At 33.7% G+C, this 57,671-nt stretch carries 64 protein-coding genes and 2 pseudogenes (2 of these 66 running past the window's edge); 48 read left to right on the plus strand and 18 right to left on the minus strand.

Features of this window, described 5'->3' with window-relative positions; translation table 11 throughout:
- From AC1DS7_RS12400 to AC1DS7_RS12420, 5 genes are all read left to right on the plus strand, one after another.
- Positions 1-340, plus strand: the 3' end of a protein-coding gene (locus AC1DS7_RS12400; protein WP_476999005.1) for a glycosyltransferase family 4 protein. Its footprint begins 797 nt before the window's first position; only the last 340 of its 1,137 coding nucleotides appear in the window; its start codon lies beyond the left edge, outside the window; it ends in the stop codon at positions 338-340.
- A 24-nt stretch (positions 341-364) separates the two neighbouring features.
- Positions 365-1,429 carry a spore coat putative kinase CotS gene (gene cotS, locus AC1DS7_RS12405; RefSeq protein WP_016101215.1) on the plus strand — a complete coding sequence of 355 codons (1,065 nt, stop codon included), beginning with the start codon at positions 365-367 and terminating at the stop codon, positions 1,427-1,429.
- Positions 1,426-1,863, plus strand: coding sequence for a hypothetical protein (locus AC1DS7_RS12410; protein ID WP_061690251.1), 438 nt, complete (start codon positions 1,426-1,428; stop codon positions 1,861-1,863). Before cotS ends, AC1DS7_RS12410 begins: the two co-directional genes overlap by 4 nt.
- An 82-nt stretch (positions 1,864-1,945) precedes the next feature.
- Positions 1,946-2,443, plus strand: a complete 498-nt coding sequence (locus AC1DS7_RS12415) for a hypothetical protein (RefSeq protein ID WP_476999006.1) — start codon at positions 1,946-1,948, stop codon at positions 2,441-2,443.
- Positions 2,444-2,699: 256 nt separating this feature from the next.
- Positions 2,700-3,350: an RpiB/LacA/LacB family sugar-phosphate isomerase gene (locus AC1DS7_RS12420; RefSeq protein ID WP_044440141.1), complete on the plus strand. Its 651-nt coding sequence runs from the start codon at positions 2,700-2,702 to the stop codon at positions 3,348-3,350.
- Here AC1DS7_RS12420 and AC1DS7_RS12425 read toward each other — a convergent pair.
- The 4 genes from AC1DS7_RS12425 to AC1DS7_RS12440 form a co-directional block, all read right to left on the minus strand.
- The gene (locus AC1DS7_RS12425) at positions 3,338-4,585 is read right to left on the minus strand and encodes an IS256 family transposase (protein WP_061690253.1); all 1,248 of its coding nucleotides are present in this window, start codon (positions 4,583-4,585) and stop codon (positions 3,338-3,340) included. The genes AC1DS7_RS12420 and AC1DS7_RS12425 overlap by 13 nt on opposite strands.
- A gap of 227 nt (positions 4,586-4,812) precedes the next feature.
- Entirely contained in the window at positions 4,813-6,003 is a 1,191-nt protein-coding gene (locus AC1DS7_RS12430) for a glycosyltransferase family 4 protein (protein WP_016101221.1), read from the minus strand.
- Between the two features lie 3 nt (positions 6,004-6,006).
- The gene (locus tag AC1DS7_RS12435) at positions 6,007-6,960 is read right to left on the minus strand and encodes an NAD-dependent epimerase/dehydratase family protein (RefSeq protein WP_061690255.1); all 954 of its coding nucleotides are present in this window, start codon (positions 6,958-6,960) and stop codon (positions 6,007-6,009) included.
- Entirely contained in the window at positions 6,957-8,246 is a 1,290-nt protein-coding gene (locus tag AC1DS7_RS12440) for a UDP-glucose dehydrogenase family protein (RefSeq protein WP_016101223.1), read from the minus strand. Before AC1DS7_RS12440 ends, AC1DS7_RS12435 begins: the two co-directional genes overlap by 4 nt.
- A 192-nt stretch (positions 8,247-8,438) precedes the next feature.
- Between AC1DS7_RS12440 and AC1DS7_RS12445 the strand changes: the two genes are divergently transcribed.
- The 3 genes from AC1DS7_RS12445 (at position 8,439) to AC1DS7_RS12455 (ending at position 11,196) form a co-directional block, all read left to right on the plus strand.
- A complete protein-coding gene (locus AC1DS7_RS12445; RefSeq protein WP_016101224.1) occupies positions 8,439-9,260 on the plus strand; it encodes a UTP--glucose-1-phosphate uridylyltransferase in 822 nt (273 codons plus the stop codon).
- A 361-nt stretch (positions 9,261-9,621) separates the two neighbouring features.
- Complete coding sequence (locus tag AC1DS7_RS12450; RefSeq protein ID WP_476999007.1) at positions 9,622-10,467, plus strand: aminopeptidase; 846 nt, start codon at positions 9,622-9,624, stop codon at positions 10,465-10,467.
- Positions 10,468-10,491: 24 nt separating this feature from the next.
- Positions 10,492-11,196, plus strand: a complete 705-nt coding sequence (locus AC1DS7_RS12455) for a YjgB family protein (protein WP_215588256.1) — start codon at positions 10,492-10,494, stop codon at positions 11,194-11,196.
- Between the two features lie 14 nt (positions 11,197-11,210).
- Here AC1DS7_RS12455 and AC1DS7_RS12460 read toward each other — a convergent pair whose 3' ends face one another.
- Positions 11,211-12,416, minus strand: coding sequence for an MDR family MFS transporter (locus AC1DS7_RS12460; protein WP_215588255.1), 1,206 nt, complete (start codon positions 12,414-12,416; stop codon positions 11,211-11,213).
- A 62-nt stretch (positions 12,417-12,478) separates the two neighbouring features.
- Here AC1DS7_RS12460 and AC1DS7_RS12465 point away from each other — a divergent pair, with 62 nt between their 5' ends.
- From AC1DS7_RS12465 to AC1DS7_RS12485, 5 genes are all read left to right on the plus strand, one after another.
- Positions 12,479-14,254 carry an ABC transporter substrate-binding protein gene (locus AC1DS7_RS12465; RefSeq protein ID WP_476999020.1) on the plus strand — a complete coding sequence of 592 codons (1,776 nt, stop codon included), beginning with the start codon at positions 12,479-12,481 and terminating at the stop codon, positions 14,252-14,254.
- 158 nt (positions 14,255-14,412) lie between these two features.
- Positions 14,413-15,036 (plus strand): YhbD family protein, encoded by a 624-nt coding sequence (locus tag AC1DS7_RS12470; RefSeq protein ID WP_061690258.1) that lies wholly within the window; start codon positions 14,413-14,415, stop codon positions 15,034-15,036.
- Between the two features lie 13 nt (positions 15,037-15,049).
- Positions 15,050-15,760 (plus strand): bactofilin family protein, encoded by a 711-nt coding sequence (locus AC1DS7_RS12475; protein WP_002189907.1) that lies wholly within the window; start codon positions 15,050-15,052, stop codon positions 15,758-15,760.
- 25 nt (positions 15,761-15,785) lie between these two features.
- On the plus strand, positions 15,786-16,493 hold the full coding sequence (locus tag AC1DS7_RS12480) for a polymer-forming cytoskeletal protein (protein ID WP_016101229.1): 708 nt from the start codon (positions 15,786-15,788) through the stop codon (positions 16,491-16,493).
- 23 nt (positions 16,494-16,516) lie between these two features.
- Positions 16,517-18,052, plus strand: a complete 1,536-nt coding sequence (locus AC1DS7_RS12485) for an MDR family MFS transporter (RefSeq protein WP_476999008.1) — start codon at positions 16,517-16,519, stop codon at positions 18,050-18,052.
- Between the two features lie 54 nt (positions 18,053-18,106).
- On the opposite strand, the gene AC1DS7_RS12490 is transcribed toward AC1DS7_RS12485, so the two are convergent.
- Entirely contained in the window at positions 18,107-18,427 is a 321-nt protein-coding gene (locus tag AC1DS7_RS12490; RefSeq protein ID WP_002032538.1) for a hypothetical protein, read from the minus strand.
- 412 nt (positions 18,428-18,839) lie between these two features.
- On the opposite strand from AC1DS7_RS12490, the gene AC1DS7_RS12495 reads away from it, so the two are divergent.
- Complete coding sequence (locus AC1DS7_RS12495) at positions 18,840-19,622, plus strand: BC_2878 family exosporium-associated protein (protein WP_476999009.1); 783 nt, start codon at positions 18,840-18,842, stop codon at positions 19,620-19,622.
- Positions 19,623-20,164: 542 nt separating this feature from the next.
- On the opposite strand, the gene ycaC is transcribed toward AC1DS7_RS12495, so the two are convergent.
- A complete protein-coding gene (gene ycaC / locus AC1DS7_RS12500) occupies positions 20,165-20,800 on the minus strand; it encodes an isochorismate family cysteine hydrolase YcaC (RefSeq protein ID WP_002192841.1) in 636 nt (211 codons plus the stop codon).
- Positions 20,801-21,290: 490 nt separating this feature from the next.
- On the opposite strand from ycaC, the gene AC1DS7_RS12505 reads away from it, so the two are divergent.
- The 3 genes from AC1DS7_RS12505 (at position 21,291) to AC1DS7_RS12515 (ending at position 24,848) form a co-directional block, all read left to right on the plus strand.
- A complete protein-coding gene (locus AC1DS7_RS12505; RefSeq protein ID WP_002013350.1) occupies positions 21,291-22,061 on the plus strand; it encodes a GNAT family N-acetyltransferase in 771 nt (256 codons plus the stop codon).
- Positions 22,062-22,654: 593 nt separating this feature from the next.
- Positions 22,655-23,350: a CsxC family protein gene (locus AC1DS7_RS12510; RefSeq protein ID WP_002142145.1), complete on the plus strand. Its 696-nt coding sequence runs from the start codon at positions 22,655-22,657 to the stop codon at positions 23,348-23,350.
- Between the two features lie 127 nt (positions 23,351-23,477).
- Positions 23,478-24,848, plus strand: coding sequence for a BC_2427 family protein (locus AC1DS7_RS12515; RefSeq protein ID WP_476999010.1), 1,371 nt, complete (start codon positions 23,478-23,480; stop codon positions 24,846-24,848).
- 362 nt (positions 24,849-25,210) lie between these two features.
- Here the strand turns inward: AC1DS7_RS12515 and AC1DS7_RS12520 are convergent, their stop codons facing one another.
- Complete coding sequence (locus AC1DS7_RS12520) at positions 25,211-25,582, minus strand: GNAT family N-acetyltransferase (RefSeq protein ID WP_227590936.1); 372 nt, start codon at positions 25,580-25,582, stop codon at positions 25,211-25,213.
- 285 nt (positions 25,583-25,867) lie between these two features.
- Between AC1DS7_RS12520 and AC1DS7_RS12525 the strand changes: the two genes are divergently transcribed.
- The 8 genes and pseudogenes from AC1DS7_RS12525 to AC1DS7_RS12560 all read left to right on the plus strand — a co-directional run bounded on the left by AC1DS7_RS12525 (position 25,868) and on the right by AC1DS7_RS12560 (position 31,281).
- The gene (locus tag AC1DS7_RS12525) at positions 25,868-26,728 is read left to right on the plus strand and encodes a DegV family protein (RefSeq protein WP_016101234.1); all 861 of its coding nucleotides are present in this window, start codon (positions 25,868-25,870) and stop codon (positions 26,726-26,728) included.
- Positions 26,729-26,956: 228 nt separating this feature from the next.
- Complete coding sequence (locus AC1DS7_RS12530) at positions 26,957-27,745, plus strand: PH domain-containing protein (protein WP_476999011.1); 789 nt, start codon at positions 26,957-26,959, stop codon at positions 27,743-27,745.
- Positions 27,746-27,962: 217 nt separating this feature from the next.
- A complete protein-coding gene (locus AC1DS7_RS12535; RefSeq protein WP_016101236.1) occupies positions 27,963-28,091 on the plus strand; it encodes a hypothetical protein in 129 nt (42 codons plus the stop codon).
- Positions 28,043-28,741: pseudogene (locus AC1DS7_RS12540) on the plus strand (M3 family metallopeptidase); the annotation flags it as partial. The gene AC1DS7_RS12535 and the pseudogene AC1DS7_RS12540, both read left to right, overlap by 49 nt.
- 13 nt (positions 28,742-28,754) lie before the next feature.
- Positions 28,755-29,456: a 5'-methylthioadenosine/adenosylhomocysteine nucleosidase gene (locus AC1DS7_RS12545; RefSeq protein WP_012261108.1), complete on the plus strand. Its 702-nt coding sequence runs from the start codon at positions 28,755-28,757 to the stop codon at positions 29,454-29,456.
- Between the two features lie 29 nt (positions 29,457-29,485).
- The gene (locus tag AC1DS7_RS12550; RefSeq protein WP_016101238.1) at positions 29,486-30,160 is read left to right on the plus strand and encodes an HAD family hydrolase; all 675 of its coding nucleotides are present in this window, start codon (positions 29,486-29,488) and stop codon (positions 30,158-30,160) included.
- Positions 30,161-30,257: 97 nt separating this feature from the next.
- Entirely contained in the window at positions 30,258-30,686 is a 429-nt protein-coding gene (locus AC1DS7_RS12555; protein WP_195743473.1) for a GNAT family N-acetyltransferase, read from the plus strand.
- A 97-nt stretch (positions 30,687-30,783) separates the two neighbouring features.
- Positions 30,784-31,281, plus strand: a complete 498-nt coding sequence (locus AC1DS7_RS12560) for a DinB family protein (protein WP_016101239.1) — start codon at positions 30,784-30,786, stop codon at positions 31,279-31,281.
- A 44-nt stretch (positions 31,282-31,325) separates the two neighbouring features.
- Here the strand turns inward: AC1DS7_RS12560 and AC1DS7_RS12565 are convergent, their stop codons facing one another.
- On the minus strand, positions 31,326-31,742 hold the full coding sequence (locus AC1DS7_RS12565; RefSeq protein WP_012261104.1) for a hypothetical protein: 417 nt from the start codon (positions 31,740-31,742) through the stop codon (positions 31,326-31,328).
- Between the two features lie 121 nt (positions 31,743-31,863).
- On the opposite strand from AC1DS7_RS12565, the gene AC1DS7_RS12570 reads away from it, so the two are divergent.
- The 3 genes from AC1DS7_RS12570 (at position 31,864) to AC1DS7_RS12580 (ending at position 35,813) form a co-directional block, all read left to right on the plus strand.
- Positions 31,864-32,511, plus strand: coding sequence for a response regulator transcription factor (locus tag AC1DS7_RS12570; protein ID WP_016091564.1), 648 nt, complete (start codon positions 31,864-31,866; stop codon positions 32,509-32,511).
- Positions 32,504-33,880 carry a sensor histidine kinase gene (locus tag AC1DS7_RS12575; protein WP_476999012.1) on the plus strand — a complete coding sequence of 459 codons (1,377 nt, stop codon included), beginning with the start codon at positions 32,504-32,506 and terminating at the stop codon, positions 33,878-33,880. The genes AC1DS7_RS12570 and AC1DS7_RS12575 overlap by 8 nt, the downstream gene beginning before the upstream one ends.
- A gap of 136 nt (positions 33,881-34,016) precedes the next feature.
- Positions 34,017-35,813: a Xaa-Pro dipeptidyl-peptidase gene (locus tag AC1DS7_RS12580; protein ID WP_476999013.1), complete on the plus strand. Its 1,797-nt coding sequence runs from the start codon at positions 34,017-34,019 to the stop codon at positions 35,811-35,813.
- A gap of 78 nt (positions 35,814-35,891) precedes the next feature.
- Here the strand turns inward: AC1DS7_RS12580 and AC1DS7_RS12585 are convergent, their stop codons facing one another.
- Complete coding sequence (locus AC1DS7_RS12585; RefSeq protein WP_016101241.1) at positions 35,892-36,170, minus strand: hypothetical protein; 279 nt, start codon at positions 36,168-36,170, stop codon at positions 35,892-35,894.
- 203 nt (positions 36,171-36,373) lie between these two features.
- Here AC1DS7_RS12585 and AC1DS7_RS12590 point away from each other — a divergent pair, with 203 nt between their 5' ends.
- From AC1DS7_RS12590 to AC1DS7_RS12625, 8 genes and pseudogenes are all read left to right on the plus strand, one after another.
- On the plus strand, positions 36,374-37,132 hold the full coding sequence (locus AC1DS7_RS12590) for a class I SAM-dependent methyltransferase (RefSeq protein ID WP_016101242.1): 759 nt from the start codon (positions 36,374-36,376) through the stop codon (positions 37,130-37,132).
- A 115-nt stretch (positions 37,133-37,247) separates the two neighbouring features.
- Positions 37,248-37,808 (plus strand): annotated as a pseudogene (locus AC1DS7_RS12595) (AAA family ATPase).
- A 143-nt stretch (positions 37,809-37,951) separates the two neighbouring features.
- Complete coding sequence (locus AC1DS7_RS12600) at positions 37,952-38,215, plus strand: hypothetical protein (RefSeq protein ID WP_476999021.1); 264 nt, start codon at positions 37,952-37,954, stop codon at positions 38,213-38,215.
- Between the two features lie 205 nt (positions 38,216-38,420).
- Positions 38,421-38,624 carry a hypothetical protein gene (locus AC1DS7_RS12605; RefSeq protein ID WP_418904531.1) on the plus strand — a complete coding sequence of 68 codons (204 nt, stop codon included), beginning with the start codon at positions 38,421-38,423 and terminating at the stop codon, positions 38,622-38,624.
- A gap of 209 nt (positions 38,625-38,833) precedes the next feature.
- Positions 38,834-39,334 (plus strand): lysozyme family protein, encoded by a 501-nt coding sequence (locus tag AC1DS7_RS12610; protein ID WP_002032582.1) that lies wholly within the window; start codon positions 38,834-38,836, stop codon positions 39,332-39,334.
- A 166-nt stretch (positions 39,335-39,500) separates the two neighbouring features.
- On the plus strand, positions 39,501-39,731 hold the full coding sequence (locus AC1DS7_RS12615) for a hypothetical protein (RefSeq protein ID WP_000789035.1): 231 nt from the start codon (positions 39,501-39,503) through the stop codon (positions 39,729-39,731).
- 384 nt (positions 39,732-40,115) lie between these two features.
- On the plus strand, positions 40,116-40,607 hold the full coding sequence (locus tag AC1DS7_RS12620; RefSeq protein ID WP_016101244.1) for an ankyrin repeat domain-containing protein: 492 nt from the start codon (positions 40,116-40,118) through the stop codon (positions 40,605-40,607).
- Positions 40,604-41,200, plus strand: a complete 597-nt coding sequence (locus tag AC1DS7_RS12625; RefSeq protein ID WP_016101245.1) for a DJ-1/PfpI family protein — start codon at positions 40,604-40,606, stop codon at positions 41,198-41,200. The genes AC1DS7_RS12620 and AC1DS7_RS12625 overlap by 4 nt, the downstream gene beginning before the upstream one ends.
- A gap of 49 nt (positions 41,201-41,249) precedes the next feature.
- Here AC1DS7_RS12625 and AC1DS7_RS12630 read toward each other — a convergent pair whose 3' ends face one another.
- Positions 41,250-42,176, minus strand: a complete 927-nt coding sequence (locus AC1DS7_RS12630; protein ID WP_002127781.1) for an aldo/keto reductase — start codon at positions 42,174-42,176, stop codon at positions 41,250-41,252.
- Between the two features lie 288 nt (positions 42,177-42,464).
- Between AC1DS7_RS12630 and AC1DS7_RS12635 the strand changes: the two genes are divergently transcribed.
- The 7 genes from AC1DS7_RS12635 (at position 42,465) to dltD (ending at position 48,822) form a co-directional block, all read left to right on the plus strand.
- The gene (locus tag AC1DS7_RS12635) at positions 42,465-42,821 is read left to right on the plus strand and encodes an FtsB family cell division protein (RefSeq protein WP_002085024.1); all 357 of its coding nucleotides are present in this window, start codon (positions 42,465-42,467) and stop codon (positions 42,819-42,821) included.
- Positions 42,760-43,035, plus strand: coding sequence for a hypothetical protein (locus AC1DS7_RS12640; RefSeq protein WP_002136778.1), 276 nt, complete (start codon positions 42,760-42,762; stop codon positions 43,033-43,035). The genes AC1DS7_RS12635 and AC1DS7_RS12640 overlap by 62 nt, the downstream gene beginning before the upstream one ends.
- 88 nt (positions 43,036-43,123) lie before the next feature.
- Positions 43,124-43,450, plus strand: a complete 327-nt coding sequence (locus AC1DS7_RS12645) for a DUF3870 domain-containing protein (RefSeq protein ID WP_002012954.1) — start codon at positions 43,124-43,126, stop codon at positions 43,448-43,450.
- Between the two features lie 104 nt (positions 43,451-43,554).
- A complete protein-coding gene (locus tag AC1DS7_RS12650) occupies positions 43,555-44,616 on the plus strand; it encodes a dipeptide epimerase (RefSeq protein ID WP_195743468.1) in 1,062 nt (353 codons plus the stop codon).
- Between the two features lie 39 nt (positions 44,617-44,655).
- Positions 44,656-45,657 carry a C40 family peptidase gene (locus tag AC1DS7_RS12655; RefSeq protein WP_002168210.1) on the plus strand — a complete coding sequence of 334 codons (1,002 nt, stop codon included), beginning with the start codon at positions 44,656-44,658 and terminating at the stop codon, positions 45,655-45,657.
- A gap of 19 nt (positions 45,658-45,676) precedes the next feature.
- On the plus strand, positions 45,677-47,299 hold the full coding sequence (locus tag AC1DS7_RS12660) for a peptide ABC transporter substrate-binding protein (RefSeq protein ID WP_016101248.1): 1,623 nt from the start codon (positions 45,677-45,679) through the stop codon (positions 47,297-47,299).
- 341 nt (positions 47,300-47,640) lie between these two features.
- Entirely contained in the window at positions 47,641-48,822 is a 1,182-nt protein-coding gene (dltD, locus tag AC1DS7_RS12665) for a D-alanyl-lipoteichoic acid biosynthesis protein DltD (protein WP_033715060.1), read from the plus strand.
- Between the two features lie 47 nt (positions 48,823-48,869).
- On the opposite strand, the gene AC1DS7_RS12670 is transcribed toward dltD, so the two are convergent.
- Positions 48,870-49,094, minus strand: a complete 225-nt coding sequence (locus AC1DS7_RS12670; RefSeq protein ID WP_002032598.1) for a hypothetical protein — start codon at positions 49,092-49,094, stop codon at positions 48,870-48,872.
- 144 nt (positions 49,095-49,238) lie between these two features.
- Here AC1DS7_RS12670 and AC1DS7_RS12675 point away from each other — a divergent pair, with 144 nt between their 5' ends.
- Positions 49,239-49,736 carry a DinB family protein gene (locus AC1DS7_RS12675; RefSeq protein ID WP_016101250.1) on the plus strand — a complete coding sequence of 166 codons (498 nt, stop codon included), beginning with the start codon at positions 49,239-49,241 and terminating at the stop codon, positions 49,734-49,736.
- Positions 49,737-49,764: 28 nt separating this feature from the next.
- Here AC1DS7_RS12675 and uptA read toward each other — a convergent pair whose 3' ends face one another.
- Positions 49,765-50,370, minus strand: coding sequence for an undecaprenyl phosphate transporter UptA (uptA, locus tag AC1DS7_RS12680; RefSeq protein ID WP_016101251.1), 606 nt, complete (start codon positions 50,368-50,370; stop codon positions 49,765-49,767).
- A gap of 345 nt (positions 50,371-50,715) precedes the next feature.
- Positions 50,716-51,480, minus strand: a complete 765-nt coding sequence (locus tag AC1DS7_RS12685; protein WP_002085036.1) for a DUF1836 domain-containing protein — start codon at positions 51,478-51,480, stop codon at positions 50,716-50,718.
- A 257-nt stretch (positions 51,481-51,737) separates the two neighbouring features.
- On the opposite strand from AC1DS7_RS12685, the gene AC1DS7_RS12690 reads away from it, so the two are divergent.
- From AC1DS7_RS12690 to AC1DS7_RS12700, 3 genes are all read left to right on the plus strand, one after another.
- Positions 51,738-52,187: a hypothetical protein gene (locus AC1DS7_RS12690; RefSeq protein ID WP_002032604.1), complete on the plus strand. Its 450-nt coding sequence runs from the start codon at positions 51,738-51,740 to the stop codon at positions 52,185-52,187.
- Entirely contained in the window at positions 52,175-52,483 is a 309-nt protein-coding gene (locus AC1DS7_RS12695; protein WP_000447767.1) for a YxcD family protein, read from the plus strand. The genes AC1DS7_RS12690 and AC1DS7_RS12695 overlap by 13 nt, the downstream gene beginning before the upstream one ends.
- Before the next feature lie 156 nt (positions 52,484-52,639).
- Entirely contained in the window at positions 52,640-53,362 is a 723-nt protein-coding gene (locus AC1DS7_RS12700; protein ID WP_002142100.1) for a hypothetical protein, read from the plus strand.
- Positions 53,363-53,431: 69 nt separating this feature from the next.
- Here the strand turns inward: AC1DS7_RS12700 and AC1DS7_RS12705 are convergent, their stop codons facing one another.
- The 4 genes from AC1DS7_RS12705 to AC1DS7_RS12720 form a co-directional block, all read right to left on the minus strand.
- The gene (locus AC1DS7_RS12705) at positions 53,432-54,676 is read right to left on the minus strand and encodes an NAD(P)/FAD-dependent oxidoreductase (protein WP_476999014.1); all 1,245 of its coding nucleotides are present in this window, start codon (positions 54,674-54,676) and stop codon (positions 53,432-53,434) included.
- Entirely contained in the window at positions 54,673-55,005 is a 333-nt protein-coding gene (locus tag AC1DS7_RS12710; RefSeq protein ID WP_113769320.1) for a (2Fe-2S)-binding protein, read from the minus strand. The genes AC1DS7_RS12705 and AC1DS7_RS12710 overlap by 4 nt, the downstream gene beginning before the upstream one ends.
- Positions 55,002-55,274 (minus strand): (2Fe-2S)-binding protein, encoded by a 273-nt coding sequence (locus AC1DS7_RS12715; protein ID WP_113769321.1) that lies wholly within the window; start codon positions 55,272-55,274, stop codon positions 55,002-55,004. The genes AC1DS7_RS12710 and AC1DS7_RS12715 overlap by 4 nt, the downstream gene beginning before the upstream one ends.
- A 73-nt stretch (positions 55,275-55,347) precedes the next feature.
- Positions 55,348-57,009 carry a sigma-54 interaction domain-containing protein gene (locus tag AC1DS7_RS12720; RefSeq protein WP_159146756.1) on the minus strand — a complete coding sequence of 554 codons (1,662 nt, stop codon included), beginning with the start codon at positions 57,007-57,009 and terminating at the stop codon, positions 55,348-55,350.
- A gap of 182 nt (positions 57,010-57,191) precedes the next feature.
- Between AC1DS7_RS12720 and AC1DS7_RS12725 the strand changes: the two genes are divergently transcribed.
- Positions 57,192-57,671, plus strand: partial view of an NAD(P)/FAD-dependent oxidoreductase gene (locus tag AC1DS7_RS12725; protein WP_002032609.1) — the 5' end (the start) only. Its footprint extends 696 nt past the window's final position; only the first 480 of its 1,176 coding nucleotides appear in the window; it begins with the start codon at positions 57,192-57,194; its stop codon lies beyond the right edge, outside the window.

The raw sequence follows: 57,671 nt of genomic DNA on the forward strand, positions 1-57,671 counted from the left end.
AGATATTCCAACACTTTACGCTATGTCAGATCTTTTCGTTTGTTCTTCTCAGTGGCAAGAACCTCTTGCCAGGGTACATTATGAAGCAATGGCGGCGGGGTTACCAATTATCACTAGTAATCGAGGTGGTAATCCTGAAATAATTGAAGAAGGAAAGAATGGTTATATAGTCAATGATTTCGAGAATCCTGATGCATACGCAGAGAAAATTATTAGTCTATTAAATAATGAATCTAAGAGAGAACAAATGGGGAAATATGGACGATTGAAGGTTGAAAAGGATTTTGGTTGGAACCGCGTTGCCATGAATTTAATTGGAGTATATAAGGAAGTGCTATAGAATTCAAGAGGAGGATGAAGAGAATTGGAAGAAATAGCTGGATTAGAGCAAGAACATTTAAATAGAATCCTTAGTTTTTATCCATTTGAGGTAAATAATATTTTTCTGCAATCAAGTAGAAGTGGGAGAACTGTTTGGGAAGTGGAGACAAATGAAGGGTTGAAAATATTAAAACAAGCACATATGAAACCAAAAAGAATGTTATTTGTTGCTGGAGCACATTTACATCTTTTTCAAAAAGGATTGCCAATCACAAAAATGCATAAAACCAATAGAGGTGGGGTCTGTATTGGAGCTGATGAGTATGCATATGTATTATATGATAAACATCAAGGAAAAGAAGTAATTTATTATAATAAAGAACAAATGGAAAAAGTGCTTATATATGCAGCTAAGTTTCATCAAGCATCAGAAGGATATATCCCGCATCAAGAAAGTAAAATGAGAAGTCGATTAGGAAAATGGCATAAGTTATATAGGTGGAAATTACAAGAATTAGAAGGAAACAAAAAAATTGCACAATCTTATCCTAACGATGTGTTTTCAACAATGTTTTTAGAATATGTTGATAAAATGATAGCTCGTGCCAAACGGGCATTACAAGAAATTGATGAACCATTTTATAATGAATGGACAAAGCAAGTAATTGCATCTAAAAGTTTTTGTCAACAAGATTTTACATTGGCAAGATTTGAAGAAATAGATGATGCTATTTTTATGAAGGAGTTACATTCAATTACAAATGATTTACCAGTAAGAGATTTACGTATTATTTTAAATAAAGTAATGAAAAAAATGTCAGTTTGGGATGTTAATTTAGTGATTCATATGCTGAGTGCTTACGATTCAGAAAATCCATTATCAGAAAAACAATATCGCATACTTTGGACGGATTTAACGTTCCCTCATTTATTATGTTCGATTGCACATAAATATTATTTAGGGCAAAAGCGTTCGTGGTCTGATGAAAAATATATTTGGGCATTACAAAATATAATTGCACTTGAAGATTCTAAAGAGGAATTTTTAACTCGATTTTCTGATATTTTTGACGAAATCAAGAATAAAAGTGGAGGAGGAAGAAAATGAAATTAGAACCGGAAGAAATAGTCATACCTATTTTAGATTTAGAAAAATTTATGTTTTCTCCACCAGGGCCAATGGGATGGGAAATGTCAGAATATGAGCAAACACTAGAGAAACAAAAAGAAATTGTACTTGATGAATCATCTATATTAGAGAATTTAGCAATTATTAAAGACATAGAATTAGTCGAGTTACCTACAATGGGATTACTAGAGTTAGAAGCAATAAGCAGTAAAACAACAACAATAGATAAGGACGTTAATGATGAAATAAATGATGGGGATATTCAAATCGTTGAAGAGGAAGCAGTACAATCGGATTTCATTGCTACTGAACCAGAAAAACCAAAAATAAAAATACAAATTATTACACCTAACGAGCCATTAAAAAGACCATGGATAGCTGAAATTTTAAAACATTTCAAGGAAAAAGAATAATGAAAAGTCCGCAATTACAACAATCATTTTATACTTTCTAGCATATTTTAAATATAAATCAAATAAGGGAGGAGTTATGTAAATGGCTGATGTAAAAAGAGCAAAAATAAAAATAGATTTTGAGAATGGCTTTAGTATTAATTCTGATCAAGATATACAAGAGGTATTAAAACTTTTGGCTGAAGTTATTCAATCTGGAGCACATACTGGTGTAGAGGTAGAAGTTCAATATATTGATGAAACAGAAATAACTTTTACTGATGAAGAAGAAGAAGAAGAAGAAGAAGAAGAAGAAGAAGAAGAAGAAGACGAAGAAGACGAAGAAGACGACGAAGACGAAGAAGACGACGAAGAAGACGAAGAAGATGAAGACGAAGAAGACGAAGAAGAAGATGAAGAAGACGACGAAGACGAAGACGACGAAGAAGACGACGAAGACGACGAAGATGAAGACGACGACGAAGATGAAGAAGACGACGAAGATGAAGAAGACGACGAAGACGAAGACGACGACGAAGAAGAAGACGAAGAAGACGAAGAAGACGAAGAAGACGAAGAAGACGAAGAAGACGATGCATAAGACAAATCCCCCCTTTATATTAGGGGGGATTTGTCTTATGCTTTTGTTCATTTTATGAAATTTATATACTAAATAAGAGGTTGAAGTAAAGTGGAAATTTAGTTGCTGAGGTTTCAGTGGGATTGTCAAGAAATCTGTGTAAGTTTTTGAAACGAACACATAGAATAGCAAATATTAAGGCAAGATCGCTTCTGTCTTTTTTATCTTCTTTTGACTTTCGGTTTGTGTGATAATTAAATCGAAAGGTTGTGGAAGAATGAAGATAGCGGTGATACAAGCAAGTACCCAAATTAGCAAAAATGAACTGATTTTTGAAGAGACAAAAAGGGCTGTGGCGAGGCATGGATATGAAGTGCTCAATTTTGGTGTTACAGTTGAAGAATCCGAGTTAAGCTATATCCAAGTGTCCTTAGCTGTTGGTCTACTTCTAAATTCAGGTGCAGTTGATTTTGTCGTCACTGGATGTAGTAGCGGTGTTGGTATGTCGATTGCCTGCAATACACTTCCGAATGTCATTAGCGGTTATCTGCCAACTCCAACAGATGCGTTCCTATTCGGTAGGATAAATAACGGAAACTGTGCATCACTTCCACTTGGATTGAACTTCGGTTGGGCGGGCGAATTAAATCTTCGTTTCACGCTTGAGAAACTATTTGAAGAACCGTTCAATACTGGGTATCCTGAAGAATCCGCCGAACGAAAGAAACGTGATGCAGAACTTTTTAAAGCAATCAAGAGTTTTTCACATCATGGCATCGTTGAGATTCTAAGTCAGCTAGATGGAGCCGTTATTAATCCTGTTCTTCAAAAGCAAGATTTAGTGGAATTCCTCTTGAGAAATGGCACCAACACAGATATATCAAATTATCTTATCGAACAAACGAAGCATTTAAATTACGGTAGGTAAATACTATATTTTTCAATACGTTTGGCGAATTTATCGTTAACCATAAGTTGATTCAACACCATTGACCAATTACGGATATGACCGCCATTCCATTTGTTTTGGAGTTCTTTTACACGTAAATAAAGAACCTTGAGTAAGGCGTTTTCGTTCGGGAAAGCGCCTTTTTTCGTTACCTTACGGAAACTTGAATTGACACTTTCGACAGCGCTTGTCGTGTACATAATTTTGCGAATGTCAGAGCCGTAGTCAAAGAGCTGTTCGACATGCGAGAAGTTGCGTTTCCACACGTCAATCGCACCTGGATATTGCGACCAACGCTTCTCGAATGCGTCAAACGCCGCATGGCTCGCTTTGAGTGATGAAGCACCATAGAATTTCTTCAAATCTTTACAGAATTCCTTGTAATCTTTACTTGGCACGTAGCGAAGTGAATTACGCACCAAATGAACGATACACCGCTGTACGACAACTTGTGGGAAGATAGCCCGAGCGCCATCTTCAAGACCCGAAACTCCGTCCATAGAGATGAAGAATACATCTTCGACACCGCGAGTTTTGAGTTCATCAAAAATCTGCATCCAGCGATTCTTCGATTCAGTTTGATTGAACCATAAGCCGAGGATTTCTTTATTCCCTTTTAAGTCATAGCCCAGAATGGTGTAAACCGCATATTCTTTGGCTTCATAGTTTTCGCGCAACGTCACATACATACAGTCCACGAATATGAACGCATAACACTTCGCTAGTGGTCTTGCCTGCCAGTCTGCGGTTTCAGGCAAGATTTGGTCGGTAATATCGGAAACCATATCGTGTGACACGCTGAAACCGTAAATGTCCTCAATCGTGCTTGAGATATCGCGTTGGCTCATTCCACGTGCGTACATAGCCAGGACCTTGTCTTCAATGTCTGATACATCACGTTTGCGTTTCGGAATAATTCCGGGTTCAAATGACGCATCACGGTCGCGAGGTACGTGAACATCAACTTCACCGAAGCTTGTCTTTACCTTCTTTTTACCGTATCCATTACGACGATTTTCGTGTTCTTTCCGTTCTTTTGAGTTTGAATCGTAACCAAGATGGTGATTCATTTCGCCTTGAAGCATTGCCTCAAACATTGGTCCGAAGATGTCTTTCAAAGCCTCTTGCATATCTTCAACAGTTTCCGGTTGGTAAGCTTCAAAAATTGATTGAGCTAACTTCACGGATTTTGGATCTCTTTTCTTTCTAACCATAAGTGTAACCACTCCTTCGTAATAATTTTAGAAAAAGAAAAACCGTGAAGCAACCCACTACCTAGGATGGTAGGTTACTTACACGGTTTATATTACACTCTCGTTTCAGTAAAGGATAAATATATTCTTCAGTAAGTTTAACTTTCTCACGCATTAACGGCCTGTAAAAATCCGAGTGTTTCAACTAGTAATCAGTGGAGTAAAAAAACACTGATTAAAGTTTTTCTTTATATAATTTGAATTTTAAGTGGTCGCATTAGATTTTTTACAGGTTGGTGTGTTGGTATTGTAACTTGTTTATATACTTGTTTTAACTTATTAGCTGTATGCATAAATGTAAAGTTTTTTTCAACAATTTGTCTGCCATTTTGAGCCATCAGTTTTGCGAATTCTGGTTGAGATAGCAAACCTTGGATAAGCCTAGAAAACTCTTTCGGGTTATTATATTGTTCAATTAAACAGCCGTTATGTTCATCTGTTATAACTTCTGCATTTCCACCACGGTTTGTTGTAATGATAGGGGTTCCAGCGGCCATTGCTTCATAATGAACACGTGCTAATGGCTCATGCCATTGCGAACTACAAACAAATATATCTCCCATTAAAAATATATTATGAATTTGATCTGCTGGAATAAATTTAGTGAAAAGTACGTGTTCTTTAATAGGTTTAGCGAGCCTATGCAATTTTTTAATATATTTATTTACTCCGTTATCACTAAACCATTTACCTCCAACTATAACGAGTACTGCATCTTTATGGGCTTTAATAACCTCTTTCATAGAATGGATGAGTATATCTGGTCCTTTATTTTTTGTCAATCTACCGACAAATAGAATTACCTTTTTATCTTGGATAGCGTATTTTTTCCGAAATTCGTTTCTAATTTTTTGTCCGTTGGGAGTCCAAATTGGAGGAGATGTTTTTATATTTACACCAGAGTAGACGATCGAAATTTTATGTTCAGCTTGTGGGAATCTTTCAATTACTGTTTCTCTAATATAGTTACTAACCGTAACGATAGCTGTAACCATTTCAATAATTAGGTTGCCTTCAAGGAAAGATATTTTGTGTTCAGCAAACATATCATTATGAAGACCTAATACAAATTTACTGCCTGGAGAGGCTTGTTTATATAGGGGGATATTTTTTGGACGATTAAAAACGTGTATAATATCAAAAGCATTGGATTGAAGTGCTTTTATAACATTCTGCTCATATTCTATTTGAGGGAAATACATGTAATGAATATTATTTTGTGTTGATTGTTTTGGAAGACTTGGGTCTGAAATGGAAAAAATAGTGAGGTCGAATTCTTGACATATATAGGGGGATACTCCATCAATCATCATTTGAATTGCACCACCTCTAATTGCTGGAGAGGGTAATTTTTCAGTACATATATATGCGATTTTCATGAATTAGTCTCCTTTATAAAGTTGTTTTATATACTTATATTCTGCTTCCAATCCATTAGCTAAAGAAATAACTGGATGATATTGTAATAATTTATTAGCCTTAGATATATCTGCCCATGTTTGTTTTGGTTCGCCAGGAATTGATTTTAGAAAAATTTTATGTGCTGATTTACCTGATATTTTTTCTAGTGTAGAAATGATATTTAAAATGGAAGATCGTTCTGTTCCACCGATATTTATAACTTCTCCCACTATATGTTCGCTTGTCTCTAAAGCAGCTATGGTTCCTCGTATACAGTCATCGATATAGGTAAAATCACGTGTTTGTGTTCCATCACCAAATATTGTGAGAGGTTTATTTTCTAGTATTTGTTTAATTAATCTGTGGAATGCCATGTCAGGTCGTTGTCTGGGTCCATAAACTGTAAAATATCTTAAAATCACAATTGGTATTTGAAAATTTTTGTGGTAAATATGACATAGGTGTTCACTACTTAATTTTGTGACACCATATGGAGAAAGGGGATTCGGTAATAAGTTTTCAGACACCCTCCCGGATTTTTCTCCATAAACAGACGATGTTGATATCTGAATGAATTTCTCTAACTTTACCTCTTTACATGCTTCAAGTAAATATTGTGTAGCAAGTATATTATTGGTTACATAAGGATCGAAATCCTTTCCCCAGCTTGTTCTTACGCCAGGGATAGCAGCTAGATGATAAACGACTTTTACATCTTTTAAAAGCTTGGGTAAATCTGTAGTTAATATATTTTCTCTTACAAATTGAAATCGCGGATTCGTTTGAAGGGTCTGAATATTATCTATTTTTAAGGGTATTGGGGTAGGACCAATAAAGTGATCAATTCCAACTACATGATATGACTTGTTTTTAAGTAATGCTTGACATAAATGAGAACCAATAAAACCGGCGGCGCCTGTTACAAGTATTTTCATGAACGACCAACTCCTATATAGCGTAAACCGTACTGCTCTATTTCATCTTTATCAATACAATTTCGTCCATCCACAATTGTGCATCCTTTCATTAATTGTTTGACTTCTTGCCAATTAAGTTTTTTAAATTCGTCCCATTCTGTGGCAAGAATAATACAATCAGAATTTGTGATTGAGGATTGTAGTTTTTTATGTTGTGTAACTTGTTTATTCAAATGCGGAGGAAGAGCAGCTTTTGGATCATACGCATGAAGGGTGTAACCAAGAGGAAGTAATTTTTCAAGAAGTTCTACAGCAAGTGAATTACGAATATCATCAGTGTTTGGTTTGAAGGAAATTCCTAAAATAGTTATTTTTTTTGAAGAGGGTACTTTTATAGTATTTTTAATTTTTTCAACATAGAGGTCAATCTGTGTAGAATTAATGGATTGTACAGCTTGCAAAATAGGAACTGTTATCTGTCTATCATTTGCTGTATATATGAGTGAATGTAAATCTTTTGGGAAGCACGATCCTCCATATCCCATTCCTGCTTGGAGAAAATGGGGATTAATTCGAAAGTCGTAGCCGATTCCTTTTGCCACTTCATTAATATTAATGTGATAAGCGTCACAAATCCGGGCGATTTCATTTATAAAAGATATTTTTGTAGCCAAAAATGCATTGGCTGTATATTTAATCAGTTCAGCTTCGTTTAAACCCGTACAAAGGAATGGAGCATTAATCTTTTTATATATATTCTGCATAATTTCTAATGACTTTGTGTCATTTTTTTGGATACCAATAATAGTTCTATCCGGAATAAGCATATCTTGAACAGCAGATCCTTCACGGAGAAATTCAGGGTTAGAAACAATATTAAATAGGGATGACGGTACACCATTTTTTATGAGCATTTCATATAGATGTTGATTCGTTCCAGGTGGAACTGTACTTTTAGTAATAATTGTTTTATACTCTTTTATTTCTGGAACTAGTAGGTCAATAACAGAGTATAAATATTTTAAATCTGTCTTTCCACTGGGGGTAGAAGGTGTTCCTACAGCGATAAAAATAACTGATGATTGTTGTATAGCTAGACTAATATCATGCTGGAATTTCAATTGTTTTCGATTTTTGTAAATAAGCTCTTTTAAACCTGGTTCGTAAATTGGGCATTCTCCCCCTTGGAGAGCTTGGATTTTATTATAATTTTTGTCTACACAAATAATAGAATGACCTAAATCGGCTAAAACCGCAGCCGATGTGAGTCCAACATAGCCAGATCCTATAATACATATATTCATACGGCAAATCACCTTTCTGAAGTTAGTACTAGTTTTTACAGTATATTAGTGGACAAGTTAGAATGGTGACATATGAAAAGGCCTATTCATACAAGCGATGTGAGATAGGAGCCTTTTTTAAATTTGTGATGCGCGGTTAAGGGTTCTATTGAATATAATATTGAAAATATGTTGAAGAAGGGGGAGAGAGGAATGATAAAAAAAGCGATCATTCCAGCTGCTGGTTATGGTACAAGGAGTCTTCCTATTACAAAGGTAGTTCCGAAAGAAATGTTTCCAATAGGTAATAAACCTGCAATTCATTATATTGTAGAAGAAGCTATGAAGTCAGGTATTGAACAAATATTAATTGTTCTTTCAAGTAGAAAGAACTTAATAGTTGATTACTTTGATTATTCATTAGAACTAGAGGCATTTTTAGAAAGGGAACAAAAAGTCGAATTGTTAAAAAAATATAATATTCCTAACATTCAAATCCATTATGTAAGACAGCCGTATGCGAGAGGACTTGGTGAGGCAATAAAATTAGGAGAAACATTTATTGGTAATCATCCTTTTGCTGTGCTTTTGCCGGATGATATCATAATTTCTGATAAAGAAACTGCCTTAAATCAACTAATTAAGATATACGAAGAGACAAAAAGTAGTGTATTAGGTATCCATACAGTACCAGATGAAGATTTAGGGAGATATGGAATTGTAAATGGGAATAGTGTTAAAGCAGATTATATTCAGATTACAAATATTGTTGAAAAACCAAAAGTAAATCCTCCATCTAATCTTGCGGTGATTGGACGCTATATTTTTACGCCAAATATATTCCAGTTGCTAAAAAAGGTTGAGCCTGGACATGGAGGTGAGTATCAACTAACTGATGCAATAGAGTCTTTGCTTATGACTAAGAAAGTGTATGGCAAAATTATTGATGGAAAAAGATTCGATATTGGACAAGAAAATGATTATATTCAACTTCTTAATTTTATACATGAAAAAAATAGAACAAGCATGAATTGAAATGGTGTGAAATTTCTTAATATACATGAACTTAAAAAATTCCAATGTGGATATACGCTTACTTAAATCATTGATAGTACAGGAATAAAGCGAAATATGATTTTGAACTCAAGAAAACCTCAATGTATTTTCTACTTCATACCGTGCAAATGAGATTATTAATAACTATATAATAATGGGATATAAAAAAGTTCTTTATTAAAATGTGGTATGTATACTACTTTTTAATAAAGAACTTTTTTATGTAACGACAATTTTTCTGTTTTTTATTTAAATTGAATTTTGTGACAATTACTTTTAAGTTATAGTAGAAGGATTGTAATAAGTAATGAGAGAAGGTGTATACAAGGAGATGAATAAGATGATTAACAATACAATTCCAAGCTTTTTAAAGCTTTTGGAAAGCAATGATATAGGATTACATGACTTGAACAAATATTATGATATGCACCCAGAGGCATTCGAAGAGTATTTTAAGTTTCACTGTCCTAAGACAGAAGAACGTCTCTCTAGTGCAATTGAAAAGTATCCTGCAAAACTAGAAGACATTCGTATTATTCCAGAAATTTTACCATCAATTATTCAAGAAGTTAGTAAGGACTATCGCATTCAATTTGGTAGTAATATAGATGTAACTTTTCATATATTTGTAGGTGGATTTGGTTCTAATGCATTTGTGGAAAGGGAGATTATTGGGGATATATTTTTTGCGGCTGAGAAATTATCTCCTGTAAGGGAGCACCTCCGTGTTATCGTTGCTCATGAAATCGGACATATATATCATAATGTAGCATTACAAGAGAATGGAATGGATTGGACTAAAGCAGAATGGAATGATGCCCCGGTAAGTTTATATCGTGAAGGGGTCGCGACCTATTTATCACAACTAATAGTTAAAGGTTTAAGTGAGTCCGTTTACTATTCATATAGTAGTAATGGTGATTCATCGTTACAATATTATAAAGAAATTGAAGAGAACATTAAGAAACGTTTTTTACAGGATTATGTTGAAGGATGGACAGTTGAAAAAGAGAAAGAATGGTTCCGTCTATCAGGAGGGACTTATTTCGGATACAACCGACTCGGTTATTTTTTAGGAAAATCATATATAGAGTATATGGTCCGTACTTTCGGAGAAACGGAAGCACTTACTTTTTGGGGGGGAAATAATTTGAGGAGTAGTGTTATGGAATGGTTACAAAAGTGAATATATTGAAGAGGGAGGTTGAAAATGATGAAAGTATATATGAAAGTGCTTATATTGTTCCTAACTTTAACGTGTGTAGTGGCTTTAACCGCGTGTAATAACGCTGAGGAAAAGAAACAAACTAATTCAACATCAGAAAATAGTACGGAAAAAAAGAGCGAAACGTCAGAAACGGGTAAAAAGAATGAGGACACCGCTCAAAAAACAGAGAAAGAGTCTGTGGAAAAACCAAAAGGTCATGATTCGGTAAAACCTTCAACGGAGTCTAATACGAAAAATACAGTGCTTAATCAAAAATCAATTAACCATGTAAAAGATTTATTTGAGCAAGCGAAAGAAGGCAAAGTACCTAACGTACCATATGCAGCACATACAGGTGACATCGAGGAAATAGAAAAAGAGTGGGGAAAAGCAGATAAAACTGATCAAGCAGGAAACGGGATGTATGCAACTTTTACAAGTAAAAATGTAGCATTTGGCTTTAATAAAGGATCACAAGTCTTTGACGTACGCTCTTACCATTCAGAGATCAAATCGATTACGTTACAAGAAATCGAAAAGGCTTTAGGAAAACCAGCGTCTGTTAAAGAAAATGGTAATGATAAAATTTATGTTTATAAAGTAAATGACCAGTTTGAATTGAAATTCGTAATTCCAAAATCGACTGGTAAAGTACATCATATTTCTGTGTTCTCACCGGAGGATAGTATTAATAAAATGGCAGGTTAAATGAAGAGCTGTTCCTATAGGGACAGCTCTTTTGTTTTGTTTCTTTCTAACGATTGAACAAAAAAAGCTTGAATGATACCACCGATTATTAATAAGAAGGCACAAATATAAAATAGAGTACTACCGCTTAATTTACTTAATAACAATGCACCTACAAAAGGCCCACAAGTTCTTGAAATATCCCAATGTATACCGTATATAGAAAAATATAATCCGCGTCTATGACTTGGAGCGATTTGTGAAACGAATCGTAGTAAGTGATTCAAAGCTATACTTTGCCCAATTACTAAAAAGAGCAATGTGAAGAATAATGACCATATTGTTGTGGAATAACCGTAGCCAATCGCAGCTAACGTATAGCAAGTATAGGAAATAACAATGATTTTAGGCATAGAAAACTGTTCAGACCATTTCACAAGGGAAATTTGGAGAATCACTTCCATGACAGCTTTACAAGTTGAGATAAATACGAGTATGAATAAAAAATTTGGAAATACACTTTCGGCGAATATACGATAATTTGATTCGGTTTGGGCGTAGAAAAAACTAATCGGTAGCGTAGAAACCATAAGTCCAAACACAGCGTAATGCTTTGAAATAAATTGTTTTGGCGAATATACTTCTTTAGTTTTATTAACGTTTTTCATGAGTGGAGCTGTTTCAGGAAGCTGCGTCCAAACGAGAATAGCATATAGCGTAAGGGCTACACCTTGCAAAATAAATAAATACTCAGGGTGACTAGTATAGAAAAAGGCGCCGATTAATGGGCCAATTACAGAGCCGATTGCTCCCGTAGTATGCAGAACAGCAAATATTTCTGCCTGTTGTTCTTCCTTCGTTAAGTCAGCGATTTGTGCTCGCTGTGCCGGAATATATAAAGAGCGTCCAATACCATTTACTACATACAATAAGGCGAAAAAGGCGACCGATTCAGCAAAAACGAATCCGCTTACGGCAAAAGCTTGTAAAAGTAATCCGAGTAACATTATTTTCTTTCGGCCGTATTTATCTGTTACACCCCCAGCGATTAATGTAAACACAATATCAGCGAGAGGCTGTAATCCGAAAAGAAGCATTGTAACGATGACATTACCATTTAACGCTTTATTAACGTGAACAATAAAAATGATAGCTAACATCGATTCAGTCGTTCGGACTAACAATTCACCGAACAATCGAATGAGAATAGGCTTATTATAACGTTTTAAAAGATACTTCATTTTTATTTCCTCCTTTCTATATTGAAATGATAAGATGGAAGCCAGAAATGAAAAAGGGTAGAATGAAAGAGGAAGATTTTTCATCTTTTAGGGGGCGTTTTATGATTATTTTGGAGCAATATATGCACCTGTGGCTCCAGCATGGAAATGGGAGAGCAGAGGGAGAACAATTAGAAATAACAATACAAAATATATCTGAAACTTTATTTTGTACAGAGCGAAATAGTAAATTAATCATAAAAAAATTAGAAGAATTTAATTGGATTATGTGGTTTCCAGGCCGAGGGAGAGGAAATCGTTCAAAGTTGTTATTTCAAAAACATCCACTTTCTTTAATTTTAGAAAGAGGAAAAGAAATAACGAAACAAGGGGACGTAAAAAGTGGAAGTGCATTTATTGAAAGATATAGCTCGTATTTTCCATCACTTCAAACGCAATTTCAAACGTGGATTGATTCGATATTCGGTTATCAAGTCGAAAGGACATCTAAAGGGAGAAGAGATGTGCTACGTTTGCAAGTCCAAATGAATCTAGATATTGCATTAGATCCTGTATACGCTACGATGCGTTCGGAATGTCATATGGTAAAACATATATACGACACGTTAGTGTATATAGACGGAAATACAAACAGTGTAGAGCCAAGACTTGCGTTTTATTGGGAATATGATGACCAGAAATATATATGGACCTTCTACTTACGAAAAGGTGTTCAGTTTCATAACAGGAAAGAATTTACTGCTTATGACGTTGTACATACATTTAAACGATTCTTGAAAGCGAAAAATAATCCGCATGCGTGGATGTTACAGCACGTTGAAAGTTTACATATTCTTGATGACTACATTGTGCAGATTCGTTTATCTACAGATAATAAGCTGTTTTTACATGCTTTAAGTACAGAACAGTGTTCTATTGTAAATGAAGATGGAGATGGAAGGTTAATCGGTACTGGACCGTTTCGATTATGTGAAAAGAATGAGGATGTATTCGTATTAGAAGCAAATGATTTATATTTTCGCGAGCGACCATTTCTCGATCGAATTGAATTATGGAATGTAGAGAACAGCGTAAATACGTGCGATATTTTAGCGAAAGCACACTATAACAATATAGAAAAGCATCATAAAGAACTAACTAGACTTGAGTCGAATGTAACATACATTACATTAAATACCGCAAAAGAAGGACCTATGCAAAACACGATGTTTCGGAAAGCTCTATATAAAATCATTCATAGCAATGCACTTATCGAGGAATTGCAAGGAGCGCGCGGAGAAATAGCAGAAGAATTGGTTCTAACAAAGGGTGGCACTATACATATAAATGAGGACATATATACGCTTATTAAAGAGAGCTCTTACCGTAATGAAACACTGCGACTATATACATTTACAGAACAAGATCATGTTGAAGACTCATATTGGATACAAAAAGAGTGTGCGAAGTATGGCGTCACTATTGAAGTCGTTTTTCTTGAAACAAAAGAGTTATTGCAAGCAAGTACGATACAAAAGGCTGATATAATACATGATAGTGCGACAATTAGTGAGCGTATTGGAGAAAGTTTACTATATATGTTTCTTACAAAAAACAGCTTTATTCATCAGCATAGCAATATAAAATTTAACGAAGTATTGCAGTCTTATTTTATAGAGAATCAATTAGAGAAACGGATGACACTGTTACACGATATTGAAGACACATTGTTACGTCAAATTCATATTATTCCTTTATATCGTAACAAACAGCAAGTAAGTTCACACGAAAAAGTGCAAAATATAATGATTAATCCACAAGGTTGGATCGATTTTTATCAAATATGGTTTAAGCCTTGATATATAAAGGTTCTTATGCATTTTAGTAAGATGTGTAAGAACCTTTTTTGTATGGAAATGAAGTTTGTTTTGCACATTGTTACGCTACATGTTATAAAAGTCCATTTACAGCGTAACAGTGTTACGTTACATTGTTATTAGGAAGGAGTGATATACAGTTGATTACAAATTTAATTTCAAAAAAAGATTTATTAGAGTTAACTGGTATTTCATACGGACAGTTATATAGGTGGAAGAGAAAAAATTTAATACCGGAAGATTGGTTTGTACGGAAGTCAACGTTCACAGGTCAGGAAACATTTTTTCCGAAAGAAAAGATATTAGAGCGTATTGATAAAATTCAAACGATGAAAGAGGATCTATCGCTTGATGAATTGGCAAATATGTTTTCACCAAGCGTAACAGAGATTCTTTTAGCAAAGGAAGATCTCATTCGTAAAGAAATTACATCAGAACCTGTTTTACAATTTTTCATGGAGCAAACGAACAAAACGGCAGATTTTCAATTTGCAGATATTCTTTATGTATACGTGTTAGAAGAACTTCTTCAATCAGGAGACGTTAGCTTAGAAGAAGGGAAAATGGTTTTACAAGTTTTACGTGAAAATTATGAATCGATTAAACATAAAAATTGTGACTTAGTTATTATTCGGAAGTTAGGGATTTCTACATGCTTCTTAGTATCAAGCGTTGAGGATTTAATTTTTGAAAAGGGAACAAAGATTGTTTTACGTGTAGCAATTATGAAATATACCGAAGCATTAAAAACTAAACTGTTGTAGTGGAGGAGAAATAATGCGTACAGAAAATTTAATTATAAACGGATATGGTTCATCAAACGGTGGAGAGTTTCATAAAGTGCAACTAAATGGAAAAGGAACTGTTAATGGAAACGTTGAGTGCGACCAATTTGAATGTAATGGTTACGGAATTGTTACTGGTGATTTGAAAAGTAGCGATGCGAGAATTAGCGGATCAGGTAAAGTTGAGGGTACAGTTAGTGCAGAGATGATGCGAATCGATGGGAAAGGGACAATTACACAAGATGTAAAGGCGACCACTTTAAAAATTGCAGGAAAAGGGACGATAGGTGGTAATGTAACTGGTGAAGAATTTAAAATCAATGGTCAAGCGACGATTGATGGTAATTGTGAAGTTGATATTTTTTCTTCAGAAGGGCAATTTACAGTTGGTGGATTATTAAGCGCAGATGAAATTAATATAAATATTCATGGTACATGTAGAGCGAAAGAAATTGGTGGCCAAACCATTAAAGTAAAACATAGATTGAGTGCTTTTAGTAGACTATTTAAAACAGTATTTGGCTTACAGTTAGAAGCTGAACTGCTAGAAGGTGACAATATCGATATTGATTATGCTCACATTAAAACAGTAAGGGGAAACAATGTTACTGTAGGGCCGAACTGTGAGATTGAACTAATTGAATATACTGGGGTTCTTACTGTTGATAAAAGCGCAAATGTAAAAGAAATTAAGCAAGTTTAAGTTTAAAAGGGAGAGAGGAATCGGTATGGAAAATCAACATAGTCTTACTGTAAATGGATCAGGTAGCTCAGCAGGTGGAGATTATAACAAAGTAAAGATACGCGGCGAAGGAACAATCTCTAATCATATGAGTTGTAATGATTTTAAAACGTATGGTACGAGTGAAGTACGTGGCAATATGAAAGCGAAAAATTATGTCGTGTATGGAGATAGTGAAGTACAGGGGAATATGGAGGCGGAATATGTAAAAGTATATGGCAATGCCCAAGTACAAGGCGACGGACAAATTAATAAAACAAAAGTTAGAGGTATGATAGAATTTAAAGGGAAGCTATCCGGTGATTTCGTAGATGTGAAAGGTGCTTTAAATGTAAAGGGAGATATAGAAGTAGAGGAATTATTACTAACTGGTGGTCTTGAAAGTGATGGTTTGCTTAATGCTGAAAATATTGAAATCTCACTCCGTTATGAAGGAAGTAAAGTGAGAGAAATCGGTGGGAAAAAGATTACAGTACGTAAAAAAGCGAGATTTATTCCTTTTACAAGTCATGCAGGAAGCCTTCAAACATCAATTATTGAAGGGGATGATATTTATTTAGAACATACAATAGCAGACGTAGTAAGAGGAAATCATGTTATAATTGGCCCTGGCTGTGAAATTAGTGTAGTAGAATATCACACTAGTTTTAATCAGAAAGGTAATGCAGTCGTAAAAGAACATAAACAAATATAAGTAGTATGAGGGAGAGCAAGGTTATGGTTGAGAAGAATAATAAGCTCGGTTTTGTTGTGGCGGGCTTATTGCTAGGGATTTTAATGGCATCAATGGATAATACCATTGTCGTAACAGCGATGGGAACAATCGTTGGTGATTTAGGAGGCCTTGAAAACTTTGTATGGGTCGTTTCTGCCTATATGGTCGCAGAAATGGCAGGTATGCCGATTTTCGGTAAACTATCAGATATGTATGGTAGAAAGAGATTCTTTATTTTCGGTTTAATCGTCTTTATGATTGGTTCGGCACTTTGTGGAACTGCTGAAAATATTACACAGTTAGGTATTTATCGTGCCATTCAAGGTATTGGCGGCGGGGCACTAGTGCCAATCGCATTTACTATCGTTTTTGATATTTTCCCTCCAGAAAAGCGCGGGAAAATGGGTGGTTTATTCGGAGCAGTATTTGGTTTATCAAGTATTTTCGGGCCATTACTTGGCGCATATATTACGGATTATATTAGCTGGCACTGGGTGTTTTATATTAACTTACCACTTGGAATTTTAGCACTTATTTTTATTACATTATTTTATAAAGAGTCACGAGTTCATAGAGAACAAAAGATTGATTGGTTTGGCGCAATTACTTTAGTTGGTGCAGTAGTTTGTTTAATGTTCGCCTTAGAATTAGGCGGACAAAAGTATGATTGGGATTCTAGCTTTATTTTAAGTTTATTTGCTGGGTTCGCTATTTTAGTAATTGCTTTTATTGTTATTGAACGAAAAGTAGAAGAACCAATCATTTCATTTGAGATGTTTAAACAACGTCTATTCGGAATGAGTACAATTATTGCCTTATGTTACGGGGCGGCATTTATGTCAGCAACTGTGTACATTCCGTTATTTATTCAAGGCGTATACGGTGGTACCGCAACAAACTCAGGATTATTGTTATTACCAATGATGTTAGGATCAGTAGTAACAGCGCAGTTAGGTGGATTTTTAACATCGAAACTTAGCTACCGAAACATTATGATTATTTCTGCTGTAATTATGCTAATCGGATTATTCTTATTAAGTACATTAATGCCAGAAACAAGTCGTATATTATTAACAATTTATATGGTTATTATCGGTTTTGGAGTTGGTTTCTCATTCTCTGTACTAAGTATGGCTGCTATTCATAACTTCGGTATGGAGCAACGCGGTTCTGCGACTTCAACGAGTAACTTCATTCGTTCATTAGGTATGACACTTGGTATTACAATCTTCGGAATGATTCAAAGAACTGGTTTCCAGGATCAATTAGAAGAATCGTTTAAAGGTATGAGCGGGGGAATGAATACAAACGCTTTAGGAGATTCAAGAGCTATTCTATCAGAATCGGCAAGATCTCAAATTCCGCCGCAAATATTAGATAAAATTATTGAAGCTCTCTCTAGTTCAATCGTTCAGACATTTATGTGGGCGTTAGTCCCCGCAAGTTTAGCGTTCGTATTCGTTTTCTTTATGGGAAATGAGCGCATGGTATATAAAAAAGAACAAAACAAGGTGAAAAGTGAAACATCAAAAGCATAAAGAAAAAGCTCCTTTCAATTTTGAAAGGAGCTTTTTCTTATGTACGGAGTCGAATTAGCCTTCGATAATTTCGTATTCTTCGTCTGCTAATAATAAAATTTGTGTTTTCTTACCTTTGTTTTGAACTTCAATTACATCATATGTACCTAAGTCTCTTAGCTTGCTTTGAGAAGCGTTAACCATAACTTCCATAGAATCAATTAAGATATCTTCTTCAACGTATGATTCAGGTAATGCCATATCTTCAGTATCTAATACACATGTATATAGATTTTGTAAGTTCTCAGCAGTTGGGTTTTGTTCCTCAACATCAATGATGTTTTTTACTGCTTCCATATTTTCTTCTTTTACTTGATATACTTTAATTTTAGTCATTGTTTTAATCTCCTTTATTACGTAATCTTAGAGGCTGCAATTCATCCCGCAATAACGAGCAGTAGACTCCCGCCTCAAGGTGAAGAAGCAAATGATGAGGACGGCAGGAGATAACTGCCCGTAAGAGCCCGATTGGTGAGGGCTAACCATTAGTAGGAGATAAAGCTCCCCGCTAATAGAAGTTTCACTTTATTATAACGCTTTTTTGTTGAAAGATGAAATTGTTATATGCATTTATAGTGAAAAATATATTTTATTACTTATTTGAGGAACGATGAGTTTCTTAATTTGACAGGCATATGTCTGTATACTTATCTAGACTAATATTAGAGTTATATTGTCCAAGCTTTTCTTACATACCTTTCATATTATATTTATTAGGTAAAACATATAGGAAAGGAATGGAGAATCAGTGGATTGTGAGCCGAAACGTGATTGTCAATGTTGTCAAAATAGTATATGTGAATTTTTGAAAAGTTTACATCCTTATTCTAGGGTTGAGAGTATCGTAATAGACGGAAACGAAATAGTTGTATCCTATTTTATTTCATTTAATGAGATAAAAGGTATAGTGTCGTTTGCACAAGAAGACAGTGAGGTAATATTTGTAGATTGTTCAAGAATTGATGCGATTCGAATAGGGAAAGTTTGTAGTTGTAAAACGAAAGTTAAATTTATTGAAGATGAATTCAGTTTACTTGGAAATGTTTGTCCACATTGTTTAAATGAGGGAAGTACACTATTCTTCGATTTTAATAATCCTGAATTAAGTTTATCTTTACAGGCAACAACGATTGATCCACCTAGATGTATTGAATTTGTAGATGAGCTTGGGAATGTAGTAAAGCAAATTACTATAGTAGGTGAAGCGATTGTTTCTAAAGATTTCGTTCCGGTACCTGAACTGTTAGATTTTCGATTAATCTTATCGGATATAACTGGAAATCCATTGAAATTTGGATTACTGTTTATTAACTTCCCTGATATTACGTTTATCATTCTTTTCGCATCAAATGGATACCTCAACATTTCAAACTGTTTAAAAATAGAGAGTGGAACTGGAAATGCCGAAATAGAAGAGATGAAAAAAGAGATTATTAACGACAATAGTATGATGTACAATTCAATTATTAAGTTAACTAGAAAATATAAAAATGGTGAGACGGAATCTTACATTTCTAAGAAGGAGTTATAACGTATTTATCGTAATTAACCCTCGTACACTATAATGAGGGTTTTTACATAAAAATGATTAAATTAAATATTGTTACATTTGAATTTAGCTATTTATTGTGTGGAATCGGAAATTTTTTAGCTTCTCTTTAGATACACTAATGAAAGTAAAGGTATTTATTGTTTTCTATACTGTATAGGCCGTAGTAGCGGGAAATAGGCTGGTTTGTACTATCAATTGATACGTGTTATTCCTTAATGCGTCACTGCCATAAACATGCAAATTAGGTACCCTGCTTACGCAACAAAATATGAAAGAAGTCAATTGCAGGGGATATTTATTTAAGTGTAAATAAATATAGCGGTGGAGTAGGCGATTATACAATATTAGTAAAATAATTAAAAAAAGGGCTGCTACGACAGCCCYTTTTTTAATTATGTGAATACCTGCTGTAAGTTTTTTGGGGAGTGAATTTTATTAGGAATAATTAGTCATCATTGTTACCATATATCGCCATCAAGTTAACGAAAATACAATACCAATTCTGATTTTATATTAAGATTTTACTTGCTAAGCTCTCTTTGAGCCCCCATATAGCTTCCAATGATATTTTGATAACTTGGAAGATGCTTAGCAAGTAAAGCTCCGAAACCTTCAACATCATTTCGCCAGTCACGCTGTAATTCTGCTGCAACGCTAAACCAGTTCATTAGTTGCACCCCTCCATGAGCCATACGCATAAGAGCGGCATCAGCAACTTGTTTACTAAAAGTTCCAGATGCATCCGTTACAACAAATACCTCGTACCCTGCATTTATAGCTGATAGAGCTGGGAACGCAACACAAACATCAGTAACGACACCTGCGATAATTAACTGTTTTTTACCCGTTGCTTCAATAGCTTTTACAAATTCATCATTGTCCCACGCGTTAATTTGTCCAGGACGCGCTATTTTAGGCGCATTTGGAAATAGTTCGATTAATTGCTGCATGAGTGGACCATTAGGACCGTCTTCGAAGCTAGTTGTTAAAATAACAGGTAAATCAAAAAACTTAGCGGTATTCGCAAGAGCTAAAACATTATTCTTGAATTCATCAACACCATAGTCACGCACTAGACTGGAAATAAGACCTGTTTGATGATCCACTAGAAGAACCGCGGCATCACTTTTTGAAAGACGAGAATACAAATCAGACATTTTATAATCCCCCTTAATAAGCTTATTTACAAATCAATCTTACAGTTATTTATCTTGATTTGGTATACATGCAAAAATTTATCAACAAATAGTTTTTATTAGAATATTGGGATGTATGTATTTTTATATTGAGGAATTACAAATTTTTCGTTTTGGGAAACAATGTATTAATTGAGTGGATAGCTATGTGGTATGGTCCTAATGCTATCTATTATTTGTGAATAATAATGTTTTTACCTGTAAATAGAAAATGAGATATGAGGACTAAAATGAATCTGAAAATAGCAATTCTTGATTGGTAAATCATTTCAATGAAATTAGATGTTATAATAAAATTGAATTTACGTATAATTTATAATTATTTGATATTTGAGAGTTGAGTTTCATAGACATTTACTTAGATAATAAATAAGTGTGTATAAGAATACTAATAAAAGTTAACTCATGAAAATGTTGAGTCTAGTTGATTTTAAAGAAAGCGGGAATGTAAATGATATATGAGGCAAAAATACATACAAGAAAAAAATTAGTTTCTATGTTCGAGGATTTTAATAATGTTGTTCTACTTTCTTATTTACAAGGACATATGGGCAATGCCTGGGTGAACGATCTTGAAAACCCGACAGTAGCGCAAATTACGGTAGGGATTTTCACATTTTACGCTGGGGATCCAAATGCAAAAGAGACAGAAGAGTTATTACGTAACATCCCTGAAAGAATTTTAGTAATCGTAAATAGTGATCAATGGAAAAAGCGTTTAGAAACATTCCATGAAAGAAAAATAGATAAGTTTTTACGATATAAATTTAAAAGAAATGCAGAAGTGTTTAATCGCTCAAAATTACAATCTTTTATAACTGCACTTCCAAAAGGATATGAATTAAGAAAAATAGATGAGCATATCGCAAATAATCCAACATTACACAACGTTTCTGAAGATTTTACAAGTCAATTTCGATCAATAGATGATTATGTAAATCGAGGTATAGGTTATAGCATTTTGTATAATGGAGAAGTCGTATGCGGTGCATCATCATATAGTATTTATAATGATGGTATTGAAATTGAAGTTGCTACTGATCTTGATCATAGAAGAAAGGGATTGGCAACTGTAGTTTGTGCGACCTTAATATTGGATTGTTTAGAAAAGGGGAGGTATCCAAACTGGGACGCAGCGAATAGTACTTCTGTCAAATTAGCAGAAAAGCTAGGGTATGTTTTTGATAAGGCATATGATACTTATTTTGTAAATAATAAGTGAATGAACGGGAGCGTGTACGGATTGTACAACGTCATAAGACTAGTAAATTAACGTTTAGTAGTCTTATTTTTTATAATTGCAAACAAAAACTAAACTATCCAAAGATAAAAAGGTATTAAAAGAGATGTTAATAAATGAAATTAAGGGAAAAGAATGACGACAAGATTGGTTTCCTAAGAAGAGTTGATAAATTTTAGTGAAAAATTTGAGAATAAAACAATGATATTAATGATAAGGATGAAGGGATTCCGCAAAAATTTGGGTATAAAAACCGACTTTTTTTAGTCGGTTTTTATTTTTTTCAACAGTAGAGTGATACTAATATTGATTTTTCTTCTATTACTAGTGAATATAATTAACACATCAGTTCCTACTTCCACGATGAGGGTTCAGAAATTCTCTTTTTATATAGGTAGATAATCATAAAGGCTTAATATATTAAGTTATGTGTGTTTAACTAACAATAAATTTGCTATTTTTTTGTAAATGATGAAAGTAACTATTATACAAACCCACGCATTAATAGAAGAGATACATATACAGTATAGAGAGTTAAAAAACTCCAAAATATTGTATAAAGGAGATTATAAAATATGAGCGAACAATGCCCAATTAATGTACCATGTCAGGTAGATGGACAAACTCAAACGCCATTAAGTGATGCAGCTGCAACACCAATTCTTACTCCAGGAGCACCGATTGTAAAAATACCAGTTGTATTAGCAGAAAGAACAATTCAAATTGTTGTAGAATCTGATATTTCATTAGATCCTCCAGCAGTTGAAATTAAACGTATCTTAAAAAATGTATTTTTAACACAATGTAAGTTAGTTCCTGTAGCATTTACTCCAGTACCAGGTACAAATTACCGCCGAGTTACAAGAGCAAAATTATTTGTACAAGGATATATTCGTAAAAATATTGAATATGCAAATGATGAGTGTAATGGAGTGCTATATGATCGTATTGCAAATGTTCCATTTTCTGGTTTTGCAGATTTAACAGCAGCAGATTTTCTATCACAAGCTATAGTAGCTTCTTCTTCAGATACTACATCTCACTTTATTAATCCTAAAAATGGTGATTTACCACGTTTAGACAAATACTTCTTCGAAAATACAGTGTTTTATAATGAACAACCATATTGTGAATTAGTAAGCGCTCAATTTTTTGAATTAGACTTTTCACCTTGTCCAACAGAATTAAACGAGCCATTTGGAACTCTTCGTGAAAAAATTGTACTAGACCTTACTTTAAAAGTTTTACAAGTACAACAAGTACAGGTATAAAATTAAAAAAGCATTGTCTTTATTAAAAAGACAATGTCTTTTTTATTATTATAAAACATATATAATGATGAAATGGTCGCGTACAAAAAGCATATTTTTAGGAATTACATCAGAGGGGGGGATGGTGATGAATAAGCCATGGGTTGGTAAAGAAATATGGAACAAAGTTTACAAATGGAAAATGCTGAATGTTCAAGATGATTCACGTGAAATAAGAGAAAAAAAGAAAAGTAAAGAAACAGAGTCAAAAAAAGAAGATAAAGTAATTGGAATAGAGAAAGAAAGTGAAAAAACTGAATCAAAAAAAGAAGATAAAGTAATTAAATTAGAGAAAGAAAGTAAAGAAACAGAGTCAAAAAAAGAAGATAAAGTAATTGGAATAGAGAAAGAGAGTGAAAAAGCTGGATTAACAAAAGAAGATAAAGCGAATGAATTAGAGAAAGAAAGTGAAAAAACTAGATCAGCAAAAGAAGATAAAGCGAATGGATTAGAGGAAGACGAGGTGAAAAGTGAATTAGCAAAAGAAGATGAAGAAACCGAATCAGAGAAAGAAGAAATAGCAATTGAATCAAACAAAGAAAGTGARGAGACTGAACCAGCAAAAGAAAATAAAGTGATTGGATTAGAGAAAGTAGAAGTAGCAAATGAATCAGAGAAAAAAAGTGAAGAGACTGAACCAGCAAAAGAAAATAAAGTGATTGGATTAGAGAAAGTAGAAGTAGCAAATGAATCAGAGAAAAAAAGTGAAGAAACTGAACCAAAGAGAGAAAGTATAGGTTTAGGATCAAAAATAGAGACTTCAGTGCATTCAATGGTAGTGAAAACGCCATTTTCTATTATTTCAGAAGTGTCTAGCTTTAAAGTATTTCCAAAAATAAATGTGAAAAATCAAGATGCATTTGTATTTCGAAATGAAAAAGATGCGGAGGGGCGTGAATTAGATTCTAAGTTATTAACTACAGTGCAACAGTATCATTCGGAGGCTTATTGTAAATTAGTTTCTTTAAATCTTCATGAAAAGAGAGTGCTTGTTGAATTATATAATCAAAAAGTTAAAGGGAATAATGAAGAGAATAAGGTAGAGACATCTTCATGGATTCCTATTCACAGCATAATATTAGAGAGTGAAAATGGGGGAGAAGTAAGTAATTATATAACAGCCAGACTACCAATAGAAATAGGAAGATATAAAGGTGAAATTAGTTTACGAGAAAAAGTGGTATTTACAGAAAAAGTCATAGGAATAAAAGAGGTGGAACAGGAGATTATTTTGACAAAAACCGAATTTTTAGTACCAAAAGTAAAAAAGAATGGACAAAATAAATTTACAGTTGAAAAAGGGAGCTTATTGGTAGAAGGATATATATATCAATGTATTGAATACATATCAGAACAAAGTACATTTCATGACAATGTGTATCAGTTAGTACAAAATATTGTATTGGAATTAATCATTCAAGTGATACAAGAACAGGAAGTACAAGTGCGAATTACATAAAAATGATTATATTCCCTTGATTAGCTCATTATTTTTATTCGTAGCGTATCAATGCGTAATCTTTTGTAAATCATTCAGTGTATAGAATATCCTCCAAACGGTTTATCCTCAATGAATTAATTTTAATATTTATGAAGGATGATATTATTGCTAGCTAGGATAGTTACTTAATTGTATGAATTTCTTCAGGTTTAAGTTTTAAAAGGGTGCTAACAAGTTTGTCAACGAACTTGCTAACACTTATTAAAAACGGGTATAAAATGTGGCGTATATGTTGTTTGAATAAAGAAGCTAATTCACAGATAATTGCTTGTATAATCTGATGTGTAATACAAAGTGCATTGACTCCTTTTTTACAAAACTTACAACTTAAATAGTAAAACATGTTTATCGTAATTTTCCAAACACCAATTATATTTTTTTAGAATAATTGGGTGGACAACTTCTTTCGTAGTATCGACTTCAGTATAGCCATATTTTTTATAAAAATTTTCTAGTTCCTCGAAAGGAAGACAATACACATTTAGTATTTGTAATTTTTTTGCAGTTTGTACTAAAAATGAAACGAGTTGCCCAGCTAATTGTAGACCTCTAAATTTAGGGAGAATAAAAATTCCACCCATTTCAATAGTACCTTCATCTATTTGGACTAAACGTCCAACACCTGCATACTCGTTGTTATATGTAATGATCGCAACTGTGTCTCGTGTTAAATCACTTGGTACAAATCCTATCGATTCATAATGATTATTAACTCATTCTAAATCGTTATATATAGCTAGTTGAATACTTATATGTATCCTCCCTCAGAAAAAATGTAATATTCTCATTATAAACAGTGTAATAACTTGTAAAAAGAGGTTAAAATGAAATCATTTTTATTTGCAGTTCAAGTTTTGAAGAATAGTGCATACAATATAAAGTCTTTTCCTTTCTTCATTTAAGTTTTACGTATATAATTTAAAAGTACTATTTTTATTTTATATTTTTTATATTTATAACAGAATAGAGGTTTAAAAATGGGTGTTAAAATCATTACGGATAGTGCGGCGGATTTACCGGTAGAATTGCTGCAAGCATATGATATTGATTTAATTCCACTCCGTGTATATGATGAAGCAGAAACAGAGTATTTAGATGGGGTTACATTAAAATCAGTTACATTACTGCAAAAAATGAGAGAAGGCGCAGTTTATAAAACGTCATTGCCTTCACTTGAAACATTCCAAGAAAAATTTGTTTCCTATGCAAAAGAAGGTAACCCTTGTATATATTTAGCCTTTTCATCTGAATTGTCTGGTACATATCAATCGTCAGTTCTCATTAAAAAAGAAGTGAAAGAAACATACACTGATTTAGATTTAGAAATTATCGATACAAAATGTGCCTCACTCGGTCAGGGTATTGTCGTATTAGAGGCTGCAAAAATGGCAAAAGAGGGCGCATCAAAAGAAGAAATATTAAACCGTGTAGCTTTTCTAATGGAGCATATGGAACATATCTTCACTGTAGCTGACTTACAGTACCTTGTTAGAGGTGGACGTTTAAGTAAAGTAGCCGGTTTCATCGGTGGTTTATTAAACATTAAGCCAATTTTAAATGTGGATGAAGGAAAACTTGTACCACTTGAAAAGGTAAGAGGGAAAAAGAAAGTATTAAGCCGAATTGTTGATATTATGGAAGAGCGCGGGAAAGACCTTAAAGGTCAAACAATCGGTATGACTCACGGTGATGATTTAGAAACTGCCGAAGCATTAAAAGCATTAATTACTGAAAGATTCGGCTGTGAAGTATTTATCGTAAATACAATTGGAGCAGCAATCGGAGCGCATACAGGACCTGGTGCGTTAACGTTGTTCTTCTTAAATAAAGTAGAGTAAAGTAAGAGATTGATCTTTGATCAATCTCTCTTTTTTTGTTGCGAGGTAATTATTTCTAAATGATGATATAGTATTGATTCTATGAATAATTAGTGATAAAGTGTTTGTTTCTCTATTAATAAATGAAATCCAAGCAAATTTAGTAACCTTTTAGTATTAATCATAAAATAGGGTACTAAATATTGTTGAAAATAATAGAATTTTCATATTGAAACTTGGAGGTTGATTATGGTTTTTTTTAGTTTAAAAGTGGTATGTGGCGTTTGTGATAATAAAGTTGGTTTGAATCGATACAAAGTAAAAAAATCAAATGCTTGGGTTTGTCCAGATTGCTTAAAAGCAGCAGGTGGCATGACTGTTGTGCCTGTAAATAAAGTTACAATTGAAGAAATTAAAGTAATGATTGAAGAGAGAAAAGCTGTAATTGATGCAAGGACAGAAAAAATTGCTGAAAATCCGATGTCAACTGCTGAAGGAATGTATCAATACTGTGTTGATAATAACTTTGGCTCTGGATATAACGAAAAGTGGAGTTTAAAACATTTCGGAGTACTTGAAAAAAACTTGATGCAACCCGAAGAAGTTTTAATGACTTTTATCGGTTTACATAATTATGAATCCGCAACAAAACATGATCGTAATTTCGCATATGCTATTACTAATAAAAGAATTATGTTCGGACAAAATTCTTTAACTGGTGAAAAGTTCAAATCCGTGGCTTATGAAAAAATAAATGATATAACATTTGAAAAAGGATTATTATTTGGAGTCTTAACGATTGATACACCGCAAGAAAAATTTAATATTTCTTTAGAAAAAGATTCAGCAACAGCTATTAATAACAATGTTCATCAAGTTTTGGATTCATTAAAAAATAGTACAACTGAAACTCAATCGGTTTCAAAACCTGTAATATCTGTGGCAGATGAGTTGAAAAAATTCAAAGAATTATTAGATATAGGTGTTATTACAGAAGAGGAATTTAACGCTAAGAAGAAACAGTTGCTTAATTTATAACCTAAATCTAGTAAGTGGAATTTGTTTAGAAAAACTTCTTCCGAATTATGGGGATAAATAAAATCTATAAGTAGATGATTTCTGTATTTAACGGAAATCATCTTTTAAATTTATTATAAATCAGAATTTTTAGTTATGTTAAAAATTTCTTTATTCATATATAATTGTGTAGGTGCTAATTTGTTGTAACTGCTTGTAAAAATAGGAGGTTATTAAAATGAATGTCCTTATACAAACACCAACTCAATGGGATTTATATAGGTTATATTCTGATGAACAAGACTTTATGTTTTCTATAGAACAACTAAAATTTCACTTCGTTATGATGGAACAATTGATAGTGTAAGAGTACTTGCTCATGAACTAGGACACGCTTGGCATTTTTATGTTATGAGTCTTGAACAATCTACTTCATTTTTAGATGATTATCTGCCAATGAGTACAGCTGAATCAGCGTCTATTTTCTTTGAAACGGTAATCATGAATTATTTAATTCAAACAACAGATTGTGTAGAGATGAAAAAGTCATTGCTTAGCTGGAAAATAAGAAATAGTTTTAATTATGTTATGGCAATTCGTGCATCGTTTCAGTTTGAGAAGAAGTTTTATGTAGAATGCAAGGAAGGTCCTTTAAGTGCTGATGAAATTGAGAAATTATCTATAGCCGCGCAAGAAAAGGCATACGGAAATGCACTAACAGAATATCAGCCGTTTGTTTGGATGAAATACGTTCAGTTTTATATAGCAGATGTTCCTTTTTATAATTATCCATACACATTTGGGTATTTAGCGAGTTTTAGTTTAATTGAAATAGCAAAGGAAAATAAAAATGCATTTCATTTGAGGTATAAAGAGTTTTTACGAGAAACAGGAAAGGCCCCAGTTGAAGAATTGATGAAAAAACATTTTGATATTGATCTAACAGAGTATGAATTTTGGAATAAAGCTTTTATGCAAATTCATAAAGATATTGATGAATATTTGCAAATTAATTAAGGGGACTACATATATGAACAGAATCGGTATTATCGGAGCAATGCAAATAGAAATAGACTTACTATTAGAAAAACTACTTATTAAAGAGGAACATACTATTGCGGGAATACCTTTTTATAAAGGAAACTTCATGGATACAGAAATTATTATTACGCGATGTGGTGTAGGAAAGGTAAATGCCGCCGCATGTACACAAATTTTAATTAATAAATTTGATGTGAATTCTATCATTAATACAGGTGTTGCGGGTGGATTACATCCGGATGTGAAAATTGGTGATCTAGTTATTTCTACAAATGTTACGCATCATGATGTTAATAAAAATCAAATGAAGAATCTATTTCCGTTTCAAGAAGCGTTTCATGCAAGCGAGGAATTAAGAGATTTAGCCCGAAAAGCTGTTAATAGTAGTAGTTTAAATATTACTGTTCATGAAGGAAGAATCGTCAGCGGAGAATGCTTCGTCGAGGATTCAAAATTAAAGGAGCAATTAGTCATTGAATATACACCTCATTGTACAGAAATGGAAGGAGCAGCAATTGGACATGTTGCTTATATAAATGACATACCGTTTCTCGTTTTGAGATGCATTTCTGACAGTGCAGATGATTCAGCGCAAGTTTCATATGATGATTTCGCGAAAACTGCAGCGAATTATTGTTCAGAAATTATTGTTGAGATGCTTAAAAATATTTCGAGTAAAGCTGTATTGTAGTTCATAAGTAAAGAATGGGAGAGAATATCATGTTACAAGCACTAATTTTCGATATGGATGGAACTTTATTTCAAACAGATAAAATTTTAGAGTTATCACTAGATGATACATTTGATCATTTACGGTCACTACAATTATGGAATACGATAACACCAATTGATAAATATCGTGAAATTATGGGTGTACCTTTACCTAAAGTTTGGGAAGCTTTATTACCTAATCATTCTAATGAAGTAAGGGAACAAACAGATGCATATTTTTTAGAAAGACTAATTGAAAATATAAAGAACGGAAATGGTGCTTTATATCCGAATGTAAAGGGAATTTTTAGTTTTATAAAAGAAAATAACTGTTCCATTTACATTGCTAGTAATGGTTTAACGGAATATTTACAGGCAATCGTATCTTATTATGGTTTAGACCAATGGGTTACGGAAATATTCAGTATTGAACAAATACACTCGCTAAATAAAGGTGACTTAGTTAAATGTATTTTGAAGAAGTATGATATAAAAGAGGCAGCGGTAGTTGGGGATCGTTTATCGGATATTAATGCGGCAAAAGATAATGGTTTAATTGCGATTGGATGTAATTTTGATTTTGCACAAGAAGATGAGCTTGCTCATGCTGATTTAGTAATTGATGATTTAATGGAACTGAAGGGGATATTACCAGAATTGAAGAATACGTACATAACAAAATGAATAAGTTCACATTCAAATGAATGCTCAGGATAATATATTCTTGGGCATTTTTATTTTTCAAAAAGATACATTTGGATAGAGAAAGTGGGAGATTAAGCTGGAAGATATACAAATAAAACAAATTGGAGATCTGCTAAAATATGAGGTCAATCACCTTGTCCAGGAAAGTAAAGAAGAAGGATTTAACTTCTTAATAAAACTAATAAATGAATATGAAAGTAAAAGAAATACATTTAGTAAAACAGGTGAATGTTTATATGGAATCTTTCGAGGGGATACGTTAATTGGAATCGGGGGATTAAATCAAGATCCGTATACGAAAGATAATAAGATTGGCCGATTGAGGAGATTTTATATTGCAAAAGATTACCGGCGGAAATTAAGCGATGCAAAAATCTATTTTACTATTGTTGTCTTACATACAGATACAGAACAGGGGGATAAATTTTATACTTCGAGTGGATTTGCGAAAGGGAAAATGTATGTAGGAACAAGCCATTATCTAAACTTAGATAAAAGGATGTAGTGAATTATTATTTGATCTCCAAGAGAACGTTCGTTCTACAATATGTAGATTTATGGTATAATTTATTTGAATCTACTATTAGAATGGGGATTAGATGATGGGAGAAAATAAAATTATTAATGATTTTAAAGATTATTCAATGTGGATAACCACATTGAAAGGTATGAAAGAAGAATTGTGGACAGCGCCAATATCAGAGGGGAAATGGACTATTGGTGAGATTGTATCTCATATTATGAATTGGGATGACTATCTTTTACGTGAGACATTATCATCAGTGAGAGATGGACAGGAAATGGAGTTCCCTGACTTTGATACATATAATAAACAAGCCTCTAATTATGCAAAATCAGGTATATCTAAGATAAAACTTCTTGAAGAAGCACAAGCTAAAAGAGATTTACTTGTTCAAGAGCTTAACCGACTGTCTATTGGAAAGCTAAAGGAACATTTAACTGCCAATGGAGTATCATATTGTCCTCATACTGGAATGCCGTACTCTCTAATATATATTATTAAAGAATTCGTAGATCACGATAACCATCACAAAAGGCAGATTATTAATTTTTTAAATGAAAATCAAGTTGTTAACTGATAAAGAAAGATCCCGCGAATGATACTTGCGGGATCTTTAATTAATTATAATTTAACATTCATTTGTTTCAATAAAGTTTTCGGATTACCTTTTACATAATAAAAATGCGGATTATTTTCATCATCGTAAAGCATAATGTAAGGTTTTTCGTTAAGTGGGAGAAGGATGAGTACTTCATCAATTGTTGTATGTAACCATTGATTTGTAATAGGAACAGGTTTCGATAATGGGATTTTTATCATATGTCCATCTTTCGGAACGACGTTTAAGTTTTTGAACGGGCCAGTAATGGATTTAGCATATTGAACAGCTTCTTTTTGAATAGCTGGATCTAAAGATTGTTTTTGAACGACCATTTCTTTTTTACAATCAAATACTTCAATTTGTTTATTTGTATTTGCGAACGCATTTGTTGATAATAAAAAGAAGAGAAGAGTAATGACTCCTATTTTTTTGAACATGAAACAACACCTCACACTTACTATACCCTCAAACGTTGTAAATATTTTTATGTCACATTGATGTAACAAAGAAGTTGTATGATAAAATTGATATTTGTTTATAAGTAATGGAGGAAATGTAATGAAAGTATTAATCGCGGATGATGAACAAGATATGCTGAAAATTTTAAAAGCGTATTTTGAAAAAGAAGGCTTCGAAGTTTTATTAGCAAAGGATGGAGAGGAAGCACTTCAAATATTTTATGATGAGAAAATTGACTTAGCTATTTTAGACTGGATGATGCCGAAAAGTAGTGGTATTACTGTCTGTCAGGAAATAAAAAAGAATTCGAGTGTAAAAGTATTAATGCTTACTGCGAAAAGTGAAAGTGAAGATGAATTAGCAGCTCTTCAAACCGGGGCAGATGAGTATGTGAAAAAACCATTTCACCCAGGAGTGCTAATTACGCGAGCGAAAAAGCTTGTACAGCATGAAGATATTATTCAAGTTCAAGATTTAAAAATAGATTTCACCAAAAATAAAGTATATAAAAATGAGAAAGAATTAGACATTACAAAGACAGAATTACAATTAATAAAGTGCTTTTTAAATCATAAAGGCACGATTTTAACGAGGAAAAAGTTGTTAGATATCGTCTGGGGATTTGATTATTTTGGGGAAGAGCGAACAGTTGATACGCATGTAAGAAGATTACGTAAAAAAATAGGAGAAAATATTATAAAGACACATCGCGGTTTAGGATACAGTTTGGAGGAAGAGTGTGAATAAACTCGGTAAAAAGTTATTTTTCAGCATCTCTTTAACAGTCATCCTTATTTTTTCCATCTCTTTATTATTAATTAACTATTTTTTACCAAAATATAATGTGCACAAAACACGCGAAAGCTTAGAAGGCATTACAGCGCAAATCCAGTCAATACCGCGTAAAGAACTAGATGATGCTATAAATCGTATTGAAAATGAAGGTAATGTTACGATTGCGTACACATCAATAAATAGTTCAGAAGATGCTATTAATGAAGAATTACGCATGCAACTTACAAAAAAGAGAGTTGCATTGAATAAACTTTGGATTACAAAAGAAGAAATTACGAAAGTGAAGAACCTCGGACAATCGAATAAAATATATGATCAAGAAAAGATAAAATCTAGTTTTTTTGCGAAATACATTGCGAAAGATGATATGTTGATTTTAGTAGGAGTTTCTATCGCACATTCAAATGAAGTAATTAAAACGCTTAACTCATTTTATTTATACATTTTGGGATTCTCACTATTTCTTATTATCGTGCTCGTCTGGATTTTTTCAAAAACAATCACTACACCACTGAATGAATTGAGTGATGTCGCAGAAGATATTTCACGTCTGAAATTTAAACGGACGAAAGTTAAAACGAATGATGAAATAGGTGATTTAGCAAATAGTATAAACATTATGAGTGATAAATTACATGAAGCACATCAAGATTTAACAGATCGAAATGACCACTTAAAACGATTTATGGGCGATGTAACTCATGAATTAAAAACACCAATCGCATTAGTAAAAGCATATTCTATGGGAATAAAAGACGGTTTAGATGATGGCACATATGTTGATACAATCATTAAACAAACAGATCAAATTTCAAATTTAATTGAAGAKTTATTGCGATTTTCTAAACTAGAAAGAGATATTTTACAAAAAGAAGAATTCCCTATTGAACCACTAGTACAAAGTATAATAGATAAGCATAAGATTGAACTGGAGTCGAAAGAACTCAAGTTGCAAGTGAACTATAGTGTTGGTGACACGATTGTTTATGCTGATTTAAATAAAATGAGAATGGTCTTTCAAAATTTAATTTCTAATGCGATAAAATATACAACGAATCAAAATATAAAAATCATATTAGAAGAGAAAAATGGCATTGTGTATTTTCAAATTCAAAATGGTATTGCTGCTGAGGGAATTAAAGAGATAGATAAAATTTGGGAGCCTTTTTACGTATTAGAGTCTTCTCGCAGTAAAGAAAAATCAGGTACTGGATTAGGATTAGCGATTGTAAAAAGTATATTAGAAAGACATGGTTTTGAATACGGAGTTTCGGTAGAAGATGGAGAAATACAATTTTATATGTATATAGAAAGGAACTAATTGTTATTAGTTCCTTTTCTATTATCTTGAAAGATTCGAATGTTTTACAAATTTCTCAACTTTCCACGAAATATAAACTGAATTTTCTGCATTTTTAATGTATAGTAAAAGAAGGAATATATGGGGAGGGAAGGGCATGAAAAAAAAGAAAATAGCAATTACACTATCGACTATATTATCTTTAACAATTACTTCAGGAGTTTCTAGTATGACTGCACATGCAGAAGAAAATGAAGGGAGCTCCGTAAAAGACAAAAATGTTATGTTAAATGGTCAAATTTCAGAGGGTTTAATGTCAAATACGAAAATTGAATTAGAAAATGGGATGACGAAGCCAATCTATTCACTTGATGAAGCCATCGTAGAAAATCTATTTGTAGAGACAGAAGTTGATAGTGATCGTGATGGTAAAAAAGATCGTGTATCAGTAAAGGTTATGCGTCCAAAGACGAACTCAGATGTGAAAGTCCCCGTTATTTATGAAATGAGTCCATATCGATCAGGATTAAAAGATGTTCCTGTTTATAATGTTGATGAAGAATTGTATGCGTATGAAGGAAAACCGTATGGGGCAGTTAATCTTGGGTCGTATGGTAATTATTATGTTCCGAGAGGATATGCAGTCATTTTAGGCGAAAGTATCGGAACTGGAAAATCAGATGGATGTCCGACAACTGGAGATGAACAAGAAATATTAGGGACTAAGTCTGTCATTGATTGGGTAAATGGGCGTGCGAAAGCATATACAGAGGATGGTAAGGAAGTAAATGCAAATTGGTCTTCGGGAAATGTAGGAATGACAGGAGTTTCTTATAATGGTACGTTACCGAATGCTGTTGCAACGACAGGAGTGGAAGGGTTAAAAACAATTATTCCAATCGCAGCGATTAGTAGCTGGTATGATTATTATCGTGCAAATGGGGCGGTTATTGCGCCAGGTGGTTATCAAGGAGAAGATACAGATAATATGGCAGAAGCAGTACTAACAAGAAAGAACCCTGAAGTTTGCGGGCAAATTATTAAAGAACTAACAGCTGGACAAGATCGTAAAACAGGCGATTATAACGATTTTTGGGATAAACGTAACTATGTAAAAGATGTTAAGAATGTGAAGGCTAGTGTGTTTGTTGTTCACGGTTTAAATGATTGGAATGTAAAAACGAAGCAGTTCGCACAGTGGTGGGAAGCTCTTGGCAAAAATAATGTTCCTCGTAAAATGTGGTTACATCAAGGTGGACATGGCGGAACATCAAGTAATAACTGGCAACAAACCCAAAATAAATGGTTCGATTATTGGTTATATGGAATTGAAAATGGAATTATGGATGAACCGATGGTAGATGTACAACGTGAAAATAAATCGTGGCAAAAAATAAAAAATTGGCCAGATCCAGCAGCTGTACCATCAAAAGTCCGTATGTATTTAAGTAATAAATCAGTCAATCTACCATTAAGTATGGGATCAGTAAACAATGTTTTCTCATTAGTAGATGATGCTAAAATACAGTCAAATCAGCTAGTAGAAAACCCTGAGTTAGAAATAGCGAATCGATTAGTATATACAATGCCTGTACTGCAAAAAGATATGCGAATAAGTGGTACGCCTAAAATTTCAATAACAGGAAATATTGATCGATCTGTTTCAAATTTAACAGCTGTACTCGTTGATTATGGCGGAGCGAAGCCTGAAATCGTAACGAGAGGTTGGATGGATCCGCAAAACTTAAATAGTATAGAGAATTCAACAGCGATTCAACCTGGTAAAGATTACACATTTACATGGGACATGCAGCCAGATGATTACGTATTTAAAGCAGGGCATCAAATGGGGGTCGTTTTAATCGCAAGTGACTACGATTATACAATTAGACCGAAAGCAGGAACGAAGCTAACGGTGAAATTGAGTGAAGTGACATTGCCGATTGTGAAATAAATAGTTTTTGATAAAGAGCTTACTATAGTAAGCTCTTTAAATTTTGAAATAGAAATGCCTACAAATATGGGGAGTGCATTATGCATTTCTATTGGTAGATATAATAATATTTACAACAAATAAAAAAATTGCATTAATGATTAAAAGGCCACTAAAGGTAAAAGCGGCAAAACCTCCAGCTAATCCATCTCCTACTTTTTCTCCAATTACGTGCATAGTGGCAAAGAAAACAATGGGGGAAGAAAGAATGAAAATACCACTGGCTATTTTCCATATTCGTTTATACTGCTTTGCTATAAAGAAAATTAGAACATTAATAGCGATAAGAAGAAAAAGAAATCCAATTAATGAATTCATCATATCCTCCTTTCAGTATAAGTCTGAATTTTGGTTTCTATATGTTCATTTTGAAGGGAATATTATACAATATGATTATATTCTATGGAAAGCGAGTGATATATTATGACAGTCAGCTCTTTCGAATTCTCATTAAAATTTGAGGTACGGAAAGATTAAGTAAATTAGAATCTTCCGTACACATAAAACGGAGGAGAAAATAAATGTTTAGTTATTATAGTACACTTTGTACGGAATTATATGATTTCACAAAACCTGTCGGTTACGCTTTGAATGGTGATATTGAATATTATCAAGATCGTTTAAAGAGTTGTAAAGGGAGAATTCTCGAAGCAGCAGTAGGATCGGGACGTGTCATTATTCCACTTCTTGAAGCTGGCTTTAAAGTTGATGGGATAGATTATTCGCCTGAAATGCTAGATTCTTGCCGTATGCGGTGTAAAGAGAGAGGCTTGCATCCTAATTTATATGAAGGAAGCTTACAACAATTTTCACTGCCACATAAATATGAAGCGATAATAATTCCTACTGGATCCTTTTGTTTAATTGAAAATCGTGATGATTCTATAAATGCTCTGAAATGTTTTTATCGACATCTTAATCTAGGCGGTCGTTTAATTGTAGATCTTGCGCTTCCATATGACTGGAAGACGGGTGAGATTCATACATCGACTTTTTCTTTACCAAGCGGGGACGGAATTACATTAGAAAATAAATCAATTGAAATAGATTGGCTTAACCAAGTAACTGTATCATATTTAAAATATGAAAAATGGAGTAAAGGACAGTTAGTACAAACTGAACTACAACGTTTTGCAATGCGGTGGTATGGAATAGAAGAGTTTAGACTCCTTTTAGAAAGTATAGGTTTCACTGACATTACTTGCTCTGCTGACTATGTTTATGAAAAGCAACCGTCAAATGCAGAACAAATTATTACTTTTGAAGCTGTACGAAAGTAATAATATAGGAACTATTCATGAAAATAAGGCAATCGACACAACATCGACTGCCTTATTTTCAATGTTAGGATATGTTTTATTTCATTGTTTATAGAGGGAAATCGGAGGAAAACAAATGAAATTCATCTTAATATTTGGCCCGCAAGCAGTCGGGAAAATGACAGTCGGACAAGAATTAGCGAAACTAACAGATTTGAAAATTTTTCATAATCACATGACCATTGATTTAGTAAGTCCATTTTTTGATTACAGTACAAAGGAAGCAAAAAGATTAGTAAGTTTGTTGCGTAATGAACTGTTTGAAGAAGTGTCTAAAAGTGATTTATACGGAATGATTTTTACATATGTATGGGCATTTGATCTTCAATCGGATTGAGATTACATAAACCATGTAGTAAGTATTTTTGAATCAAAAGGCGCAGCAGTATATTTTGTAGAGCTCGAGGCAGAATTAGATGAAAGATTAGAGCGAAATAAAAGTCCACATAGACTAGAGCATAAACCGAAAAAAAGAGACATTGAATGGTCTGAAAAAAATTTAAAAGAAACGATGAAAAAACATAGATTAAATTCATTTCATGATGAAATTGAAAAAGAAGAGTACATAAAAATTAATAATACTCATTTGAGTGCTAAAGAAATAGCTGTAATGATTAAGGGAAAATTCCGATTGTAAAATACTTAAATGCTGTTACGTTTTCATTGTCCAAGCATTTTCCTACTAACTACATATACTATTTATATTAAGGACGGTCACTAATTTATTGAGAAACCGTCATTTATATATAAATGACAACTTTGGAAGGAGGTAAGAAAAAATTGGAAAATGAACAGCCAGGAAGAATTGAAAATCAAGTGTATTCTAATCGAGTTGTAAGATCAGAATTTGATAAGCATTGGGAAACTTGTATTTCAAAAAGTGGTTATGTAATCTATGTAGCGACAAGTGATCATGCTGAAGTAATAGTTTTACTTTCAGATGGTTCAAGTAAATTATTGATCTTCGAAAAAGGCGGTAAAGTAATAGTAAGCGGTGGTGGAACAAGCCATTATAGTAAACCGCATATTGCAAGAAACATTTAATGTGAAAATGATAATCGAGAAGACGCTGGTAACCTAATAGTCTTTAATTTGTATATGGAGATGTTAATCATAAAGTAAGTTTTTGTTTTAGATTCTGGCGTTTTTTCTAACAAAAATAAGATGAAAAAGATCTTTAACGTATAAAGGTCTTTTTTGTTTTATTCACAAATCAAATTAATGGAGGTGAGCTAATAATGAAAAATATTTGAGTAACCTATGTTTTTCGGGTGTTCTCCTATTCGGCCTTACATGTATAACTTCCGCAATTTACGCGGGTTCATTAGAAATTTGGGATAGAGGAAGCGGGAAATTCTTTACTGCATTTTATGAAATCCAGGGTACAATTTTATCGGTAATTTCAATTTGTTTTATTATAGCAGGGATATACTGTATACATAAAAAAGTGTAGTGAAAAACAATCAGCCTTTCATGTACTATACATGAAAGGCTGATTGTTTTTATGTGTTGAAGGAGTCTTTTAGAAGAATTGTAGTTTTTAGATTGATAGTTGAAACTGTAACAGCTTATGTATAATTAATATCATTTTGTCAAATGAATGTCACATAAAAGTCTTATAGTGTATATAGAAAGTGAAACATATACAAAGCAGGAGATGAAATGATGAAAAAGGCACTACAATATATATTCATATTATTTACGTTAGTTACTTTAAGTTATGTAATTTATATTAACTATGAAAAGCAGAAAGAGATTAAAAATAATAAACAAGTAATTAGTGAAGTTGCAAAGAGGTATGATATTCCAGATTGGATACCATTATCAATTGCGGACCATGAAACAAAATTTAACCGAAAAGCGATAGGGGATAACGGAACATCTTTCGGATTATTCCAATTACATCGTGGTGGATTAGCACCAGCGCAATTATCGGAAGAGAGTTTAGTGGATTCGCGTATAAATACAACGATAGCAATTTCAAGTATGGTCAAATCGTATGAACGTGGTGTGAAAAAAGGACTGCAGGATTGGGAGTTGCTTAAATATGTTGCTAATACATCAGGGTGGCCAGGAAACTTAGGGGGAGAATGGACAGATAATAATACGAAATATAATAAAGGGCTAGAACAATCATATCAATTATATAAAAAAGAGAAGTAGATATAAAAAGGCATTTTCAATTTGGGGAAATGTCTTTTTTATGTTATAGTATAAAAGTGTTTGGGCGTTATGTTATTTCGATATATCTTCAAATTTGTTGTGTAGTATTTTTATATTAAATAACTACTAAAATCATTTTTTTATATAAGGAGTAAGAAGTAGGGATATGAAAAATATAGATTTTATACTAGAAAGTGATGAAACATTAAAACCGTCAGAACGATTAGTACTATTATTATTAGAGAAGCATAGAATGTTATATACGAACGATCTATTAGCTCTTTCAAATTTATCATATAAAACATTAACAGATTCACTAACAGCACTCGTTTTAAAGTCTTATGTTTTAAAGGATACAGGTAAGGGAAGAAGGCAGAATTGTTATAGATTAGTATGATAAGTGTACTGCTATAGATTCTTGTCACATATGTATTTTTCAAATGTAAGGATAAATCCCATTTTTATTTTCAAATGATAAAAAACTATTAATTTAAGTAAATAGCCGGTTTTGATATGTAAAGAGTTTATGGCTGCTAAATATATAATTTCATTTCATTTTTATTAATGTTTATTAGTTGTAAGTGAAAATGATATTTTTTAAACAAATATAAAAATGAAATTCAAAAACAATCTACTCATTAGAGTCGGTTGTTTTTTTTATTAGGATAGCGAATTATAAAAATAATATTATTATGTAAACTTAATTATTTAGAAAGGAACATGTGATTATTAATGGAATTTATTAAKGGGTACTTAATATTTGTATACATGGAGGTTCATTATGAAACAAATCATATCAATATCACAAGCAGTCATAAGCGGGGAAAAAGAAAAGGTAGTAGAAATCATTAATACGGATCCAAGTGTTGTTAACGAATTTAGTGAAGATGGCTGGACACCACTTCATTTAGCAGCTTATTTTGGACAGAAAGAACTAGCAAGCTTCCTTTTAGAACAGGGTGCAGAAATACATATTAGAGCAAAAAACGAAAATGAAAATACGCCACTTCAAGCAGCAATTGCGAACAAACAAAGCGAGCTTGTAGCTTTCTTAATTGAAAAGGGATCAGATGTGAATGCAGTTCAAAGTGGTGGCTGGACAGGACTTCATGAAGCAGCGTTATTAGGAAATGAAGAAATCATTATATTACTTCTTGAAAATGGTGCTAATAAAATGATTAAGAAAAATGATGGGAAAACCGCATATGATATTGCTTTAGAAAAAGGGCATGAATCCCTATTACATCATTTGCAAGAGGAAGTGAGCTTATGATTATCCACTGGAATGTAGGGGTTTTTCTTTTTAATGAAGTGGAAGTGTTAGATTTTGCTGGTCCATTTGAAGTTTTTTCCGTTACAGCAACAAGTGAAGGTCAACTATTTACAGTTCGTACTGTTAGTCAAGATGGAGAAATGGTTACAGCGAGAAATGGATTAAAGGTACAACCGGACTATAGTATCGAAAACTTGCCTCCAGTTGATATTTTAATTATTCCTGGTGGGTTAGGTGTTAGAGAAAACGAAATGAAAAATGAAATAATAACAAATTGGATCCGCGAGCAAATGAAAGAAGTAAAGTTAATGACTTCTGTTTGTACGGGTGCGCTTTTACTTGCGAAAGCTGGATTACTCGATGGCTTCAAAGCGACAACACATTGGGCAAGTATTGAAAGTTTTAGAAATGATTTTCCGAATGTGGAAGTATTAGAGAATGTAAAGTTTGTAGATGAGGGGCATATTATTACGTCTGGAGGAATTTCAGCTGGAATTGATATGTCATTTCACATTGTGAGAAATTTGTTGGGTGCTCGGGTTGCTGAAGAAACAGCGAAGATGATGGAATATGATATTGATTTACAATATTAAAAAGTAAAACAAGACCAGCAGTTGGATATTTCCAGCTGCTGGTTTTGTTTTATATTGACTGAATATGCGCTAATTCCTCATCTGTAAGAATCGGACGGATAGACGAGTCTGCATTTTCTTTCGCTTGTTTTTCTGTTTTTGCGCCAGGAATTGCGACCGATACCGCTGGATGAGTGAGGACATAACGAAGTGCAAGTTGCCCTAAGGTTTGATTTTCATTTGAGAGTAATCGTAGTTTCTCTACTTTTTGTAAATCTTCTTGAAACCACTTTTCTTTTGGCCATTCTTTGCGTAAATCTCCGTCAAGAAAAGTTGTTTTATTTGTAAATTTTCCAGTTAATATCCCCATTTTTAAAGGGCCGCGTATAACAGCTCCTAAATTGTTCTCCTGTAGGTAGGGCAGTATGTCGTTTTCTGGTTTTCGGTTTAATATGTTGTAATCAAGTTGCACAACATCAATTTCATTGTTTTTATTGAAGTGTTTTATATATTGTATGTCGTGAGTTGAAACACCAACAGCTCTTACTTTTCCATCCCGTTTTAATATTTCAAATGCTCGTAAAAATGCTTCTGTTTCTTCTTGTTTATCCCACCAAATGTGACAGAAATAAACATCAATATAATCTGTTTCTAGGCGCAGTAAGCTAGTTTCAAATACTGCGATCACTTTTTCTGCAGTATTATAAACAGGCTCTCCACTTGGATCATAGTGATGCCCAATTAAACCGCCTTTCGTTGATAAAACGATATTATTACGGTGCTCTCTTATCGCTTGAGTTACTAACCTTTCACTATGTCCTAATCCGTATACATCAGCAGTATCAATAAAGTTTACGCCACATTCAATTGCTTTCTTCATAGCGGTTATAGATTGTTTGTCGTTAACAGGACCCCATTCATCGCCGCCAATCGCCCACGCTCCAAAGCCAATTTCAGAAACAGTAATTCCAGTTTTACCTAATGTACGGTAGTGCATCATTTTTCCTCCTTGTAAGCATGTTATAACATCGGTATGCAAAACTAGAATTTATATGTGTAAAAATGTTTTCTACAATTGGGGAAAAAGAATAACATAAACCACTATTTTATAGCAGCATAAATAAAAATTCTCATTTTAAATACAGAGATGTCGTCGAACGCTATCTCTAATTGGTTAATTTGTGAGATTTTTTTGTGAAGGAGGTTATTTTATAAGAATAGAATTTAAGTTAGTAAGAGATCGTGCCTATGGTAGTGAGAAAATATGGGTTAGGGGGATTTGAAAATGAGGAAACTCAAAAGAGTCAATGTTCCTAATATACCAGAGCAACTATCACAGCCTAACGACAAGCGAACTATAAATAAGAAGAAGTTAAGGCGTTTTATTTTCATGTTCATTTTTATTGCTGCGACTACTTTGTACGTTCAATATATTTTAACGAAACAACAAGAAGTAATTAATGGCAAAAAAAATACAATAACAAATCAAAAGAAACAATTAGTTTCTTTAAAGAAAGATCAAGGTTCTTTAAAGACTAACATTGAGAATTTAACCGATAATGAAGAAGAGATTTTAAAGTTTGCTAGAAAAGAGTATCAATTTTCTAAGTCAAACGAAACAATATTCGTATTGCCAAAGTGAAGTGGTGGAACAGTTAGCGATAGCTAACTGTTTTTTGATGTATGAGGGAAAAGTTGTTTGTAGTGTGAATGTCATGGTACAAGGAGCAATGACATATTGTAAAAATGAGAAGTTTGAGCCAATTTTAATTGTTTTAAGAGATTTTCATAATTATGGAATATATGTCAAAATAAATATTGTTAAAATTCTGTCAATTGTATATAATACAAGGTAAGCGGATACATTTTTTAATCAACGCTGAGTTAACAGCTTATACGTCTGTTAAGAAAACCGTTATCCTCGTATAAGAAAGGAAGATAGCTGTGTACGCTTCAAATACAATTTACGTCGTAGGGGATGCGAAAGCACCTCAAAATAATCCCATTACCGAAAAGTTCAAAAGTTATTTTGTAGCATTTGTACTTGAGAAGGATACAGGGGAAATTGTAGATGCAGATTGCTCAGCCACAATTGCATTAACATCTCAATTTGTTAAATATTTGTTTCTACATAAAAATATTAATGACCCAGCATTAGTAACAGAAATAAAAAATCGGTACTTCGGTTCGTCTCAAAAGGCACTACTTGTAGCGCTAAAGGATGCACAGAAAAAATATAATCAGATCGCTGCTTTGTCTACCCATTCATAGACAAAATCCAGCCGTAAGAATCTTCTTATGGCTGGATTTTTTTGTTTCGTATTAACGGAAAAGCCACCCGGATATTAAAGTATCACTCTATAAACAATGAAAGGATGAACAAAATGAAAATTACCGATGTGAAGGTAAACCGCCGACATGTAAAGCTTCATACACCGTTTAAAACTGCGCTTCGCACTGTAACGGAAATCGAAAGTATAGATGTGTTTATTCATACAGATGAAGGGATTGTTGGAAAAGGAGCTGCTGCAGCAACACCGGTTATTACAGGTGATTTTGCCAACGGGATCGAGGAAGCAATATTAGGGCCAATTCGCTCCGTATTAGTTGATAAAGATGTGCTGCAATTTCAAACGTTATTGTTACACATTCAAATGAGCTGTATAGGAAATACAAGTGCGAAAGCGGCGGTAGATATGGCTTTATACGATGTATATTGTCGATTTCACAACATACCGTTATATGCATTACTGGGTGGGAAGAAAGAGATTCATACTGATATTACAGTAAGTGTGGATGAGCCTTTATTAATGGCAAAAGAAGCGAAAAAGCATATCGAAAAGGGATTCCAAACATTAAAAATTAAGGTGGGTAAAGAGGCACATTTAGATTTAGAACGCATAGAGGCAATTCGAAATATAGTTCCAAAGAATACGACGTTACGTTTAGATGCAAATCAAGGATGGAAACCGAAAGAAGCGGTTTCTATTATTAGAGAAATGGAGAATAGAAATTTAAATATAGAATTTGTAGAACAACCAGTTCATGCGAAAGATTGGGAAGGATTAAAGTACGTGAAGGACAATGTACAAACGCCTATTATGGCAGATGAAAGTATGTTTTCGGCAAGCGATGCATTAAAGATTGTCCAAGGAGGATATGCAGACCTACTTAATATTAAATTAATGAAATGCGGCGGCATACGAGAAGCCTGGAAAATTGCAGATATTGCGGAAGCAGCAGGTGTGAAGTGTATGGTTGGAAGTATGATGGAACCTTCACTTTCAGTTAGCGCTGTTGCCCATTTAGCTGCGGCTCATCCGAATATTCATTACTTTGATCTTGATGCACCGTTATGGTTAGTAGAAGAGCCAGAAGGGATGACTTACAATGGTCCAAAGGTAAACCTGCATTCTATAGTGAATATACAATCTTAGAAGTAGTACCTAGTAAACTATCTTTTAAGGGGGATATATATGAAAAAAGTAGGAACTGCATTTTTAACAACTTTATTTATATTTTCATCGTTTACTTCGGTGAATGCTGAAGAGAAGAAGGATAGTAAAGCATTTATAGATGTATCTGCTGCAACGTTATGGACTGCACCAGATTCATTACGACCAATTGATGCACCGAGTGCGACAAATCCAGTTGATTTATGGAAGTGGACGAAATCAATGACGCTAGATGAGAAGCTTTGGTTAACGAGTGCAAATAAATTAGAGACGCAAGCGCTACTCGGTCAAGAAGTAACGGTTGTTGATAAGAAAGGTGACTGGGTGAAAGTGTTAGTCCACGGTCAGCCAACACCAAGAAACGAAGTAGGTTACCCGGGATGGATGCCCGAAAAACAATTAACGTATAATCAGGAATTTGCAGATAAAACAAACGAAGCTTTTGTATTAGTAACGAAACCGACAGCAATTGTATATATTAACCCTTCTGAAAAACATAAATCGCTAGAAGTCAGTTATAATACGCGTTTACCGCTATTAAGTGAAGATACGATTTCATACCGCGTATTGTTGCCAAATGGTCAGAAGGCGTGGCTACGGAAAAATGATGGAACTGTTTACCATTCTCAAAATGATATTCCGACTCCAACCGCTGATGACTTAATAAACACCGGAAAAATGTTTTTAGGATTACCGTATATATGGGCTGGTACAAGTGGTTTTGGATTTGATTGCTCTGGATTTACACATACGATTTATAAATCACATGGCATTACAATACCGAGGGATTCTGGGCCACAATCAAAAGCAGGAATTGCGGTTGATAAAGAAAACCTACAAAAGGGCGATTTAATATTCTTTGCACATAATCAAGGAAAAGGTAGTGTTCATCACGTTGCCATGTATATTGGTGATGGAAATATGATTCACTCTCCAAAGGCTGAAAGATCGGTAGAAATTATACCGCTAAATACACCAGGATATATAGAAGAATACGCTGGTGCTCGTCGTTACTTACCTTAAAAAAGATAGGGGGCTTTATATGAAAAAGGTTGTTCGCTACTCATTAGTTAGTACTCTACTTGTATCTTCATTTTTAGTAGGCTGTGCTAAAGAAAAAACAGCTACAAAGCCGAAAGATGAGAAGAAAGTATTACAACTACTAGAAACGGGTGAAATTCCATCATTAAATTCAGGGAAAGTAACAGATGCGGTATCATTTAACGTTTTGAATAACGTAATGGAAGGGTTATTCCGTTTATCGAAAAATGATGAAGTGATTCAAGCGGGAGCACAAAAATATGAAGTGAGTAAAGATGGTAAGACATATACATTCCACTTACGTGATGCGAAATGGTCTAACGGAGATCCAGTAACAGCTCATGATTACGTATATGCTTGGAAGCAACTTATAAATCCAGATACAGCCTCTCAATATGCATATATCGCGTACGATGTGAAAAATGCGGAGAAGATAAATAAGAAACAATTAGGCTTAGAAGAATTAGGTGTGAAAGCAAAGGATGATAAAACGTTCGTTGTAGAGCTGGAACATCCTGTACCGTATTTTACGAAACTACTCATTTTACCATCTTTCTATCCAATTAATGAAAAATATGCGAAGGAGCAAGGTGATAAATACGGGTTAGAGGCAAATAAAGCGATATATAATGGGCCGTTTACATTATCAGAGTGGAAGCACGAAGCGAGCTTTACAATGAAGAAAAACGATAAATATTGGGATAAAAAAGAAGTGAAATTAGATGAAGTAAACTACCAAATTGTTAAAGAAATTTCAACTTCGGTAAATTTATATGAAACAGATAAGGTAGATAGAGCTGTCATTTCAACAGAATTCGTAGATAAATATAAAAACAATAAAGAGCTAAAACAATATACAGATCCGGTTATGTACTTCTTCCGTTTTAATGAAAATGTACCGATTCTTAAAAATAAAAATGCACGGCTTGCGCTAAGTACAGTGTTTGATAAGAAAGGACTTGCGACTTCATTTTTAAATGATGGATCAGTTGCGGCGAATTATTACGTACCAAAAGGATTTTTAAAAGGTCCAGATAAGAAAGACTTTAGAAGTACAGCGGGCGAGTTTAATAAGACAGACGTAAAACTGGCAAAAGAATATTGGGAAAAGGCAAAGCAAGAAACAGGAACGAATGAAGTAACGCTTGAGTTATTAAACTATGACTTAGAAAACTTTAAAAAAGTAGGCGAATATATTAAAGAACAGCTTGAGAAAAACTTACCGGGGCTAAAAGTAAATGTGAAATTACAACCACATACGCAAAAACTAGCGTTAGAGAAGAAAAAAGAATACGAAATGTCGTTATCACGTTGGTTACCTGATTATCCAGATCCAATGACATACTTAGAAGTTTTCCTTTCGGGAAGTACCGTAAATAATACAGGATATGCAAATCCAGAATACGACGCTTTAATTAAGAAGATTAAAACAGAGTTAGGTAATGATGAAAAAGCTCGTTGGAAAGCACTACAAGATGCGGAAAAAGTGCTCCTTGATGATGCGGTAATTGCACCAGTATTCCAGCGCGGACTATCTTACTTACAAAAACCATATGTGAAAGAATTATATGTACATCAATTCGGTCCAGCTACAAGTTTAAAATGGGCAGATGTACAAAAATAAAGTGATGGAGAAACAGACTTCACGTATGTGATAGTCTGTTTTTTCTTATAGCTTCAAATGAATTATAGACATTTTATAAGTTTTTTCATCGCTTAAAAATAAAATTATTACATAAATTCCAGTGTGAAATTTATGTAGAATCTTGTATAATTAACATGTTTCTTTGGAAACATTTTCTTTCTCTATGAATGTATGAATTTGCAGAGAAAAGAGAGGAATACATACATGTATATAATAGATAAATAGAATGGAACATGTATAGAAAAAAGGAGAAAAATGATGACGTGTCATAAACAAGGGTTACAATTTATTCGTAATAGAAAGAGGAACAACCGATGAAGATGAAGATGAAGCATGCTTTTGGTCCAATTATTTTAGCGTGTCTACTCTTTTTCATTGTATTGCTTATTCCATCTAAGAGTTTAGTATTACTTATAAGCGATAAAAAGATAGAAGATGCAGCAACTTCCTTACAAAAAGAGAAATTACAAAGTGTTTTCTTGCAACAGAAAATGTTAGAGAATTCGCAGTATTTACCGATGTATGGTTCATCAGAGTTTTTACGAATGGATGCATATCATCCCTCTAACTATTTTAAAGTAAATCCAGCAGGTTTTACTCCATTTTTAATAGGGACTGGTGGTACGCAAAGCTTGGCTCATATATTAAATATGACGTCTACAATGGATGAATTAGAAGGTAAAAAGGTAGTCTTTGTTCTTTCACCACAATGGTTTACAAAAAACGGTGTATCACAAGGGGATTTTACAAATAATTTCTCCAAACAACAAGCCTATCACTTTATTTTTAATGACGAAATAAAGCCTGAAATGAAGAAAAAAATCGCGAAACGTTTACTAGATTATAAAGTTGTTCGTAAGGATGCGATATTAAGTAGTTCGCTAGAAAGTATTGTATATAACGATACAAAACATAACATAAAAGCTGGACTAGCTAAACCGCTAGCGTATATGTACCGGAACATTTTAGATCATCGAGATTTATTTAACTCTCTATTTAAGATCGAACCGATGAAAGAGGAAACAAATATGGGATTACGTTCGCTTTCTTGGGAAGATGCACGTAAACATGCGGAACAAGAAGGTAAAGTAGGGTCCACAACAAATACATTCGGAATTGAAAATCCATATTATTATAAACATAATTTAAAGAAAAAATTAAAAGGTTTAAAAAACTTTAGAGCAAATGAATCGTATGATGATTCACCAGAATATGATGACTTACAAATTGTTTTAGATCTTTTCAAAGAAAAAAATGTAAAACCACTCTTTATTTCTGTGCCTGTAAACGGACCGTGGTATGATTACGCTGGTTTCCCAAAAGAACGTCGTGATGTGTATTATAATAAGGTTCGCGATCAAGTCGAGAAAGCAGGATACCCAGTAGTCGATTTTTCTAGCCATGAATATGATAAGTATTTCTTAAAAGATACAATTCATTTAGGCTGGAAAGGCTGGATCTATTTTGATGAAGCTGTGCAGAAGTTTTACTCTGAGAAATAATATGTAAACAATAGAAACAGGAATGGCAATAAAGCCGTTCCTGTTTTTTAGTATAGAGGATTTTGGTGTGGGCAATTTGGAAAGGCGTGTATATCTTGAATTTGTCTAAAGTCATAATGTTTCATGGCGAACTGGGCTTGGTAAAGGTATTCGTAAACAAATAATTGATTATTTTGAACGCCGCATAAAACGCCGGAAGTTCCTTGCCCATTAATAAGAGAAACACCAACAGGGCGTCCGATTAAGTATGGTACTTTTTGCTGCCAATGCATAAGGGATCACTCCTTTTTGAGTTACTATACGAAATTACAAATGAATTGTAACTTATCCAAGTAAATCTTAAACTGGAGGGTTTTAATGAAATGTCTAGAAATCATTAATATGAATGAATTATTTGTGTGGAAGAGGAGTGCATTATGGAGAAAGGAAGGATTCTGGAAGAAAAGTTAAATCTAATAGAGTGGTGCCAAACATTGAATGGAATATCGGAGGATATATGGTTTCAACCATTTAAAAAAGGAACTTGGGCAATTGCGGATGTAATTTCACATTTTATTGTTTGGGATGAGTTTCTAATGAAATATAGAATTTCATATTTTGTAAGCGGGAAATCTGTACATATCGTTCCAACAGATGTTGAGGAAATGAATAAGGGTGCAATAAAATATGCAAGGTCTGGTATTTCAAAAGAAGAACTAATAGATCAATTTAGCTTTACTCGTAAACAATTAGTAGACCAAATTGAGCGAATTCCTGCTCGTAATTTTAATAATGACTATCAATTTGGTACAAAAAAATTGAGGTTAAATAATTATTTTCCATCACTTATCGAGCATGACTTAAAGCATAAAAAAGAAATAATACAATTTCTAATACATGATCAAGCCGATAATAAAAACCGCTATAATTCTTAATGAATTTATAGCGGTTTTTATTATAATCTTAAGCAAGATTTTCACGTTTTTTTGTCCACTTTTTTATTACGAAATATAAAAGTATAAGTACAACGCCACCGATAGCGAACGATTTCACATACGGTCCAGCAATATCGTTAATATTCTCCCAATTTTCACCTAGTTTCTCACCTAAATAAATGAAAATGATAGACCAAGGGATGATCGCAAGTGCTGTTAATGTAGTGAAACGTAGTAATGGCATTTTTGTAATACCAGCAGGAATTGAAATCGCATGACGAACGATAGGAATGAAACGTGCAGTGAAAATTACGCCAGTTCCGTAACGATTAAACCAATCTTCAGCAGCATCAATTTGTTTTTTATGAATGAAAATATACTTTCCGTAACGTTCTAATACAGGGCGACCACCATATCGTCCAATCCAGTAAACAAAGATTTGGGCAATAACACCACCAATTGTACCGAATATAACTGCGCCTACAAATGAGATACTACCATTGAATACTAAGTATCCCGCATAAGCAAGGACAATCTCACTTGGAATAATTTCAATCATAAGTCCAAGCATTATGCCCCAATAACCTAATCCCTCAAAAAATGTTAATACTGAATGAATAAAACTACTTAACATTGTTGCACCTTCTAATTTATGAATTTTGAATATAAGCCCCTTTATTTAACAATATAAAAGGTTCACTATATGTATATTATACCTTATTCATATAGGGGATTGCCATTTCAATTCTTTTATGTCTTTCATAAGTATTATAGTAAAGGATATAAGCCATGTTTTCATGAAGAGATAATGAAAAGATTATTAAAAATTTCTCATATATTAGTGAGAATAAAGGTGTCTACATAAAATTTTTTTAGTCTCCGAAAAAGTTCATGAAGGGCAATTTCGAATTTCATGTGAGCTTAATAGTACAAAAGATATATTGATATAAAAAAACAGGAGCAAATCTGCTCCTGTTTTTTAAGGTTTCACATCTAAATTTTGTAAAAATAATGTTGCTGTCACATATCGTTTCGCTAGCATTTGTACATAAGCGGTATGTACAGAAAGTGTGGCGATAATAATAGCGTTACGAATTGCTTCGCGTTGTTCGTTATTAATTTGATCGAACTTACTTGCTATTTTATCAGCTTTTTCTTTTACGATATTTTCGATCGTATGAACTGTATCTGTAGCATTTAGTTGTAAGCAATTCCCTTGATTCAGTTCTTCAAATAAAGAAGAATAAGCTACATATAAATGAAGAGGATTAATTAAATCATCACTTCGATCGGCCGGATCATTTACGATGAGTCGTAATAGTTTGCGAATAGATTCAAAATCAAGCGCTGTTTTTAAATCTTCGACAATGAATAGTAATGCTGCTTGTTCGATTGAGTATTTCTTCCCTTTTTGAGGGGAGCCAATCATTTCTTTTATATCTCGTTTCACCCAGTTTTGCATAGCAGTTACAGAGAAACTCGTGTTTTCAATCTGATTGCCAAGCGCAACTATTTCATTTAAAGAAAAACCGACATCCGTATCGTCAATCTTAATCAATTTTTCAAAAATAGGTGAAAGTGCGGTTGTAATAAAAGCAGTAACGCTTTGTCCGCTTTCAATATCTTTTTTATGTGACTTTGCCCAAGCTTCTTGTAAAATGCCGAGAGGCTTCTTCGTATTCCATCCTCTTAGTGATAGAAGGAGCGTTGCCATTTCGTTTCGTGTGAGATGAAATGTTTCCATCTTTTCACCTCCAAAATTATAAAAAGTTCTTATGAACTTATAATATGTTTTGTTTCATTTAAAGTCAATTCCGTTTTGCTTAATTTTTCCTATGTCATGAAATTGTCGTAAGTAAATAATGCTTGCATATTTCGACAAAAGTTCATATAATAAGTTCATAAGAACCTTTAAAATGGTTTTAAAACAAATCTATCATTCTGAATTTACTAGAAAGGTAGATTTCACATATATCTATATAAAAGGAGAATGGATATAATATGTTGAAAAAACTTGTAGCAGTAATGACAGCATTCATGGTTATCTTTGGGGCTAGTAGCTTTATGTTCGTAGATCATGCGGCAGCGAAAAGTTACAAATCTGGTAAAAAATCATATACACCAAGTTCAGGTCAAAAGTCAAAAGTTGATTTAAACAAAAAAGATTCTAATGTGAATTCACAAAAAACGACAACTGATTCAAAAACAAAAGCAACAAACACAGCGCCAAAAAGTAATAAAGGTGGCTTTATGAAAGGCTTATTACTAGGTGGTCTTGGTGGTTTACTAATGGGTAGCTTATTTGCAAATATGGGAGCACTTGGTTCTGTATTAGCGTTTATGGTAAATATGTTAGTAATGGCTGGTATCGTAATGTTAGCAGTTCGTGCATTTAAATACTTCAAAGATCAACGTAAGAAAAAGGCAGATGAAGTAGCATGGAAACAATAAAAATTTCTGAACAAGAACTTATAAATGCGCTTTGCGTATATATCGCTGAAAAAAGACAAGTTGGTCCAGAAGAAGTTTCAGTTGAACTAATGTATGATGATGACTACGGTTTCTCTGCAGAAGTAGAGGTAAATGGTCGCCAGCAAATTTTAATTCAAGCAAACTTAATCGAAGCACTACGCTTGTTGCTTGATCGAGAATACAACGTCAATTCATTTGCAGCAAGATTGCAACTTGAATTAGATGATGAAGAAGGCATCTACGCATTAGCGAAATTTAATAATAATGAACAATAAAACTGTTAGAGCTGTATGCTCTAACAGTTTTTTATTTGGATTAATATTGTTAGTATGTTTCCTCTTTTGGGATAAAATCCAATTATTAATAAACTAATGAATTGGTAAAAACATGTTATTATAATCAAGAATATTTTATGTTAATAGGAGGATATAATGAAAAATAAATTATTAGTAGCATTAGCTACGGTTTGTTTATCTTTAACTGCTTGCAATTCAACAGAACAAACGAAAGATGTACAAGCGAACGAAAAGAAAGATAATAATGTGGAACAACAAACTGGAACTACTAGTCCGAAAGCTAAAGAAATAACAGAAAAAAGTACAGTGGAGAGATTATCTCAAGATCATAATGTGTCATTAGAAGGTGATGGTGAGAATTCTTCTGACTTTTTTGAATTGAAATCTGGATTTGTCATTGCTGAGGTAGAACATACAGGAGAAAGTAATGCGATTCTTGAGTTGAAAGACGAACAAGGTAATGACGCTGGTTCACTTTCAAATTTTATTGGTAATGGAAAAGAAAAAAGGTTAGTTCTCATAAAAAAGAGCGGTAAATATTTCATTAATCCTACAGCAGATGGTCATTGGAAAGTTAATATGTCACAGTCTATTTCAATGGATAAAGTAATAACAACTCCGGGAACAATTAGTGGCCATGGATCTGATGCTGTTTTTGTAAAACTTGAAAAAGGCTTGAAAGAGTTACATGGTGTACATATGAACGGTGAAAGTAATTTTATTGTTGAATTAAATGATAGTATAGTATTTAATGAAATTGGTGCAGCTGATACAACGAAAAAAATGCCTGTAAAAGAAAACGGTATACATATATTCACTATTCAAGCAGATGGTGATTGGACAATTGAAGTGAAATAATTTGAAAAGCTCCTCTTATTGTTGTTGATAAGGGGAGCTTTTTGTTATAAAAAGTGTAGTATAAGTATATTAAATAATTTCTTGTTGCTTATATGAAGTATCCTTTTTAGAATGAAAATCACGCCAAAGTTCATTCATCTTCCGTCTACCAACATCAACCATCGGATTAAACTGAATCGCAGCTTGTTGACGCACAGTGTGGACATTTTGAATTGCTTGTTGCAAGTGTTGTTCAACCGAATTGGATGTTTGAATTGCTTGCTTCACGATTGAATATCCAGCGACAGTACCTTGTGCCATCGCGATTTTTCCGCTTTCAATTCCGGTAATATTTCCAGCTACAAATAAACCTGGAAGAGGGGTTCCCATTTCTTCTGAATGAAGTGGAACATGTCCGCCTAATTCTGGAATGTAATGGAAAGGGCATCCTGCTACAGCGGCAAGCTCAGCAAGCGGATATAAACCTCCGGCTATACAAACGAAGTCAGCCTCATATATCTTTTCTGATCCATTAATAATATTTCCTCTAGAATCAATGTTAGCAACACGAACACCTTCAACTTGTTCCGCTCCGATAATCTCAAGTGCAGCTTTACGAAGATGAAGCGGCGTCCCGTTTATTTTCATGCCGCTATTTGGATAAAATGTTAATCCAGCTTTTCGAATCCAATCATATTTCATAAAACGGCTACCTATACGTAGGAAGGGAGATGGGGCGAGGTGAGCCGCATTTAAGAGTGAGTTTAAAACTTCTTCTGGTTCACCGGCCTTTTGGCTTAATTCGCTTTTTTCAGGGAGTACAATATGATCCACTGTGATTCCAGCTAATTGCAATTCGTTTAAAATGGCGAATGACAAAATATTAGCACCGATAATGATTCCTTTTTTACCAACTTGAACGCGGTGAACATTTGTCATAACTTGAGCTGCGCCAATGGACATAACCCCTGGAAGTGTCCAGCCGGGTAGGGGAATAGAATACTCCGCAGCCCCAGTAGCAATTAGTACGAACGGTGCTTCTAGCGTACCGATATTTGTATGCACGAACCAAGACCTCTCATCTTCATCTAAGTTATATACGGAAACACCGCACCGAATATCGACTGAAAGGGATTTTGCTTCTTCATGAAGGCGCTTTGATTCTTCTATTCCGTTCCACCATTCCCCAGTAGGCTCTTGATGCAACTGTCCTAACAATCTCCCGCCCGGCTTCATAAATTCATCAATAACAAGTATGTTAAGTCCAAAACGTGCACAAGAGATAGACGCTGATAATCCTGCTGGTCCTGCGCCAATAATAATTACATCGATCATCGCTTTTTCACCATCTCTCTCACGATATTCGGATGCTGTTTTCCACTTTCAACAACCATATTGTCTTCTACAACTGTTAAGCATGCTCGTACGTTCGATTGATTATTTACTGTCACGCGGCATTCTGAACAATGCCCGATATTACAATAAATACCTCGTGGTGTCCCGCTATCTTCATGGACCCTTAAAGTTCGTATTCCGTTTGCTAGCAAGGCAGCAGCTATCGTTTCGTGTTCATAAGCTTCGTATTGTTGACCGTTAAATTGAAAAGTGATGCGTTCACTATTATTTAAACTACCTAAAATAGGGTGATCTGTAATTCTACTCATTTATTTTCACCTACCGCTCCAAAAGTAACCGCACGTATTGGTGGTTGATATTTTAAAGGTATTTCATTAGGAGTTATGTCAGGGTTTGTATTTTCAACCATTCGATCTATCATCATTCTACATGTGCGGCCACCGCAAAACCCCATGCCAGCACGTGTTCTTAGTTTTAGCTCACGAGCTGAGCAATTATATTCAGCAATTGTCGATTGAAGTTGTCCGTATGTAACTTCTTCACAACGACAAACAATTAAGTTCTCTTTATTCGTCATATGTATTCCTCCTCTAGTTCGGTTTACACAAATTATTATGCAAAAACTATGCCAATATAGAGGAGGAGAGGGATTATTGTAACCCCAGTCTTTTTAAACGGTTATATAAAGTGGCCCTCGTTACGCCAAGTTGTTTCGCACATTCTAATTTATTACCATCTAAAATGCGTAAAGCTCTTTCAATTACCTTTTTCTCGTGCTCATCCATTTCTTCTTGTAAAGAAAGAATCGTATTATTGTTGCTGAGTAATAGGGATTGAGCTGTATGATTGTCTAAAGTTTCATTTGTATGAAATGGTAAATATTCTTGTTTAATAATGCCGTCTGTCGCAAATACGACGAGTCTTTCAACTACGTTTCGGAGCTCGCGAATATTACCAGGCCAATTGTAATGAAGTAGTTCATGCATAATATTTGAAGGTAAGTCTCGAATAGGCCTGTTATAGTTTATTGAAAAATCGTTTAAAAAGGAGTACGTCAATTCGATAATATCCTCTCGTCTTTCGCGCAGCGGTGGAATAAGCAAGCTAACTACATTTAAGCGATAGTATAAATCTTCTCGGAAAGTTCCTTTTCTCATTTCTTCTTGTAAATCACGGTTTGTAGCAGCGATAATGCGGAAATCGATATGTATTTCTTTTTCTCCACCAACTCGGTAATACTTTCGTTCTTGCAGTACACGTAAAAGCTTCACTTGCATATCGAGCGGCATTTCACCTATTTCATCGAGGAACAAAGTACCGCCTTGTGCGAGCTCTATTTTACCTTTCTTACCTTTACTATTTGCACCAGAAAACGCCCCGCGCTCGTAACCAAATAATTCACTTTCAAATAACGCTTCTGGGATTGCGCCGCAGTTAATTGAAATGAAAGGGGCATTTGCTGTTTCACTTGCTTCATGAATTGCTTTCGCAAACACTTCTTTTCCAACTCCGCTTTCTCCGAGTATTAAAACCGTGGATTTCACTGAACAAACCTTTCTAGCTAATTGAATCGTTCTTTGTATAATAGGGCTTTTTCCATTCATCGCAAGGAAAGGATCGGATGTATCTTTATATTTTGCTACTTCTTGTTCTAAACGGTGCATTTCATGCGACATATTAAATAGTTTTTCATTTAATACGACTTGATTTGTAACATCCGTTTCTGAAACGACTGCTCCAATAATTTTATCGTTGCAATAAACTGGGTTTGAATTAATTAATACGAACAAATCTGGACGTGGCTGATGGAACTGAGCAATTATGCTTTTTCCGTCATGTAATGATTGCAGAATTTCTAAATCTTTATAATCAAAAAAACGGGTGATGGGTTGTCCGATAATTTCATTATGGTTCACTGAAAAAATCTTTTCAGCGCCATCTGTCCAAGTACGAACGCATTCTTTATCGTCGATGACTGTAACAGAAGAATCAGACGTTTGAATAACAGTGTTATAAAAAGCTAGTAGTTCATTGTAATACTTATAAAGAAAAGGAATCATTTGCTGAGCAGTTATACAGCATAAAGGCTCTTGATTTTCTTTAATGATGACAACGGCTAGTTCATGAGAAAATGCGTCGATTAAAGTAGTGAAAGAGTCATCTTCATATATAACTGCGCACCTCCATTCCTCAGTAGGTGAATGGAGGTAATAAAATTTTTCACCTACCTGTGTCATGCGCTTAACGATACTTGTACAATCAATTGACAAAATTTTTATTAACTCTTTTATTGTTGGGAATGAAAATGCCATATTGCCCTCCTATTATGTATAAAAATTTAGACAGTGATAAAAAAATAATACACCTATTTACGATAAATTTAAAATATTTTTACAAATAAAAATTATTTCATATAAATAGTTCTGTATGTAGAGTTGGCACACCAATTGCATAAATAGAAAGTGAGAGATTTAGGAGAAAGGAGGGGTGCTATGTGAGACACTGTGACGTTTTAATAATAGGCGGTGGTATTATAGGATGTTCTATCGCTTATTACACATCAAAATACGGAAGAGACGTAACAATCATTGAAAAAGGGGAGTTTGTCAGTGGAACGTCTTCACGGTGTGACGGGAACATTTTGGCGATTGATAAAGACCCAGGGTTTGATAGTCAAATGTCGTTAGTAAGTCAAAATTTAGTAACTGAATTAAGTGAAGAATTGGAGCACTCATTTGAATATAGAGCGCCAGGAAGCATTCTCGTTTGTGAATCAGACGAAGAGATGGAGGCAGCGCAGCAATGGGTAAATCGTCAAAAAGAGGTTGGTTTACCATTTCGAATGCTTGATAGGCAAGATATAAAAGAAGAATCACCATTTTTTGCAGATGATTTATTAGGCGGTTTAGAATGTGCAACGGATTCAACTGTAAATCCATATCTTCTTGCTTTTTCACTTCTTGCAGAATCGAAG

The organism is Bacillus sp. P4_E1 (assembly GCF_056401715.1).

Coding starts and splice junctions, on each gene's coding strand:
- uptA (WP_016101251.1), bottom strand. CDS start 50,370: ATGTTAAGTAGTTTTATTCATTCAGTATTAACATTTTTTGAGGGATTA.
- AC1DS7_RS12720 (WP_159146756.1), bottom strand. CDS start 57,009: ATGGCATTTTCATTCCCAACAATAAAAGAGTTAATAAAAATTTTGTCA.
- AC1DS7_RS12700 (WP_002142100.1), top strand. CDS start 52,640: ATGAAAAATAAATTATTAGTAGCATTAGCTACGGTTTGTTTATCTTTA.
- AC1DS7_RS12480 (WP_016101229.1), top strand. CDS start 15,786: ATGGAAAATCAACATAGTCTTACTGTAAATGGATCAGGTAGCTCAGCA.
- AC1DS7_RS12630 (WP_002127781.1), bottom strand. CDS start 42,176: ATGCACTACCGTACATTAGGTAAAACTGGAATTACTGTTTCTGAAATT.
- AC1DS7_RS12655 (WP_002168210.1), top strand. CDS start 44,656: ATGAAAAAAGTAGGAACTGCATTTTTAACAACTTTATTTATATTTTCA.
- AC1DS7_RS12715 (WP_113769321.1), bottom strand. CDS start 55,274: ATGACGAATAAAGAGAACTTAATTGTTTGTCGTTGTGAAGAAGTTACA.
- AC1DS7_RS12710 (WP_113769320.1), bottom strand. CDS start 55,005: ATGAGTAGAATTACAGATCACCCTATTTTAGGTAGTTTAAATAATAGT.
- AC1DS7_RS12455 (WP_215588256.1), top strand. CDS start 10,492: ATGATGAAAGTATATATGAAAGTGCTTATATTGTTCCTAACTTTAACG.
- AC1DS7_RS12490 (WP_002032538.1), bottom strand. CDS start 18,427: ATGACTAAAATTAAAGTATATCAAGTAAAAGAAGAAAATATGGAAGCA.
- AC1DS7_RS12580 (WP_476999013.1), top strand. CDS start 34,017: ATGAAAAAAAAGAAAATAGCAATTACACTATCGACTATATTATCTTTA.
- dltD (WP_033715060.1), top strand. CDS start 47,641: ATGAAGATGAAGCATGCTTTTGGTCCAATTATTTTAGCGTGTCTACTC.
- AC1DS7_RS12525 (WP_016101234.1), top strand. CDS start 25,868: ATGGGTGTTAAAATCATTACGGATAGTGCGGCGGATTTACCGGTAGAA.
- AC1DS7_RS12670 (WP_002032598.1), bottom strand. CDS start 49,094: ATGCATTGGCAGCAAAAAGTACCATACTTAATCGGACGCCCTGTTGGT.
- AC1DS7_RS12705 (WP_476999014.1), bottom strand. CDS start 54,676: ATGATCGATGTAATTATTATTGGCGCAGGACCAGCAGGATTATCAGCG.
- AC1DS7_RS12510 (WP_002142145.1), top strand. CDS start 22,655: ATGAGCGAACAATGCCCAATTAATGTACCATGTCAGGTAGATGGACAA.
- AC1DS7_RS12445 (WP_016101224.1), top strand. CDS start 8,439: ATGATAAAAAAAGCGATCATTCCAGCTGCTGGTTATGGTACAAGGAGT.
- AC1DS7_RS12460 (WP_215588255.1), bottom strand. CDS start 12,416: ATGAAGTATCTTTTAAAACGTTATAATAAGCCTATTCTCATTCGATTG.
- AC1DS7_RS12610 (WP_002032582.1), top strand. CDS start 38,834: ATGATGAAAAAGGCACTACAATATATATTCATATTATTTACGTTAGTT.
- AC1DS7_RS12435 (WP_061690255.1), bottom strand. CDS start 6,960: ATGAAAATACTTGTAACAGGCGCCGCCGGTTTTATTGGTTCTCATTTA.
- AC1DS7_RS12535 (WP_016101236.1), top strand. CDS start 27,963: ATGAATGTCCTTATACAAACACCAACTCAATGGGATTTATATAGGTTA.
- AC1DS7_RS12620 (WP_016101244.1), top strand. CDS start 40,116: ATGAAACAAATCATATCAATATCACAAGCAGTCATAAGCGGGGAAAAA.
- AC1DS7_RS12635 (WP_002085024.1), top strand. CDS start 42,465: ATGAGGAAACTCAAAAGAGTCAATGTTCCTAATATACCAGAGCAACTA.
- AC1DS7_RS12650 (WP_195743468.1), top strand. CDS start 43,555: ATGAACAAAATGAAAATTACCGATGTGAAGGTAAACCGCCGACATGTA.
- AC1DS7_RS12615 (WP_000789035.1), top strand. CDS start 39,501: ATGAAAAATATAGATTTTATACTAGAAAGTGATGAAACATTAAAACCG.
- AC1DS7_RS12545 (WP_012261108.1), top strand. CDS start 28,755: ATGAACAGAATCGGTATTATCGGAGCAATGCAAATAGAAATAGACTTA.
- AC1DS7_RS12590 (WP_016101242.1), top strand. CDS start 36,374: ATGTTTAGTTATTATAGTACACTTTGTACGGAATTATATGATTTCACA.
- AC1DS7_RS12695 (WP_000447767.1), top strand. CDS start 52,175: ATGGAAACAATAAAAATTTCTGAACAAGAACTTATAAATGCGCTTTGC.
- AC1DS7_RS12410 (WP_061690251.1), top strand. CDS start 1,426: ATGAAATTAGAACCGGAAGAAATAGTCATACCTATTTTAGATTTAGAA.
- AC1DS7_RS12505 (WP_002013350.1), top strand. CDS start 21,291: ATGATATATGAGGCAAAAATACATACAAGAAAAAAATTAGTTTCTATG.
- AC1DS7_RS12485 (WP_476999008.1), top strand. CDS start 16,517: ATGGTTGAGAAGAATAATAAGCTCGGTTTTGTTGTGGCGGGCTTATTG.
- AC1DS7_RS12415 (WP_476999006.1), top strand. CDS start 1,946: ATGGCTGATGTAAAAAGAGCAAAAATAAAAATAGATTTTGAGAATGGC.
- AC1DS7_RS12440 (WP_016101223.1), bottom strand. CDS start 8,246: ATGAATATATGTATTATAGGATCTGGCTATGTTGGACTCACATCGGCT.
- AC1DS7_RS12420 (WP_044440141.1), top strand. CDS start 2,700: ATGAAGATAGCGGTGATACAAGCAAGTACCCAAATTAGCAAAAATGAA.
- AC1DS7_RS12475 (WP_002189907.1), top strand. CDS start 15,050: ATGCGTACAGAAAATTTAATTATAAACGGATATGGTTCATCAAACGGT.
- AC1DS7_RS12685 (WP_002085036.1), bottom strand. CDS start 51,480: ATGGAAACATTTCATCTCACACGAAACGAAATGGCAACGCTCCTTCTA.
- AC1DS7_RS12560 (WP_016101239.1), top strand. CDS start 30,784: ATGGGAGAAAATAAAATTATTAATGATTTTAAAGATTATTCAATGTGG.
- AC1DS7_RS12585 (WP_016101241.1), bottom strand. CDS start 36,170: ATGAATTCATTAATTGGATTTCTTTTTCTTCTTATCGCTATTAATGTT.
- AC1DS7_RS12530 (WP_476999011.1), top strand. CDS start 26,957: ATGGTTTTTTTTAGTTTAAAAGTGGTATGTGGCGTTTGTGATAATAAA.
- AC1DS7_RS12430 (WP_016101221.1), bottom strand. CDS start 6,003: ATGAAAATCGCATATATATGTACTGAAAAATTACCCTCTCCAGCAATT.
- AC1DS7_RS12450 (WP_476999007.1), top strand. CDS start 9,622: ATGATTAACAATACAATTCCAAGCTTTTTAAAGCTTTTGGAAAGCAAT.
- AC1DS7_RS12675 (WP_016101250.1), top strand. CDS start 49,239: ATGGAGAAAGGAAGGATTCTGGAAGAAAAGTTAAATCTAATAGAGTGG.
- ycaC (WP_002192841.1), bottom strand. CDS start 20,800: ATGTCTGATTTGTATTCTCGTCTTTCAAAAAGTGATGCCGCGGTTCTT.
- AC1DS7_RS12550 (WP_016101238.1), top strand. CDS start 29,486: ATGTTACAAGCACTAATTTTCGATATGGATGGAACTTTATTTCAAACA.
- AC1DS7_RS12660 (WP_016101248.1), top strand. CDS start 45,677: ATGAAAAAGGTTGTTCGCTACTCATTAGTTAGTACTCTACTTGTATCT.
- AC1DS7_RS12690 (WP_002032604.1), top strand. CDS start 51,738: ATGTTGAAAAAACTTGTAGCAGTAATGACAGCATTCATGGTTATCTTT.
- AC1DS7_RS12425 (WP_061690253.1), bottom strand. CDS start 4,585: ATGGTTAGAAAGAAAAGAGATCCAAAATCCGTGAAGTTAGCTCAATCA.
- AC1DS7_RS12565 (WP_012261104.1), bottom strand. CDS start 31,742: ATGTTCAAAAAAATAGGAGTCATTACTCTTCTCTTCTTTTTATTATCA.
- AC1DS7_RS12570 (WP_016091564.1), top strand. CDS start 31,864: ATGAAAGTATTAATCGCGGATGATGAACAAGATATGCTGAAAATTTTA.
- AC1DS7_RS12625 (WP_016101245.1), top strand. CDS start 40,604: ATGATTATCCACTGGAATGTAGGGGTTTTTCTTTTTAATGAAGTGGAA.
- AC1DS7_RS12465 (WP_476999020.1), top strand. CDS start 12,479: ATGAAAGAGGAAGATTTTTCATCTTTTAGGGGGCGTTTTATGATTATT.